Here is a 48,722-nt window from a genome sequence, read left to right as displayed (position 1 = left end):
TCGTAGATGCCCTCCATGCTCATGTGGCGGTCGGGGTAGGCCGCGGCGCCGACGATCTCGGACAGGAACTGCTCGGAGGCGGCGTCGCCGTGCAGCACGCAGTTCTCGCCGCCTTCTTCGTAGTTGAGCACGAACTGCAGCGCCACGCGCGCGCCGCCCGGCCAGCGGGCGTGCGGCGGGCGGGCGCCGTAACCGATGAGATCGCGTGGATAGTTATCGTTTGTCATGTGTCGTTGCTTGCTTCAGGAAACCACCCGGCACCGCCGTCCCGCCGCAGGCGCCGATCGTCATGCAATGAACATGCCAGTCGTGCCGGCGGCGGCGCCGGTCTGCAACCCGGGGGCCGGACCCTTGCGGGGCCGGCCCTGCGTTGCCGGTACTTCGATTACTCGGTGCCGTGCGAGTTGGCCGCGGCGTTGCGCATGGCCTCTTCGCGCGACTGGATGCCGTTGTAGAACAGGTTCAGCGTCACGGCCACGATCGTGCCGAGCACGATGCCGCTGTGCGTGAACGGGTCGGTCCACTTGGGCAGGTACTGGAAGAACGTCGGCGCCAGCGTCGGGATCATGCCGAAGCCGATCGAGATGGCGACGATGAACAGGTTGTGGCGGTTGCGGTTGAAATCGCACGAGCCCAGGATGCGGATGCCGGTGGCGGCCACCATGCCGAACATCACGATGCCGGCGCCGCCCAGCACGAACTGCGGCACCGAGGCCACTACGTGGGCCATCTTGGGGAACAGGCCGAAGGCGATCAGGATAAGGCCGCCAGCCGCCGCCACGTAGCGCGAGCGCACGCCGGTCACCGTCACCAGGCCCACGTTCTGCGAGAACGAGGTGTAGGGGAAGGTGTTGAAGATGCCGCCGATCACCGTGCCCAGGCCGTCGGCGCGCAGGCCGCGGGTCAGGTCCTCGTTGCTCAGCTTCTTGCCGGTGATGTCCGACAGCGCCAGGAACATGCCGGTCGACTCCACCAGCGTGATCAGCATGACGATGCACATCGACAGGATCGCGGTCACTTCGAAGGTCGGCATGCCGAAGTGCAGCGGCGTGATGACGGCGACGAAGCTGGCTTCATCCAGGCCTTCGAACGACACCTTGCCCAGCGCCATCGCCACCAGCGTGCCGGCGATGATGCCCAGCAGCACCGCGCAGTTGGCCACCAGGCCGCGGCCGTACTTGGTCAGCAGCAGGATGATGACCAGCGTCAGGCCCGCGATGCCGAGGTTGGCCAGGTCGCCATAGGCGAGGTTGGGCACCTCCTTGGCGACGCCGTCGATGACAGCGCGCGTGGTGGGCTGGCCGCCAGCCGACCAGTTGATGGCCACGCGCATCAGCGACACGCCGATCAGCGTGATCACCGTGCCGGTCACCACCGGCGGGAACAGCCCGAGCATGCGTCCCATCATCGGCGAGATCAGGATGCCGAAGATCCCTGACGCAATCACCGCGCCGTAGATGCCGAGCAGGCCGACGTTGGGATCGGTGCCGATGGCGATCATCGGCGCCACCGAGGCAAAGGTCACGCCCATCATCACCGGCAGCCGGATGCCGAACTTCCAGAAGCCGATGGCCTGGATCAGCGTGGCCAGGCCGGCGGCGAACAGGTCGGCGTTGATCAGGAACGCCAGCTGGTCCTTGGGCAGCTTGAGCGCGCCACCCACGATCAGTGGCACGGCAACCGTGCCGGCGTACATCACCAGAACGTGCTGCAACCCGAGCGCGAGCAGGCGCCCGGAAGGCAAACGCTCGTTGGTGAGGTCCGTCGGGACCGTGGTGCTTGCGGAATTCATTGGTGCGTCTCCTCTCCTTTGGTTTGATGGGAACGCCACGTCCGTGCCGGCAGTTTGGTCGGTGTTGTTATGGGCCCGCCGTCGCCGCGCTCTCGTTTGCACTGCCTGGGCGCGGTACTGACGACGGGCCTGCTGCCTTCTTCTTGCGGGGGCGTGACGGGAACACCGTGCTAGGTGGAGCGGCCTAGTACGCTGCGAAGATCGAAGCTGCCCGGTTCGTCCGGCTGCACGCGGTCGGCGCAGGCGCCAAGGTGGTGCGCCATGCGCGACTGGGCCAGTGCGGCATTGCCCTGTTCCAGGGCGTCGAGGATTTCTTCGTGCTCGTCGAACGAGCAGGCGTTGTTGCCCGGCGCTTCCACGCTGGCGATCATCAGCGTGGTGCGCGACACCAGGCGGCGCATCATGTTGACCAGCAGCGCATTGCCCGACAGTTCCGCCAGCGCGGTGTGGAATTCGGCGGACAGGCGGATCCACTTGGGACGGTCGTGCGTCAGGAAGGCCTGGCGCTCATCGGCGACCATCTGGCGCAGCGGCGCGATCACGGCCTTGACGTCGGGCATGCCGGCCAGCTTTTCCAGCACCGCGCGCTCCAGCATCTGGCGCAGCTCGAACATGTCGTGCGCCTCGTCGGTCGACGGGCTGGCGATAAAGGCGCCGCGGTTGGGCTCGAGGTCGACCATGCCGTCCGCCGCCAGGTGCGACAGCACCTTGCGCACGGTGTGGCGCGCGGTGGCATAGATCTCGCAAAGCGAATGCTCGGTGAGCTTGGTGCGCGGCGGCAGCCGGTGCTCCATGATCGCGTCGTAGATCTCGTGGTACATGCGCTCCTCGACCGAGCCCTTGCGCGCGGGCTTGGCGGGCTTGCCCGGGATCTCGGTCGGTTCGCCGAGCTCGCCGATCTTGGATTCGGCCTTTGATTCGGCGTTGGCGGCAATCAGCTTCAGGCTCTTGGACATCGTGGCACCAGCAGGTCAGGCGGGGCACCGTGAATCCTGCTTATCAGGGTACGGTGATCCAAAAATTGTTGACAATTATTTGGTTACGGCCTCAATATTGTCAACAAAACCAACTCAGGTTTTCGACAACTCAGGGAAATCCCTGAATTGCCAACGGGGAAGTGCAGGCGCATTGTCGCCACGCACCAACCCAGCGCCGGGATGCGTTACCAGACGTACCGAGCGGGCACCATTCCCACACATGGTGCTAGTGAAGGCAGCGGCGCCCCTCACAACCCAATCGCAAAAGGACAAATACGATGGGACGCTTGACCACCCATGTTCTCGACACCGCTGCGGGCACGCCCGGGCAGGGCATGTCGATTACTCTCCATAAAATTGTCGACAATCGTCGCGAAACCCTCAAGACCGTGGTCACCAACCACGACGGCCGCTGCGACCAGCCGCTGCTGGAGGGCGCCGACCTCGCCGCTGGCGTGTACGAGCTGGAATTCGCCGCCGGCGACTATTTCCGCGCCCAGGGCGTGAAGCTGCCCGAGCCGGCCTTCCTGGACGTGGTGCCGCTGCGCTTCGGCATTGCCGACGTCAACGCGCACTATCACGTGCCCCTCCTGGTTTCGCCCTGGTCGTACTCGACCTACCGCGGCAGCTGAAGCGGTGGCATAGGGAAACAGGAGACAAGACATGGAAGGCTATATCCTCGACTGGGCCAACATGCTGCTGCGGTGGGTGCACGTCATCACCGCCATCGCATGGATCGGCTCTTCGTTCTATTTCGTGTGGCTGGACAACAGCCTGACCAAGCCCACCGCGCCGGACCTGAAGGAGAAGGGTGTCGACGGCGAACTGTGGGCCGTGCACGGCGGCGGCTTCTACAACCCGCAGAAGTACCTGACCGCGCCCAAGTCGCTGCCGGAGAACCTGCACTGGTTCTACTGGGAGTCGTATTCGACCTGGATGAGCGGCTTTGCGCTGCTGGTGGTGCTGTACCTGTTCAACGCCAGCACGTTCCTGATCGACAAGAACGTGTTCGACATGTCGCCGGGCGCGGCGGTCGGCTTCGCGGTGTCGTACCTGCTGATCGGCTGGATCGTCTATGACAGCATCTGCCGCCTGTTCAACAAGAATGACCGCCTGGTCGGCATCCTGGTGGCGATCTACATCGCCGCGGCGGCCTACGTTGCGTGCCACATTTTCTCCGGCCGCGCTGCGTTCCTGCTGACGGGCGCGATGGTCGCGACGATCATGAGCGCGAACGTGCTGGCATGGATCATCCCGGGCCAGCGCAAGGTGGTCGCGGCACTGAAGGCCGGCCAGCCGGTGGACCCGATCCACGGCAAGCGCGGCAAGCAGCGCAGCGTGCACAACACCTACTTCACGCTGCCGGTGCTGTTCGCGATGCTGTCGAACCACTACAGCATGACCTACGCCCACAAGTACAACTGGGTGGTGCTGATCCTGATCATGCTGTCGGGCGTGCTGATCCGCCAGTTCTTCATCCTGAAGCACAAGGGCAAGATCAATGTGCTGTGGCCTGCAGCCGGCGTCGCCGCGCTGGGGGTTGTCGCCGTGATGATCGCGCCGCAGCCGCGCCCGGCCGTGGCCAAGGTCGATGGCGAGGCAGCCGCGACCGTCAGCTTCGCCAAGGTGCAGGAAGTGATGAACGCGCGCTGCGTGCAGTGCCACGCCGAGCAGCCGAAGATGATGCCGACCGCGGCCAAGGGCATCAAGCTCGAGACGCCCGAGGACATCAAGGCCCACGCCCAGCTGATCTACCAGCAGGCGGTGCAGCAGAAGGCGATGCCGCTGGGCAACGTGACGCAGATCACCGACGACGAGCGCGCGCTGCTGGGGCAGTGGTTCGAAGGCGGTGCCAAGACTACGAATTAACGCGTTCTGAGCTGCAATGCATTGAGGCCGGCTCTTGCAGAGCCGGCCCGGGAAATCCGAGCATCGGTGATCGACGGTCCGGAGGGTTGAGTAGTTGGCAACCGGCAGTACCGGACCGGCGAGGGTTTGGACGGGGCCTACGGGTCCCGTTTTTTTTATTGGTGTTTCTTGTTTTTGTTTGGGTGGTCGCAGTTGGTGACATGCTGTCGGCTGTTGAACCGCGTGGTTCCGCCCTCCTGGGCGGGTCACTTTTTGGCCGAGCGCCAAAAAGTAACCAAAAAGCGCGTTTACTGCCCTGCGGGCGGCATGTCTTATCGTAGTGTGCGTTGGGGTTTTCGTACGGGGCTTTGCTTCCTCACATAGCTGGACTGCCTGCCGCGGTGGTGCACTACGGTGGCAGGGGCGTTGGAGTGGTGTTTGAACGAGCCCAGAGCGCTCGGTGGCTGCCTGCTGCGGGTCTTGTCGTAGGAACGCCTACGGCTGCTGCGCCGGCAGTATCGCAGTCCGTGGGCTATGGCACGGAACGCGTCGCTGCGCTCGCTTGGCTTTCGGGGCGCGCACGATTCGCTTCCGCGCAGGGGGCCTCCGGAGGGGCGCGTACGCGCCGCAACAGCGCGTGTGAGCGCAGCGACGCACTCCGTGCCAGAGCAGTAGACCTGAGATAGGGAGCGCGCGCAGCGCAGCCGTAGGCGTCCCACCAATAACGCGGTTAGCAGGCTGCCACCGACCTAAGGTCGGGTTCGTCCATCCGACCTTGAACGCCAGGCACCTCCAGGTAGCGCCAGCAGGGTCGAACCACCAACCGCCTGACCGCAAGTCACCATCGCTGGAACCACCAACGTCGCCTTAGCCAGCCGCTTAGGCGACGCGCTTTTTGGTTACTTTTTGGCGCTCGGCCAAAAAGTGACCCGCCCAGGAGGGCGGAACCAGGCGGTTCAACAGCCGACAGCATGTCACCAGCGGCGCCCACCACCTTCAATGTCGCGACAGCATGTCACCAACAGCGCCCAGCCCCTTCAATGCCCCGACAGCATGTCACCAACCAACCGCGCCCACCAACCAAATCACCCCCCAACCTTCACCAACACCAGCACCCCCAGCACCAGGAAAATCCCCGCCGCAATCTTATGCACCAGCCCGATCGGCATCTTGTTGGCAAACCTGTCGCCCAGCAAGACAGCCGGCGCATTGGCGATCATCATGCCGAAGGTCGTGCCCATGACCACCGCCAGCACGGCGTCGCTGAAGCGCGCTGCCAGCGCCACCGTGGCGATCTGGGTCTTGTCGCCCATCTCGGCAAAGAAGAAGGCGACGAGGGTGGTGCCCAGGATGCCGATGAACCCCTTGACCGGACGCGCCTGCTCGGCGTCGTCGAGCTTGTCGGGGATCAGCATCCACGCGGCCATCGCGATAAAGCCCAGGCCGAGGATCCAGCGCAGCAGGCTTTCGCCGACGACGTGCGTGATCCAGCCGCCGAGCGCGCCGGCAAAGCCATGATTGAACAGCGTGGCGATCAGGATGCCGAGGATGATGGGCACCGGCTTGCGATAGCGCGCGGCCAGTACCAGCGACAACAATTGCGTCTTGTCGCCCATTTCTGCGAGGGCGACGATGCCTGTGGAGACGAGGAAGGCTTCCATATTGATCTTGTGGGGTAACCGGGCCGCAATGCATCGCGAGATGCCAATGACGCAACCCTTTCCCGGCCCGGCCAGAAAGGGATGGTCATCGGTCTCGCCAGGCATGGACGCTGCCTGGGCCGGTCTGGCCAGGCGGGTCCGGAGCTGCGCACGCCATAACCGCAAGCGGTCAAGTCTGTTGACGTACGCCCCTGTCTGCCGAAGTCCGCATTGCGCGGCGCGGTGAGAGCAGGGCGGCTACTCCCCAATGGAAGCGGCGATTATAACCGCGGCGGCGGGGGCTCGTCCACCCGCCGCCGCGCGGCGGGCGGTGCTCAGGCCGGCACCGGGGCGTTGTCGCTGGTCTGGCGGCCGCGGAAATCGGTCCAGCACAGCGCCTTGAAGTCATAGAGCTTGCAGCGGCGCGCGGTGTCGAAATACCAGCGCCACGAGAAGTTCTCGATGATGATGCGGCCCGGCAGCGCGTGTTCCAGCAGCGCCTGCGCGCGCTTGAGGCGGTACAGCGGCACGCTCATGTCGACGTGGTGCGCGGTGTGTTCCATGATGTGGTGCAGCGCTGCGCCGATGCCGTGGCGGAAGCGCAGGTGCACGGTGGTCGAGACGAACGGCTGGGCCCGGGCCCACATCGTCTTGGTGTCGTACCAGGCGACGCTGGTGTGGGTATGGTGCACGTACAGCACGAAGCCGACGGTGATGTTCCACACCAGGAAGGGCAGCACGAAGCCGGCGCCGATCAGCATCCAGACGGACTGCTGCGTGGCCAGCGCCAGCGCTGCCAGCGCGCCGATCCAGGCCAGACCGAACGCCGCCACCAGCACGCAGTCGCCGGTGAAGATCGGGCGGCGCGTGGCCATCTGGCGCTTGCTGGGGAAGAACAGCTTGCCCCACCAGATCTCGACCAGGTAATACAGCCCCGGGCCGAAGCCGGTGCGGTAGATGCGCTCCATCACGCGGCGCCAGCGCGGCAGCGCGTTGAATTCTTCGAGCGAATAGGGCGCCCAGACGAAGTCGAAGCCCTTCAGGTTGGTGTAGCCGTGATGGACCACGTTATGGCCGACTTCCCACAGGCTGTACGGCGTCAGCGAAGGCAGGAAGGTCAGCCGGCCCAGCCACTTGTTCAGGCCGCGGCGCGGGGTCAGGCTCTGGTGGCAGGCATCGTGGCCGATGATAAACAGGCGCGCGATCACCAGCCCCGCCAGCATCCCCAGCGCCAGCTTGGCGGCCCAGTGGGGCGCCAGCACCACGCCGGCCAGCACGGCGCCGAACAGCAGGTAATCGAAGGCGAACAGCATCAGCGCGCGCGGCGTGCTGCGCTGGCCCAGCGGGATCAGCCAGCCGCGGATGATCTTGCGCGACGGCAGCGGCGCGTCCGGCGCGATCGGTTCAGGAAGCGGCGCCTGGTGCGGGGCATGGGCGCGCGCGCCGGCGTGCGCCCGGGCGTGCCCGGGGGCGGGGTCAACGGATTGATATGCGGTCATGCAGAACCTTCTGATTGCGGTCGATGGATATCTGTGCGCGGCAAGGCAGAGTGGCCGCGGCGGAACCGCAAGGTTAGAAGGCTTTGTCGAAGGCAGTCTTGACGGTCGTCAAGCCGGTGGGACGGCGGAAGCGGTAAGGGCGCGCCCGCCGCGAGAGCGGCGGGCCACGGATGCGGAAGTGTGGCGGATCAGGCTGCCGGGACGCTGGCCGGCTCGCCCATCACATAGACGCTGTCGATCACGCGGTCGTCGCCCAGCATGGCAAAGGCGAACAGCTCTTCCTCGAGCGTTTCCGAGCGGTTGCTGCGGCGCGCGATCAGCGGCGTGGCCTTGGGGTCGAGCACGATGAAGTCGGCCTCGCAGCCCTCGCTGAAGCTGCCGACGCGGCCGGTCCAGCCCAGCGCCTCCGCCGCGGCGCGGGTGGCCAGGTAGAACATGCGCAGCGCGGTCAGGTAGTAGCCGCCCATGCGCGCCACCTTGTGCGCGGCGTTCATGGTGCGGAACATCGAGAACGAGGTGCCGCCGCCCACGTCGGTGGCCAGCGTCACGTTCAGGCGGTTGGCATCGGACTGGTGGAAGTCATAGAAGCCGCTGCCGAGGAACAGGTTCGAAGTCGGGCAGTGCGCCACCGCGGCGCCGCTGTCGGCCAGCCGGCGGCGGTCGTCCTGGTCCAGGTAGATGGCGTGGCCGTACATCGCGCCGGGACGCAGCAGGCCATAGCGGTCGTAGACGTCGAGGTAGCTGCGCGCGTCCGGGAACAGCTCGGCCACCCATTTGACCTCGTCGCGGTTCTCCGCCACGTGGGTCTGGATAAAGGCGTCCGGATAGGCGCGCGCCAGTTCGCCGCAGGCGGCCAGCTGCGCCTCGGTCGAGGTCGGCGCGAAGCGCGGCGTGATCGCGTACGACAGCCGTCCCTTGTTATGCCAGCGCGACAGCAGGTCGGCGGAATCCCGCGCGCCGCTTTCGGCGGTGTCGCGCAGGAATTCGGGGCAGTTGCGGTCCATCATCACCTTGCCCGTGACCATGCGCAGGTTGCGCGCCTCGCTCTCGGCGAAGAGGGCGTCGGCCGAGGCCTTGTGCACCGTGCTCCAGACCACCGCGCTGGTGGTGCCGTTGCGCAGCAGTTCCTCGGTGAAGAAGCCGGCCACGCCACGCGCGTAGTCGGGATCGGCGAAGCGGCGCTCTTCAGGGAAGGTGTAGGTGTCGAGCCAGTGCAGCAGGCCCGGCGACGGCGACGCGATCATGTCGGTCTGCGGGTAATGCACGTGGGTGTCGATAAAACCGGGCACGATCAGCTTGCCGCGGTGGTCGATGACCTCGGCGCCGGCCGGGATGCGCTCGGCCAGCTGGGCATAGTCGCCGGCGGCGGCGATGCGCCCGTCGGTGACGATCAGCACCCCGTCGTCCCAATACTGATACGCGTCCTCATGGAATTGCGGGTCGCGCAGGAAATGCAGCACGCGGCCGCGGATGGCGCGGGTACGGGAGTCAGTGGTGGGGTGGGTCGTCATGGTTTGTCTCTCGTGGCCGGCCCGCGCGGCACCGCATGGTGCAAGCAGCAGGCCGGGTTATTGGCGTGCGCCGTGCTCAGGCCGCGGGGGCCGTCGCGGGCGGGGACTTGGGCGGGGCGGACCAGAAGTGGTCGACTTCCGCCAGGAACTCGGCCTTCTGCATGGCAGGCAGGAAGGACGCTTCAAAACTGTTGCGGGCCAGCTTGTGCGCGTCGGCAGCGTCCAGCGGCAGCGCGTCGAAGGTGGCTTCCCAGTTCGCATTCATATAGCCGCCGAAGTAGGCCGGGTCGTCCGAATGCAGCGTGATCGCCACGCCCGCATCCAGCATGCGCTTGAGCGGGTGGTCGCGCAGGTCGGGGTAGACCTTGAGCTTGAGGTTCGACAGCGGGCACACCGTCAGCGCCACGCGCTCGCGCGCCAGGCGCTCGACCAGCGCGGCATCGTCGATGGCGCGCACGCCGTGGTCGATGCGTTCCGCTTTCAGGATGTCGAGCGCATCGGTCACGTACTGCGCCGGGCCTTCCTCGCCCGCGTGCGCCACCAGGTGCAGGCCGAGCTCGCGCGCCCGGGCGAACACGCGCGCGAATTTCTCGGGCGGGTTGCCTTTCTCCGACGAATCGAGCCCGACACCGACGAAGCGGTCGCGATAGGGCAGCGCCGCCTCCAGCGTGGCGAACGCGTCTTCCTCCGACAGGTGGCGCAGGAAGCACAGGATCAGGCTGCTCGAGAAGTCGTACTCGGTGCGGGCCTGGGCCAGGGCATCGGCAATGCCGTCGATCACCACGCCGATCGGCACGCCGCGCGCGGTATGGGTCTGCGGATCGAAGAAGATCTCGGCGTGGCGGACGTTGTCGGCGACGGCGCGCTTGACGTAGTCCATGGTCATGTCGAAGAAATCTAACTCGGTCAGCAGCACGCTGGCGCCGGCGTAGTAGATGTCCAGGAACGACTGCAGGTCGGTGAAGGCGTAGGCGGCGCGCAGCGCGTCGACGCTGGGGTAGGGCAGCGCCACCTGGTTGCGCTGCGCCAGCCGGAAGATCAGTTCCGGCTCAAGCGTGCCTTCGATATGCACATGCAGTTCGGCCTTGGGGGTGCGGCGGATCTGTTCCGCGAGCGCGGCATCGATGGTCATGGGGGCCTCGTTTCTGGGCTTTTCTGTACCGGCCGGCAGCGCCGGCGGCACGGGTTCAGGGATGCACCGCCTCCGTGCGGCCCGCACGCAGCGCGGCAAGGCGCTGTTCGCGGACCTGGAGCAGCTGGGCGACGATGGCAACCGCAATCATAGCCGGAGCCTTGTCGGTGATCCCGGGAACCCCCATGGGGCATGTCATTTCCGCAAACCGGGCCGGGTCGATGCCGTGCTCGGCCATGCGGTGTTCAAAGCGCGCGCGCTTGGTCTTGGAACCGATCAGGCCGAAGTAGGCGAAATCGGTGCGCTTGAGGATTTCCTCGCACAGGGTCTGGTCGAGCGCATGGCTGTGCGTCATCACCAGGAAGTAGCTGCCCGCCGGCGCCTGCGCGACCACGGCCTCGGGCGTGTCGCTGGCCTCGGCCTCGACGTTGTCGGGCAGCCCGCCGGGGAACAGCGTGTCGCGCTCGTCGACCCAGTGCACGCGGCACGGCAGCGTGGCCAGCACCTTGACCAGCGCATGGCCGACATGGCCGGCGCCGAACAGCACCACGTGCATGGTGTCGGGCACCAGCGTGTCGGTCCAGCTGCCGTCGGGCTGCAGGTCCACGCCGGGGAGCACGGCGCGGCTGTCGGCAAAGGTGACCGCGCCGCGCGCGGGAACGTGCCGCTGCAGCGAGCAGTGGGCGGCGAACTTCCGCTCCACGGCATCCAGCCACGCCAGGTCGGCTTCGCCAAGCACCTCGAACGCCAGCTGCACCACGCCGCCACAGCACTGTCCCAGCGCGGGACCCAGGGGGATGCGCTCGATCCGGCGCGGCTCGCCGCGCACCAGCATCTCGCGTGCGATGTCCATGCCGCGCCATTCCAGGTGACCACCGCCGATGGTGCCGACCAGGTCGTCGGCGCTGACCAGCATGCGGATGCCGGCCTCGCGGGGCGCCGAGCCCTTGACCTCGACGATGGTGACCATCGCCACCGGCACGCCCGCGCGCACCATGCGGGCGGCGTCGGCGAAGCGGAAGGGTTTGAGCGGTGCGTCCTGCATGGTGGGGGCCTCGGGAGATGCGGGTGTTGACCGGTGTTGCTGTGGCGCTAATGGCGGTGCTGGTGGTGGCGCGCGCCTGCTTCTTCCGCCGGCCCCTCGCCTGTCAAGGCAGTCGAGGGGGGAAAGTCCGGGGCGTCCGCAGGCGCGCGCTTCCTTGCCACCGTTCAGGCTGCCTGCGCAGCCCCTTGCGCCGCCGCCGCGCGCACGGCCTCGACGGCGTCGAGGATGGCCTCGCTGGTGGCCGGGGCCTTCAGCGGCGGGTTGATGCGGTAGTCGCCCAGCGCGGCCACGGCGTCGCGGATCGCGAAGAACACCGAGAACGGCAGCAGCAGCGGCGGCTCGCCCACTGCCTTGGAGCGGTGGATGCTGTCCTCGACGTTGCGGTTCTGGAACAGGCGCACGTTGAAGGCTTCCGGGCAGTCATTGACCGTCGGGATCTTGTAGGTGGACGGGGCGTGCGTCATCAGCTTGCCGTCCTTGTTCCACCACAATTCCTCGGTGGTCAGCCAGCCCATGCCCTGGATAAAGGCGCCTTCGACCTGGCCGATGTCCAGCGCCGGGTTCAGCGAGCGGCCCGCGTCGTGCAGCGCGTCGGCGCGCAGCAGCTTCCATTCGCCGGTGAGCGTGTCCACCAGCACCTCGGAGCATGCGGCGCCGTAGGCGAAGTAGTAGAACGGGCGGCCCTGCAGCGCCTTCTGGTCCCAGTGCAGCTTGGGCGTGGTGTAGAAGCCGTCGGACCACAGCTGCACGCGCGCCACGTAGGCTTCGCGCGCCAGCTCGCCGAACGACAGGCGCAGCTCGCCGGCGCTGACCAGGTCATCGTTGAAGCGCACTTCCGAAGGTTCCACCCCGGCCTTGCGCGCGGCAAACGCGGCCAGGCGCTCGCGGATCTGGCGCGCGGCGTCCTGCGCGGCCTTGCCGTTCAGGTCCGCGCCGGTCGACGCCGCGGTGGCGGAGGTATTGGCCACCTTGCTGGTGTCGGTCGCGGTCACGCGCACGCGTTCCATGCGGATGCCGAGCTCGTGCGCCACCACCATCGCCACCTTGGTGTTCAGGCCCTGGCCCATTTCGGTGCCGCCGTGGTTCACCAGCACCGAGCCGTCGTTGTAGACGTGCACCAGCGCGCCGGCCTGGTTGAAGTGGGCCACGTTGAACGAGATGCCGAACTTCACCGGGGTGATGGCGATGCCCTTCTTCAGCACCGGGCTGGTGGCGTTGAACGCGCGCGTGGCCTCGCGGCGGGCGCGGTATTCGCTGCTGGCCACCAGTTCGTCGATCAGCTCGTGGATGACATTGTCTTCCACGGTCTGGCCGTAGGGCGTGACGTTGTTCTCGCTCTTGCCGTAGAAGTTGGCGCGGCGCACGTCGAGCGAATCCTTGCCGACCGTGCGGGCGACATTGTCGAGGATGTACTCGACCGCGAACGCGCCCTGCGGGCCGCCGAAGCCGCGGAAGGCGGTGTTGCTCTGCGTGTTGGTCTTGCCGCAGTAGCCGTCGATCTGCACGTTGGGCAGCCAGTAGGCATTATCGAAGTGGCAGATCGCGCGGGTCATCACCGGGCCCGACAGGTCGGCCGAGAAGCCGGCGCGCGACACCATCTCGACCTTCACGCCTTCGATATGGCCTTCGTCGTCGTGGCCGACGTTGTAGTCGAACACGAAGTCATGGCGCTTGCCGGTGATCATCATGTCGTCGTCGCGGTCCGGGCGCAGCTTGACCGGGCACATCAGCTTCCACGCCGCCAGCGCGGCGCAGCAGGCGAACAGCGCCGACTGCGATTCCTTGCCGCCGAAGCCGCCGCCCATGCGGCGGCATTCGACCAGCACCTGGTGCGCATGCCAGCCCAGCATATGCGCGACGGCGTGCTGCATTTCGGTCGGGTGCTGGGTCGAGCACCACACGTGCATGCCGTCGTTCTCGCGCGGCGCGGCGTACGAGATCTGGCCTTCGAGGTAGAACTGCTCCTGGCCGCCCAGGTGGATCGTGCCGCTGTCCTGGTGGGTCGCGCCGGCAATGCGCGCGGCGGGCTCGCCGCGTGTCAGGTGCATCGGCGGCAGCACATAGCTGCCGGCCTCGTGCGCGGCCTGCGGCGACAGCACCGGCGGCAGGTCTTCATAGTCGATCACGCCCAGGCGGGCGGCGCGGCGGGCCGCGTCATGCGAGGTCGCCACCACGATAAAGACCGGCTGGCCGACGAACTGCACCACGCCGCGCGCCAGGATCGGGTCGTCATGGATGATGGGGCCGCAGTCGTTGGTGCCGGGGATGTCGTCCACCGTCAGCACGTCGACCACGCCCGGCGCGGCGCGCACCTTGTCGAGCGAGACCGACTTGATGCGCGCGTGCGCGCGGGTGCTCATGCCGAGCGCGGCGTGCAGCGTGCCGGCCAGCTCGGGGATGTCGTCGGTGTAGGTCGCGGTGCCGGCCACGTGCAGGTGGGCGGATTCGTGCGGACGCGAGATGCCGACCTGCGGTACCTGTTCGGCGGCGGCGTCGAGCAGGAAGGGTTCGGTTTGCTTGTTCATGCCGATTTCGTTCCTTGTTCTCCGGCTCAGGCCGTGGCGGTTTCGTTGATGCCGGCGCCGGGGGCGCGGACATTGACGGCTGCGGCGGGCAGCGCGTCGGCGTTGGTTTCCAGCCAGAACCGGTACAGCAGGTTGGCGGCACCGCGGCTGCGGTACGACGCGGTCGCGCGCATGTCGGTGAGCGGCGTGTAGTCCTGCGCCAGCGCGGCCATGCCGGCGCGCGCGGTGGCTTCGTTCCAGGGCTGGCCGTTCAGCGCCGCCTCGGTCGCGGCGGCGCGCTTGGGCGTCGCCGCCATGCCGCCGAAGGCGATGCGGGCCTGTGTGACGATGCCGTCCTGCACGGTGATGCCGAACGCGGCACACACGGCGGAAATATCCTCGTCAAAGCGTTTGGACAGCTTGTAGGTGCGGAAGTGCTGCGGGCCGGCCACCGGCACGCGCAGCGCAGCAACGAACTCGCCCGGCTGCATCGCGGTCTTCTGGTACGCCAGGTACAAGTCTTCCAGCGGGAGCGTGCGGCGCGTCTCGCCGTGCTGCAGTACCACTTCGGCGCCCAGCGCGATCAGCGCGGGCATCGAGTCGCCGATCGGCGAGCCGTTGGCGATATTGCCGCCCAGCGTGCCGGCATTGCGGATCGGCAGCGAGGCGAAGCGCTTCCACAGTTCTTCCAGCTCCGGGTGTGCGGCGTTGAGTGCGGCGTAGGCCTTTTCCAGCGTCACGGCGGCGCCGATCTCGATCATGCCGTCGCGCTGCTCGACCTGGTTCAGGTCTTCGACCTGGCCTACGTAGAGCAGGCTGCCCAGCTCGCGGAACTGCTTGGTGACCCACAGGCCGACATCGGTGCTGCCGGCCAGGATGCGGATATCGGGCTGCGCCGCCTTGATCGCGCCGAACTCGGCCGCGGTGCGCGGGGCGAAGAAGTCCTGGCCCTGCGCGCGGTAGCGGAAGGTTTCCCCGCGCTTCAGGTTGCGCAGCGTGTCGGCGATCTGGCGCGGATTGAGCTTGTCCGCGGTGGGGGCGGGCAGGGCCATCATGCGTTCGCCGGCGTCGATGATCGGGCGGTAGCCGGTGCAGCGGCACAGGTTGCCGGTCAGCGCGTCGCAGATGGTCTGGCGCGAGGGCGCCTCGCCGCCCGGCGTGTGCTGCTGGTACAGCGCCCACAGCGACATCACGAACCCGGGGGTGCAGAAGCCGCACTGCGAGCCGTGGCACTCGACCATGGCTTCCTGCACCGGGTGCAGGTTGCCGTCGGCCTGGCGCAGGTCCTCGACCGTGATCAGGGCCTTGCCGTCGAGCGTGGGCAGGAACTGGATGCAGGCGTTGACTGCCTTGAATTCGACGTCGCCGCCGTCCTGCAGCTCGCCGACCACGACGGTGCAGGCGCCGCAGTCGCCTTCGGCGCAGCCTTCCTTGGTGCCGGTGCAGCGCGCGTCTTCACGCAGGTACTGCAGCACGGTGCGGGTAATGGGGGCGTCGGATACTTCCTTGACCTGGCCGCGATGGAAAAAGCGGATGGTTTGCGTCTCCATGGTCTTCTCTCTCTTGGTGATGGCGGAAACATAGCACCCGGGCCTTTCCAGCAATATTCGGCCCAGGTGATATGCCCCATCAGCGGGCACCGCGGACGTGCGCCGCCGCACCAGGCGGCGCCCCTCGGGAGAGGGTGATTTGACCGATCGTGGGGTGCCTGTCATACACTATGCGCCGTTCCCATCCCCCACGCCACCCATCCGGCCCCCGCCGGAGGGCCGCCATCGCCATGCACGGACGCGACCATCTCGATACCTATTTGCTGCGGGTGCTCCACACCCTGCTCACCGAGCAGAGCGTGACCCGCACCGCCGTGCGTCTAGGCCAGTCCCAGCCGGCCATCAGCAATACCCTGAAGCGCCTGCGCGAGATCACCGGCGACGCCATTTTGGTGCGGGGCAAAAACGGCATGGTGCCCACCGAGCGCGGCCGCGAGCTGCTGGCGCTGGCCGAGCAGAGCCTGGCGGCGATGGACCGCATCGCGCGCCCGCCGCAGCAGTTCGACCCGGCCACCACCACGCGCACCTTCCACCTGGGCGCGCCCGACTACCTGGACGCCTTCTTCCTGCCAAATATCGTCGAGCGCGTGCGCCGGCTGGCGCCGGGCGCCAAGCTGTTTGTGCACCCGATGACATCGTCGTCGGATTTCCTTGACGATCTCGAGCAGGGACAGCTGGATATCGTGGTCGGCAACTGGCTGTCGCCGCCGGAGCACCTGCATATCTCGCCGCTGTTCGACGACGAGGTGGTGTGCATGCTGGGCGCGCAGCACCCGCTGGCGCGCAAGGGACTGACGCTCAAGCACTACCTGGAAATGCCGCACCTGGCGCCCGCGCCCTACGCGTCGATGCAGCGCAGCATGATCGACCAGGCACTCGCCGAGCAGGGCTACAAGCGCAATATCCAGGTCACGCTGCCGTATTTCGGGCTGGTGCCGTATGTGCTGATGAAGACCGACATGGTCTTCACCACCGGCCGGCAGTTCGCCGCGCACTATGCGCAGTACTTGCCGATCCGCATGGTGCCGTCGCCGGTGGCGTTCCCGCGCATGCGCTTCTACCAGCTGTGGCACGAACGCTGCCATGCCGCGCCGGACGTGATGTGGATCCGGCGCATGATCGCGGAGGTGGCGGCGGATCTGCCGCAGCTGCCGAGGCTGGAGGCCGAGGCGGGTTGAGGCTGATCCCGCTCAAATCGACTGATGCTGCCCCGTTCAGGCCACAGAGGCTGAAAAGGTTCAGGTAGTGCTTGGAAAATTGCAATTGCCGCAGTAGGAATGGGGTCGTAGATTGTGCGACGCGCCCCGGTATCCTCGACGCGGAGATCGTAAAATGCTGGAAGCTCAGCTGGAAGTAAATCAGGCGACCCTGGTCACGATACAGGAAATCCGGCATCTGGCAGGGATGTTGCCTGCTTCAATTGACGTGGATGTATATCGGCAGCATGAGAAGGCTTGGCTCGTTGAGTTCCAAATGGGTGAGCGACACTTCGTCCTTTCAACCGTACGAGGTTCAGTGCGCCGTTGGCGTCAACTCGAGCCGATCTTGGACTTCCTCTGCAGACACCGCGAGAATCTGCGGAATATTCGTGTTCACGTCATGGTGCGACTGCCCGGGGTGAGAGAGGTAGAGGCGGACTTTGTTCTCGAGCGAAGAGGCAATGACGGCTGAGAGTATTTAAAACGTCAAGTACGGTGTATCTGGGTACATATTACAGTTGCTCACATCTTGGAAATTAGCCCTTTGTCCAACAGGCCCTCAATTGCCTTGATGGTCGCCGCTGTGTTAGGTCCGTGTTTTGGATTGAACGATTGAATATCTTTCAGTGTGCTGGGAGCTTTGTGAGAAAGCCGCTTTAGTACTTCATGCTCCAACTCGCTAATGCAATGTTTCCGCCCTAAAGCCGAGATCGTACGTGTTGCGAGTCGTTTGTCGTTGTGCAATGTTATGAAGGTGTATGGCAAACGAATGAAGGAATCTCCAGGTGTCACCCGGTTAAGATGGGGGAATGCGGGGTTAATTCTTCGCGCAGAGTGCCGGGCGTAGTATTCATTCAGAAAGGTTGATACGGTGTCACATCCTATTTCAGTATGAAGGAAGTCGGCGCAGATGGCGGCAACCGTGCTCGGATCATCATCGCTGCGGATATCCTGAAAAGGAATGCTGTAGCGATGTTTTGTCAATAGCCATCTGATAAAGTCGGACATCGTTGGAAAGACGATACTGATGGTGACGTGAAGGCTTGGCGCGTTGAGTGCCGATACGTCGTGCCAGGTTCCCTTGGGCACAAACAATACGTCGCCTTCTTGCATCAATACGCAGTCGCCCTTTTCCGCTGTTCCGGGAGCAGCTAAGTCATCCACCTTAGCCTTGTCTAGAGAGGGGGAAGTACGAAAGAACTGCCAGTGCTTCTGACCGCAGAATTGAATAACGATTACATCATGGTCATCGTTATGTGGCCCAAAGCCTGAGGACGAGCCAAAAGAAAAAAAGGCGTTGGCTGAAGAGCGCGCTTGGAGCCTGGTACTGATCTCGGATGTCAGTACTTCAAGCGGAGGAACCAGTTCCTGGGTCGCTTCCAAAACGCCAGTAACCCCGCATCCCATAAGTTGATGCAGCGCGCTGATGGAAAGAATGTCTGTCGGCCGCCCGAACTGGTCTCGGCCCGGCCGAAAGGCCACCATATTTGCTGTCTTGTAGTCATCCGCTAGAGAAAGGCGCAAACGATCGTTGGTGATTCTGTGAGTGGCAAGCAATTCGTTGAGACGGTGCCAAGAAAAGATGGATTGCAGCTTCACGGGATCAATTCTGCCTTTCCAGAAATTTCTATTCCGGTAGCTTCGCAGGAGGTCCTCTGAGCCGAGAATGGCTTCCACTAAATATGAGTCTTTCATAGCTAGCTCCTAATGTCTGATTTCTACTATCACTTTGTGCTGGCTAAGATTCCGCAAGACGTCATTGATTGCTTTGGTATTGGCGGCGTCAAGGTTTGCATCCCATTCATCGAGAAGCAGGTACTTTGCATCGGGATGCTCGGAAATCTCCAGCAAATGTCCAACCGCCCGTTCGCCCGTTGATTTTTCAATGCCGGTGGCGCGCCAGCGCAGTTTGCCGTTGTGGCTCGGAACCAAAATAGCATCGCCAGATAAGGCTTGCTTGAGCACCTGCAGAAGCGTAGATTTTCCAGCGCCGTTGGCGCCTTGTATCGTAAAGCGCCCATGGCTGCAGCTTCGCACAATTTCCACCACCGATTTGTATTCATGTATCGGGGCACCATTGAGATAAATCTCTCCCCGCGGCTTGTCAGGAAAATGAGACGGATCGTCAAATTTTAGTTCCGGGCTCATCATCACCCGTATACGTGCATTCATCGCTGAAAAATCCAGAATCTGATTGACTAGGCCGCTTAGGGAGTTGAGGATATGAAAGATCCGCGTCAGATTAACAACAATTGCAGCGATCAGAATTGGCTCCGCTGATTTGCTCTGAACAGCAACGAGGATGAGATAGGTGGTTGGTGCCAAAGAGATAAGCGCGAGTGCCAGATTTCCGGCTTGCTTCAAGAACTGCAGTTTGTTCGACTGTCGATAATATTTCGACGCGAGTTGTTCCCGATAATTATTCCATAGTTCAAAGTTGTACCTATTTCCTAGCACAGAGTTATCCCAGACCTGTGAGAGTGCATCTCCATAGGAGATGAGGGCGGTTTCAGTCTTTGTTGATAGTGAATGAACGCCCGGCCGCAGCAGCAGGATCAACGTCATCGAAGCGAGGACACTCACCATATATCCCTCCAAGAGATTCGCCGGCAGCAGCAAAGCCAAAACGACGATGCTAAGCACGCTGTTCAAGCACAGGGTGGCAAACTGATGCACGAACGTCAGATAGTCCTTCAATGCCGCGAATGAATTCCTCGAATAGGCAGCCTCGGTGGCTTCCCGGAGAGCATTGTCGTTGTGCTTGCCTGTATGTCCGAAAATGGCCTCCGGAAGGCGTGCTGAGAATCTACGGTGAGCTTGGTTGATCCAGGCCTGCAGGGCGACGAGGGATGCGCAACCGGGCAAATAGGGAAGCACCATGGCCAAAAGGTATTCGAATAGGTAGGACCGATAGTCGGTCCCCGCCTGGAATGCTTCGATCAACCGTGTCAGGAAATACGATGAGGCAGCAATGACTCCCTGGTGGATCAGGATAAGAATAAGCGTCCAACCTGCCGCCGAAAGCAGGAAGAGGTCCTTCCACTGGCGTGATTTAAGCTCAGCCAGGCGTCTGACTCCCTGTTCCCTCATGGGCGTCTATCTCCGTGAAAACTATCTAATGCAGCGCTGCGGCGCGAGGGCAATGCAAGAGCGTGGTATAGCTTCGCTTTACGCTTTCGAAAATTTCAAAAGCGCGGTCAAGAAAGATCCCACTGCTCAACGATTTGCTATGAAGCACCGCATCCATTGAAGCTAAGGACTCACCCACATAACTCATTAGCTTCAGCGTCGGTGGGTGAATTGCTGGTCGAATGGGGTGGCCAAGGATCTGCTCGCGCAGCAGTAGTATTTCAGTTGCAACCACTGCACTATGCAGAACTTTATCGAGTGGGCGTGGGACATGAAGAATCGCCGATCGAGCCCACGTTCGCTTGTCGAGCATGGCCTTGTAGTCATAGTGTGCATGACGCAGTTCGTCCAAGAACATCTCGTGATGTGTGAGTTCATGCACGAGCATCTCAATGACATCATGCAGGCTATATTGGATTTTTGGATTTGCCCATATCACGCCCAATGCGTTGGATGTCGAGCCTGCTCTCGCGATTTCCGATGGCAGAATGAATATGTCAGTGATGACTGTGTCGAAGAGAATTCGATGTTCATTGGAGTAGAGTGCTAGCTCCTTTAGCGCACGCTTGAGCAGGGATCTCTTCTCCGTTGCTTGCACATCCTTGCGCGCCCTGATAACTCCGGATTGCATTTTGTCATCAAGCAATGAATCATTTGTGAACACCGAGCGGAATTGATTTGCTTCTATTGCGCTTGTGATAATTCGAGTCACACCAGGCGCCCCGCTTGGGCGTCGCTTTTGTAGATGCTCGATGAAACTGTGATAGGCGCGTTGGATGTCCCCAATGGAGGTAAGAGAGCGGGCGGCAGACGGATCTTGGGCGCCAATCAGGGTCACCAAGTTGCTGATTTGAGACTGGATTCCAAATTGCAGAAGCATGATCCACTCCTTCTTGGAAGTGACGACGCCCCAATGGGGCGCCGCTTCGGCTGATGTCAGCTTTGGTCTTCGTATGCAATCATATTGAGGGGCTGGTTCATGTTCCAAGCTCGGCCTTGGATCTGACGCTCAATTTCTCGCGCGGCCTTGTCAATGTCCTGATCCGTGGTTTCCGCGGCGGATGATTGAACGATGGGATCGATGTCTGTATTTTGCATGACGACTCCTTGAGGTTAAACCATTTTAAAATGGCGATCAAATTCTGGACATTTGATGGGAAATTTCCTGGGGTGATTTCCTAAGAAAAATACCGGCGTAGAGTGAGTAGATAAAATATCTGCGCCACTTTTTGCCCAGAAGTCCCGCAAAGAAGCTGATTTTTGTGCGATAAAAATCAGGCCTTTGCCTGACAGATGGTAGGAAATGAGCTGGGATGATTCAATGCCAGCGCCGGCGTTTTATTAGGTATTCGATATTTGATGCTCATATCCGGGATTTGAACGGTGAATTCAAACATTGTCCCGCCTTGGCAGTGGCCTGAGTCCTATGAGTCTTTCTGGCGAGGGATGAGGCCTTGTCTGAGGACCGCAGAAGCTGCGGGTGGCAGCAACGCTTAGAGACAGGCAACGAGTCGGCTGCAGACCGAAAGTCGTTCCGCGAAGGCCGTATCGCGGCTAGATGCCGGTGTTAGAGGTTGACCTAGATAGTTGCTCCCACTTGCCGAGCGTCCAGTGGCCGGACACGCCCATGAACCTGAAGGCCGAACGCCTGAGCGAATACTGGCGACGCGAAGACGCCATCCGTGACTACGGCGCGGTGCAAGCGAAGCCCGGCGCGTTAGCGGTCAAGGGTGATGGATATAAAAGGCACGCGAGATGCTGCGCTAGCGAACCTGGCGGCGCTCAATGTGCGCCGCCAGGAACCGGTGGACGACGCGCTGCTGCTATCGGGTATGAGTGATACCAGCCATGCAGGTGTCGCGCGAGACTTGCGCCGGGAGCTCGGCGAATAGCCCGGCGGGAACTAATGTCTGTGCGCGGCGAGGAAGGCCCCCTCGATAGTGGCGGACCCCCCCGCCACGGGTTGATGTGATCGAATACACCGTGCATTACTGGGGTGACGCAAGATCGGTGAGGGGAGCCTCTGGCTGAGTGTTATTTCGTACCGTAGTTGGGAAAGAACAGCTGTTCGCCCTCAACCTTATACCCCGCAATCGCCTCCTGTCCTTCCCTTGACGTGATCCATTCGACCAGCTTCATCGCATCCTTGTAGTTGATACCCGGATGCCTGGCCGGGTTGACCGCGATGATCCCGTACGGATTGAACATCTTCGGGTCGCCTTCGATGGCGATCATGAGCCCGGTTTTTGCCCGGTAAGCGCCGTAGGTGGCGCGGTCCGACAGCGTATAGGCGGGCATCTGCGCCGCCATGGTCAGCACCTCGCCCATGCCCAGGCCGGCGTTGACGTACCACGGCTGGCCCTTGGGTTCGATGCCGAGCTGCTTCCAGTAATCCTTCTCCATCACGTCGGTGCCGGAGTTGTCGCCGCGCGAGATGAACTTGCTGCCGCTGGCGGCGAGCTTGCGCAGGCCGGCCAGCACATCCTTGCCGCCTTTGACCCCAGCCGGGTCGCTGGCCGGGCCGACCAAGATGAAGTCGTTGTACATCACGTCGCGCCGGTTGATGCCGTAGCCGGCGGCGACGAACGCGTCTTCCATCTTGCGCGCATGCACCAGCAGCACGTCGACATCGCCCATCTCCCCCATCTTCATGGCCTTGCCCGAGCCCACCGCGATCACCTTCACGGTGACGCCCGACGTTTTCTCGAAACGCGGCAGCAGGTGCTTGAGCAGGCCCGAGTTCTCGGTGCTGGTGGTGGTGGCCAGCTTGATCTCGCCGCCATGCGCCGCCGGCAGCAGGGCGATGCAGAGTAGCGGGGCGGCGAGGCGGCGCAAGGCCTGGGCGCGGCGGGACATACGGTATCTCCTTGTTATTATGTTTTTGTCGACATAATTGCATTTGCCAATGGATCTCAGTGAGAATGCGGCAAAACAACATAAGAATGGGGTATTCATTGTGGTGCAGCCGAGATCGACAAGTAAATATGTAGCGGAGAACCTATGACTTTCCGCTTCGACCTGTTTCCCGTGGTCGCCCCCGACGACAATCCGCGCGCCAATGCCAAGGTGTTCCAGCTGCTCAAGGCGGTGCGCGAAACCGGGTCGCTGCATCGCGCCGCGCGCGAGATCGGGCTGTCGTACCGCCACGCCTGGGGCGTGATGCGGTCTTGGGAAGAGATGCTTGGCCGCAGCATGCTGGATATGGAACGCGGGCGCGGCGCGTCGCTGACGCGCTTCGGCGAGCGCCTGCTGCGCGCCGAGCTGCGCCTGCGCGAGTCGATCGAGCCGGCGGTGCGGCGCGCCATGGCGGAGTTCATTGCCGACCTGGACGACGCCCAGCAGCCGCAGTCGTGCGTGCATTTCACCGGCAGCCATGATCCGGCGGTGGAAGTGCTGGCCGCCGCGCTGGGCACGGCCGGCAGTCCGCTGCAGCTCGACACGGTGTTCTGCGGCAGCGTGGAAGGGCTGATCTGCCTGCAGGAACGCCAGTCGGAGCTGGCCGGGTTCTATGTCTCGCCGGTGCAGACCGCGGGTTCGGTGGCGCATGTGACCCTGCGCAAGTGGCTGCGGCCTGGCGCCGTGCGGCTGCTGCGGCTGGCGTGGCGCGAGCAGGGGCTGATCCTGGCGCCGGAGCTGGCGCGCGAGGTGCACGACCTGCGCGGCCTGGCGCGCAGCCAGGCGCGCTTCGTCAACCGGCAGCGCAGCTCGGGCACGCGCATGCTGTTCGACCAGCTGCTGGCCGCCGAGGGGTTGTATCCGGACCAGATCGCCGGCTACGACGAAACCGAATTCAGCAACGAAAAAGTGGCGGAAGCCGTGCATGGCGGCCGGGCCCAGGCCGGGTTCGGGCTGCGCATGAACGCCGAGGCCCACGGGCTGGCGTTCGTGCCGCTCACGCGCGAGGCCTACTACCTGGCGCTGCGCAAGAACGACCAGACCGCCGGGTGGATGGCCGCGCTGCTGGCACAACTGGCCGATCCCGCCTTTGCCCGGCGCATCGAAGCGCTGCCCGGCTACACCATGGCCGAGCCGGCTGGCATCCTGACGCCGCAAGAGGCGTTGCCCTGGTTCGGGGCGGACGGCAAGGAAGACGGCTGAGGGCCTGGCCTGCCCCGACCGCAGACGTTCGGGCGCACCGCGCGCGGGTCCGTATTACACTCCCTGCCAGGGCGCGCCGATGTCTGCACCGGCCCGCGCCGGACCCTTGCAAGGAGCGCCATGCTGGAAACCGCCGCGCTGGCCGCGGGCATGTCCTGGGCCAGCGGCTTTCGCCTCTATCTGGCCGTGCTGGCCGCCGGAGTGCTGGCGCGGCTGGGCTGGCTGGAACTGCCGCCCGGGCTGCAGCCACTGGAATCCTGGTGGGTGATCGGCGTGGCCGCGGTGCTGGCAGTGGCCGAGTTCGTCGCCGACAAGGTGCCGGCGTTCGACACCGTCTGGGACGGCATCCACACCTTCATCCGCATTCCGGCCGGGGCGATCCTGGCGGCCGCCGCGTTCGGCCAGCTGGATCCCCAGTGGGTGGTAGCCGCGGGCCTGGTCGGCGGCACGCTGGCCGGCACCGCGCATGCGGTCAAGGCCGGCACGCGCGCGCTGATCAACGTGTCGCCGGAACCGTTTTCCAACTGGACGGCCTCATTCACTGAGGATCTGACCGCCACCGGCAGCCTGCTGCTGGCGTTTTTCGTGCCGGTGCTGTTCCTGGTGCTGCTGGCGGTGTTCCTGGTGGGCTCGGTGTGGCTGCTGCCGAAGCTGTGGCGCGGGGTGCGCCGCGTCCATGCCAGCCTGCGCGGCGGGACCCGGCACGACGCACCACGCTAGCGTCGCGGCCGTTCCCGCCGGCTCTTTGCATTGCCTGACTGACCCGAGGCGCACCGGCGCCAGCAACCAAGAACCAACCAACCGATGCCCTCCGAGTCCGCCATCAACGTCCCTGCGACTGCCGCCCAACCCGCTGGACTGCACACTGCCACCGGCGGCAGATTTTCCGCCTGGCGCCAGGCGCTGCGCATGGCCCGGCGCGACTGGCTGGCAGGCGAGCTCTACCTGCTGCTGTTTGCGCTGGTGCTGGCCGTGGCCGCGCTGACCAGCGTGGGCTTCATGGCCGACCGCATGCGGCTGGGCCTTGAGCGCGACGCGCGCCAGATGATTGCCTCGGATGTGCTGCTGGTGGCCGACCAGCCATTCGACGCCGCGTTCGCGCAGCGTGCCCGGGCAGCCGGCCTGGCGGTGGCGCAGACCGTTACCTTCCCGAGCATGGCCACTGCCGAGGGCAAGGCCCAGGCCGGCGCCGAGCCGCCCAGCCAGCTGGCCGCGCTCAAGGCGGTGACCGACGGCTATCCGCTGCGCGGCCGGCTCAAGGTGACCGGCGCGCCGGGCGGGCCGGACGCGCCCGCGGACGGCATTCCCGCGCCGGGCACGGTATGGGTCGACGAGGCGCTGCTGGGCGCGCTGGGCGTGGCGGTGGGCGACAGCCTGCGGCTGGGCAGCCGCAGCTTCCGCATCGACCGCATCATCACGCAGGAACTCGATCGCGGCACCGGCTTCATGAACTTTGCGCCGCGCGTGCTGATGCCGCTGTCGGACCTGGACAGCACCGGGCTGATCGGCTGGGGCAGCCGCGTCACCTACCGGCTGCTGGTGGCAGGTCCGGATGCCGCCGGCGCGGCCTTCCAGAAATGGGCGCAGGACGAGATCGAACGCCGCCAGTTGCGCAATACGCGGGTCGAGTCGCTGGAATCCGGCCAGCCGCAGATGCGCGCCACGCTGGACCGCGCCGAGCGCTTCCTGTCGCTGGTGGCGGTGCTGTCGTCGATGATCGCGGCAGTGGCGATCGCGATGTCGGCGCGCCGCTACATGCAGCGCCACACCGATGCCTGCGCGGTCTACAAGTGCCTGGGGCTGTCGCGCGGGCAGATCCTGCGGGCCTTCGGGCTGGAATTCCTGCTGGTCGGCGCGGGCGGCGCGCTGGCCGGCGTGCTGCTCGGCTACCTGGCGCACTATGGCCTGCTGCTGTCGCTGGGCGGGCTGCTCAAGGTGTCGCTGCCGCAGCCGTCGCTGCTGCCGGCGTTGGTGGGGGTGCTGGCCGGGCTGGTGCTGCTGGCCGGGTTTGCGCTGCCGCCGCTGCTGGCGCTGACGCGGGTCGCGCCGCTGCGGGTGCTGCGGCGCGATATCGGGCTGCCGCCGGTGTCGGCCTGGGTGGCCTATGCGCTGGGGCTTGGCGCTTTTGTCGCGCTGCTGCTGGTGGCCGCGCGCGACCTGCGGCTGGGCCTGACCACCGCCGGCGGCTTTGTCGCCGCGGGGGTGGTGTTCGGCGTGCTGGCGCTGGGCCTGCTGACGCTGCTGTCGCGGCTGCTGCGCGGACGCCTGCGCGGGCGCGCGGCGATGGGGTGGCGCTTTGCGCTGGCGGTGCTGGAGCGCCGTCGCGCGGTCACGGTGCTGCAGACCGTGGCGCTGGCGGTGGGGCTGATGGCGCTGCTGCTGCTCGGCATGACCCGCAACGACCTGGTCGATTCCTGGCGCAGCGCCACGCCGGCGGACGCGCCCAACCGCTTCATCATCAATATCCAGCCGGACCAGCGCGAGCCGCTGCGCCAGATGCTGGCCGGCGCCGGCATCACCGACCTGCTTTACCCGATGGTGCGCGGGCGCCTGACCCATATCGGCGCGCGCACCATCCGCGGCGACAGCTTCGAGGACGGGCGCGCGCGCAACCTGGTCGAGCGCGAGTTCAACCTGTCCTACACCGATGCGCTGCCGGAGGGCAACCGCGTGATCGCCGGGCGCTGGTCGAACGGCTCGGACGGCGACGAGGCGGGCGCGTCGGTGGAAGAGGGCATCGCCAAGACCCTGGGCATCCGTCTCGGCGACACGCTGCGCTTCGACGTGGCCGGCCAGCCGGTGCAGGCGCGCGTGACCTCGCTGCGCAAGCTCGACTGGGGCTCGATGCGGGTCAACTTCTTCGTGATCCTGCCGCCGCGGGCGATGCAGGGCATGCCCGAGACCTACATCACCTCGTTCCACCTGCCGCCCGCCAGCGCCGCGCTGGGCAACCGGCTGATCGCGGCCTTTCCCAACATCACCGTGGTCAATACCGACATGATCCTGCGCCAGATCCAGGACATCCTGGACCAGGTGATTGCGGCGGTGGAGTTCCTGTTCGTGTTCACGCTGGCCGCCGGGGTGACGGTGCTGTACGCGGCCTTGTCCGGCGCGCGCGACGAGCGCAAGCGCGACGCGGGCCTGCTCAAGGCGCTGGGTGCGTCTGCCGCACTGGTGCGGCAGACCCAGTATGCCGAGTTCCTGGTGGTGGGCGGCCTCGCCGGCCTGCTGGCCAGCCTCGGCGCGATCGCGGTGGGCTGGGGGCTGTCGCAGTTCGTATTCGATTTCCCGTACCGCTTCAATGCGTGGATCGTGCCGGTCGGCGTGGTTTCTGGCATGCTGTGCGCTTTTGCCGGCGGCTGGCTGGGCCTGCGCGAAGTGCTGCGCCAGCCAGCGCTGGCGACCTTGCGCGATGCCTGAGCCAGCGTGCCGGCGCCGCGCAGACCGAGTGTGTGATGAGTACTGAATCCGATGACAAGCCCGGCAATGCCGAGGTCACTGCCTTTGAACTGGTGGGCGGCGAGGCGCGCGTGCGCGAACTGGTCGACCGTTTCTACGACCTGATGGACCTGGAGCCGCAATTCGCCGCGCTGCGCGCGCTGCATCCGCCGTCGCTCGAGGGCTCGCGCGACAAGCTGTTCTGGTTTTTGTGCGGCTGGCTGGGCGGCCCCAACCACTTTATCGAGCGCTTCGGCCATCCGCGCCTGCGCGCGCGGCATCTGCCGTTCGAGATCGGCGTCAGCGAGCGCGACCAGTGGATGCGCTGCATGGCGCTGGCGATGCAGGACATCGGCCTGCCCGAAGACCTGCAGCTGCGCCTGATGCAGGCCTTCTTCCAGACCGCCGACTGGATGCGCAATGTGGCGCGCTGAGGCGCCAGCGCTGCCGTTTCTAACCCGAAAGGTTTTTCCTGCCGATGACAGCCCAACTGCCTGAAGACGCCCTGCGTGTGCTGGATTTCTGGTTCGACCAGCCCGGTTCGGCCGCCTGGAATACGGTGCGCCCGCAATGGTTCACCAAGTCGGATGCATTCGATGCGCAGATTCGCGCGAACTTCCTGTCTGACTGGGAGGTCGCCTGCGACGGGGCGCCTGACGACTGGTCGGTCACGCCCGAGGGCGCGTGCGCGCGCGTGGTGCTGCTGGACCAGTTCCCGCGCAATATGTTCCGCAACGATCCGCGCAGCTTCGGCACCGATGCGCAGGCGCTGGCACTGGCCCGGCGCATCGTCGCCAGCGGCATGGACCGCGCGCTGCCGACCGACTACCACCGCATGTTCTGCTACATGCCGTTCGAGCATTCCGAGGCGCTGGAAGACCAGGACGAGGCGGTGCGCCTGATGACGCAGCTGCGCGAAGCCAGCGGCGGGGCGGTGGATGCCGTCGAGTGGGCCGAGAAGCACCGCGTGATCATCGCGCGCTTTGGCCGCTTCCCGCACCGCAATGCGGTACTGGGCCGGCAGAGTACGGCCGAGGAACTGGCGTTCCTGCAGCAGCCGGGCTCTTCCTTCTGAACCCGGGCCGGAAGCTGGCGCGCGCTCAGGTCTGGTCGCGCGCCTCCTGCCACTTGTCGACTCGCACGCGCGGCGCGGCCGCCAGTTGCGCCAGCAGGCCGGCGGGCGTGTCGCCCACGTGCAGCAGCTCGGCGTGCACCTGCTTCAGGAAGCCTTCGCGCACCGCGTGCGACAGGAAGCCCAGCATGCCGTCGTAGAACCCGGCCAGGTTCAGCAGGCCTACCGGCTTGGCGTGGTAGCCCAGCTGCAGCCAGGTGAAGGTCTCGAACAGCTCTTCGAAGGTACCCACGCCACCGGGCATGGCGACAAAGGCGTCGGCGCGGTCGGCCATCATCTGCTTGCGTTCGTGCATGTTGCGCACCACGTGCAGCTCGGTCAGGCCGCGGTGGCCGACTTCCTTCTGCATCAGCGCTTCGGGGATGATGCCGATGGCACGGCCGCCATGTTCGAGCACGGCGTCGGCGACGATGCCCATCAGGCCCACCTTGCCGCCGCCGTACACCAGCGTCAGGCCGCTTTCGGCCAGGGTGCGGCCGAGCAGGCGCGCGCCTTGGGCATATTCGGGACGGTTGCCGGGACTGGACCCGCAATACACGCAGACGGCTTTCACTTCGTTTCCTTTGCCGCAGCGGCGGCGGCCTTGGCTGCCGCGTAGTCGCGCGCCAGCTGGTCGAATGCCTCCCGTGCCCGGCCGCGCAGATAGGGTGCCAGGATCGAGAAGATGTGGTAGCTCGAGCCGTGCAGGTAACCGCGGATCTGCTCGGGATCGTTGTACTGGCGCGGATGCTGCACGAACTGGAACGACAGCCAGTAGGTGGCGACCACCACCATGTTGGTGCAGATGGCCTCGACCTGCTCGGGCGTGGCTTCCATCTCGCCGTCCTCGATGAACTGGCGGCAGATCTCGTGCGCAAAGCGCTGCTTCTGCTCGACGATGCGCTTAAAGTTGGTCTCCAGCATCCGGTTGCGCGCCAGCAGGTCGTTGATGTCGCGGTACAGGAAGCGGTAGTTCCACAGGAACTCGGACATGTACTGCAGGTAGCCCCAGCTTTCGTCGAGCGTGGCCTTGTGGTCGTCCGGCATCTTCAGGCGGCGCTCCATCTCCTGCTCGAAGCGCACGAAGATCGAGTTGATGATGTCGTCCTTGTTGCGGAAGTGGTAGTAGAGATTGCCGGGGCTGATCTCCATCGCTTCCGCGATCGTGGTGGTGGTGACGTTGGGCTCGCCGACTTCGTTGAACAGGCGCAGCGAGACGTCGAGGATGCGGTCCCTGGTGCGGCGGGGTCCGGTTTGCGGTTTCGGTTCCATGGGCGTCCGGGCGATCGGTGCGATCGGTAAGTCGGGGGCAGGGTTGCGATTATAAGCAATCGGCCTGCCTTGCCCATGCTGCGCCCCCCGCCGCGCCGCGCCCGGACACGTCTGTTCCGGGCCGGCTCAGCCCGCCAGCGCCTGCACCCACCGCACCACATGCGGCCCGGCGATGGTGATCCAGGTGCCGCCGCACAGCACCAGCGCCAGCATCACCGCGGCGCTGCCGAAGTCCTTGGCGCGCTTGGACAGGCTGTGCCGCTCCAGCGAGATGCGGTCGACCGCGGCCTCGACGCTGGAGTTGAGCAGCTCCACGATCAGCACCACCAGCAGCGTGCCCAGCAGCAAGATGCGCTCGACCGCCGTCACCGGCACCAGGAAGGCGCACGGCGTCAGGATCACCACCAGGGTCAGCTCCTGGCGGAACGCGCTCTCCTCCAGCACTGCATAGCGCAGCCCCGACAGCGAATTGATGGCCGCATGCCAGGCGCGCGCCAGGCCCCGGTTGCCCTTGTGCGGATTCTGGTCGACGGAGTAGTCAGCGCTCTGCATTGCCGGCGGCGGCCTCTGCATTGGCGGGTCGGACGGCAGTTCCGGATGCGGTTTCGGCATGGGTTTGCGGGGCGGAAGGCGTGGGTGTGGCGGGTGAGGCCGCTGCGCCGCCTCGCCCTGGCCTGGCAGCGGCGAACGGCCGCAGGTGGGCCAGGAACTGCTCGGACGCGGCGCGCCACGAGAAGCGCTCGGCGTGGGCCCGGGCCGTGGCGCGGTCAATGCGCAGCGCCTCCAGGCAGGCCTCGCGCAGGTCTTCGTGCATGACGCCGGCGGGGCTGTCGCCCAGCACGTCGATCGGGCCCGTGACCGGGTACGCGGCCACCGGCAGGCCGCTGGCCAGCGCTTCCAGCAGCACCAGCCCGAAGGTGTCGGTGCGGCTCGGGAACACGAACACGTCAGCGGAAGCATACACCCGCGCCAGCTCGGGCTGGCTCAGCACACCCAGGTAGTTGGCGCCGGGGTAGCGGGCGCGCAGCGCCGGCAGCGCCGGGCCGTCGCCGACCACCCATTTGGAGCCGGGCAGGTCCAGCGCCAGGAACGCCTCGACGTTCTTCTCCACCGCCACGCGGCCAACGTACAGGAAGATCGGGTGGGCGGTGTTGAGCACATTGGCGCGCTGGGGCGTGAACACGTCCAGGTCCACGCCGCGCGTCCACAGCACGGCATTGGTGATGCCGTAGCGCCGCAGGTCGTCCAGCACCACCGGCGTCGGCGCCATCACCGCCTGGGCGGGGCCATGGAACCAGCCCAGGAAGCGGTAGGTCCACGCCAGCGGAATGCCGAAGCGCGCCTGCACATATTCCGGGAAGCGGGTGTGGTAGGCGGTGGTGAAGGGCAGCTTGCGGCGCAGCGCATGGCTGCGCGCGGCCAGCCCGAGCGGGCCCTCGGTGGCGATGTGCAGGGCGTCGGGGGCGAAGGCCTCGATGCGCCGCCAAACGCGCGCGCCCGGCAGCAGCGACAGCCGGATCTCGGGATAGGTCGGGCATGGCACCGTGCGGAATTCCAGCGGCGTGATCATGTCGACCGTGTGGCCCATCGCCTCCAGTTCGCGGCGCGTGGACTTGAGCGTGCGCACCACGCCATTGACCTGCGGTTCCCAGGCATCGGTGACGATCAGGATCTTCATGCAGCCTCCTTGGGCGCGGTGGAAGGGCAATGCGGATGGCGGGGGGGCGGATGGAGCCATGCGAAATAAGCGCGACCGTCCCGGCTCAGCCGGCCACGGCAGCGCGGCGGCGGCGGCGCATGGCGGGTGCGGGGGCGTCGAGCAGCGTGGTCCAGTAGACGATCTTCAGTTCGCCTTCCAGGGTTTCGACCAGCGCCGACAGGCTTTCGACCCAGTCGCCGTCGTTGCAGTAGAGCTGGCCGTTGACCTCGCGGATTTCGGCCTTGTGGATATGGCCGCAGACCACGCCGTCGCAGCCGCGGCGGCGCGCCTCGTCCACCATCGCACTCTCGAACGCGCCGATGTAGTTGACCGCGTTCTTGACCTGGTGCTTCAGGTACTGCGACAGCGACCAGTACGGAAAACCCAGGCGCGCGCGCAGCCGGTTGAAGTGCCGGTTGAGCGCCAGGATCATGGTGTAGAGCGAATCGCCCAGGTAGGCCAGCCAGCGCGCGTGCTGCACCACGCCGTCGAAGAGGTCCCCGTGCACCACCCACAGGCGGCGCCCGGTGGCGGTGACGTGGATCGCCTCTTCGCGCACGGTGATGTCGCCGAAGGCCATGCCGTCGAACTGGCGCGCGGCTTCGTCGTGGTTGCCGGGGACATAGATCACCTCGGTGCCCTTGCGCGCCTTGCGCAGCAGCTTCTGCACCACGTCGTTGTGGCTTTGCGGCCAGTACCAGCCGCGGCGCAGCTGCCAGCCGTCAATGATGTCGCCGACCAGGTAGAGCTGGTCGGACTCGTTGTGCTTGAGGAAATCCAGCAGGTAGTCGGCCTGGCAGCCGGGTGTCCCCAGGTGGATGTCCGACAGCCAGATGGCGCGGTAGCGCTGGATCGGGTGCGGTTCGGGGGGATAGGTTTCCTGCGCTTCGCGCGGCGGCGCCAGCGCAGCGCCATCGAGCGCCGGCGCCATGAAGGCGGTCACCGGCGCGGCGGCGCCGCTGTCAGCGCTGCGGCGCAGCCATGGCGCCAGTTGCGAGGCCTTCGACAGATACCCGCGGGCAGATCGGATTGCTTGCACCATGCCAGTCCCGGTTGCGGCGATGGCTGCATTCAGCCAGCCCGCGGTGACGCCACGGTGACGAAAACATGACTGACATATGAATCGTTGCGGCCGCGGGACAGCCGCCGCCGCGGCCGGCTCAGCGGCCGCGCGCGGACAGTTCGGCCAGGGCGTCGAGTACGGCGCGCACCGCGGCGGGATGGCGCAGCAGCGACACATGGCCGATGCCGGACAGCGGGATATGGCCGGCGCCGTCGAGCCACCCGGTGCACGGCGGGCCCGCGATCGAATCGTGCCAGCTGAAGATCGAGATCATGCGCGCGCGCAGGCGCGGCGTTTCGGCGGCCGCGAGCGCGCGCAGCCACGGGCTGCCGCAGCGCATCTGGCGCGCATTGTGGCCGCCGCCAAACCGCGCCAGCGCGCTGCCGTGGTGCGGGCTGCCCAGCGTCACGATGCCGGCGCACAGGTCTTCATCGCCGGCCAGCCGCAGCGCGGCGCGCGCAACCAGGCCGCCCATGCTGTGGCAGAGCAGCAGGGGCGCGCGCCCGCTTTCGGCGCGGATGCGCCGCATCGCCGCCAGCAGCGCGTGCGCGTAGTCGTCGATGTCGCCGAACACGGGTTCGAGGTCGATCCCGTGGCAGCGGTAGCCGGCGGCGGCCAGCGCCGGCTGCATGTCGAGCCAGATGGCCTGGCCGCAGGCATAGCCATGGACCAGCAGCACCGGCGGGGCATCGCGGCCGGGCCGGGCATGGTTGGCCGGCGCAAACGGTGCCCGCGCGCGGAAGGGTTGCAGCCAGTCGAACATGCGCAGTACCGCCAGGCATTCGGTTGCGTAGCAGCGCAACGCCTGCGCCAGCCGCAGCGGCCTGCGGGTGGCTGCAAGTTCGGCAGGCGGCGCGGGCGGGTGATCGCAGCGTGCGACCCACAGGCCGCGTCCGCTCAGCGCGAAGGCGATGGCAATGCCGCAGGCGAAGCCGCCCAGGATCAGCCCGGCCCCGGCGGCGAGCGCGCCGGGCCACGGCCAGGCCGCCGTGCGTACCAGCGCCGCGGCAATGCCCAGCGCTGCGGCCGCCTGCACGGTCACCGCGACGCGGCGGATGCCGGCGGCGCCAAGGCTCATGGCTTGGTGCGCAGGTCGGTCAGGCGCGTGCCGGCCAGGCGGTCATGCAGGAACTGGCGGCGCGGGTCCAGCCAGGCCAGCAGGATCCAGATCAGCAGGCCGGCGCACAGCACGCCGACGAACGGGCCCTTGACCAGCCCGAGCAGATGGCCGACCGCGGCCGAGGGCGGCAACCACAGCCACGTCAGCACGTAGCGCAGCGCCGCCTGCGGCCAGCGCGGCGGCACGCCCGCGGCGTTTTCGACGCGCATGCGCCAGGTCTGCATCGCCAGGGTCTGGCCGTTGCGCTGCCAGAACCACGTGAAATAGAGCCCCATCACCAGGAAGCTCCACAGCTGGATCGCCAGCGGCCCGTCCACGCCCAGCTTCTGCAGCAGCGGACGCACCAGCAGGTAGGCGGCGGTCGAGGCGCTCAACACGCCGAACAGCAGCACGCCTTCATAAAGCATGCAGGCGATGCGGCGGCGCAGCGGCGGGGCGGCCGGCGCGGACGCGGCAGGGGGTACGGGGTCGAGGGTGGCAGCGGGCATCGATGGCATTCTGGACAGGGCGCCGGCGCGCGGCATGCGGATGCCGGTGCGGGCCTGGCGAAGCTGGCCCAGGTGCGCCGGCCGGCCTCAAACGGCCATTATGCCAAATGGCCTGCGAATTACTGGCGCACGGTGGCGTCGGACGCCGCGGCCGTTGCTTCGGTGGCAGCCTGGGCCGCCGCGGCAGCCGGCACTGCGGCCGCGGGCAGCGCTGCGCTTGCGGGCGCCGCGGGGGTGGCAACGGCAGGGGCGGACGCCGCGGCAGCTGCCGCGGCGGCGGGGGCTGCGGGCAGCGCCGCGCCCGCGCTGGCCGGCGTGCCGGCCGGGTGGGCAGCGTGGCCCGCGCCCGCCTTGTGTTCATGGCGCAGCTGGCGGCTGGTGTCGCTGGGCAGGCGCTTGCCGCTGGGCAGCGCGCTGACGGCGCCGGGGCGGCGCGGCACTTGGTCGGTGGCGGCCAGCTTCTTCTTCTGCTCTTCGGGCAACTGCTGGTACTTGTCCCAGGCCTCGGCCTTCTTTTCGGTCGGCAGCGAGCGGGTGATCTGGTAGTTTTCGCGCGCCAGACGGCGTTGCTGCGGAGTCATCCTGACCCACTCCGCCATGCGTGCCTGCAGCCGGGCCTGTTCGGCCGGCGAATACTTCGGATAGCGCGCGGCGATGCGCAGCCACTTGTGGCGGTTCAGCTCCGGCAGGGTGTCCCACAGCGGCTGCAGCGGCGCCAGGATGCGCTGGTTGACCGGGCTGAGGTCGGCCCAGGCGGGCTTGGCGCTGACCGGCTGGGCGGCCTGGGAGGCAGGGGCTCCGTCCGCCGCGGAAGCCCCCTGCGCCTGCGCCGGGGCGGGCAACAGCGCCCAGCAGGTGGCCGCGCCGGCCAGCAGGGCGGCCAGCCGGCGGCGCGGGGCGTCGGGGTGGGGAAGCGGGGGCGCCATGCTATTGCCCGTGCTTCAGGAACACGTGGAAGCCCTCGTCGGCGTAGGCCGTGGGCGGCAGGTCGTCGAGCAGCATGGCGGCGTCGATATCGGCCAGTTCCTCGATGCGCTTCTGTTCCTGCCAGTGGTAGATGCCCACCAGGCCGGCGCCCAGCGCGACCAGCGTCCAGACCAGCCCCAGCCGGCGCAGCCAGGCGCCGGCGCGGTGCAGCGGCGAGGCGTCGTCGTCGAACAGCGGCGCCTGCGCGCCCGGCATGGCCAGCTGCGGCACCAGCACGGGCGCCTCGGCCTTCTTGCGGGCGACCGCCATCCGGCGCGCGGCGGCGAGCCGTTCGGAAATGTCGGCCGGCAAGGCGTCGGCGCCGGCGTCAAGTGCCGCGCGAACCTCATGCGCAAACCGGCGCTCGCGGATTTCTTTGTCGTTTCTGCTCATAGTCGGACCCCCCGTGCGCGCAGGGCCTGCGCAAGCGTGTGCGTGGCACGGGAACAGTGCGTCTTGACGCTGCCTTCGGAGCAGCCCATCACGGCCGCGGTTTCGGCGACGTCCATATCTTCCCAGTAACGCATCAGGAATGCCTGGCGTTGACGCGTGGGCAGGCGCTGGATCTCCTGCTCGATGATGTGCATGACCTGGGCGCGCTCGACCTTGTCGGCGCTGCTTTCGGCCGACTCCGAGCCGACCTGTGCCTCGAGCGTCTCCAGCAGGTCGCTGTCGTCGCCGTCGCCACGGTCGTCGCGCAGGCTGGAAAACAGCGAGACCCAGGTATTGCGCACCTTCTGGCGCCGGAACCAGTCGTGGATGGTGTTCTGCAGGATGCGCTGGAACAGCGGCGCGAGTTCCGCGGCGCTCTTGTCGCCATATTTTTCGGCCAGCTTGATCATGGCGTCCTGGACGATGTCCAGCGCGGCCTCGTCGTCGCGCACGGCGAACACGGCCTGCTTGAAGGCGCGCCGCTCGACGCTGGCAAGAAATGCGGACAGTTCCTGGTCGGTGGCCATTCAGGCGGTTGGGGCTTGTTGCGCCGGGACCCGGGCCCGGTTCTGGTGAATGTGCTGCGAAGGGCGCGCGGCGCCCCAATGTGCTGGGATGCTAGCAAAATTTGGCCGCGCTGTACCGTTTTGTCTGGCGGGAAATACATGGCGCTGCGCAAAAGTTTTTGCCAATCCGGGGAACTTGCCGATGCCGGCGGCGTAAACAACCGTAGACCGCGCTGGTGCATTGCAGTATCATCGACGGTTCACACGACATCAGTGGTTGTCTCATCCGGCCGCTTATGAGGCGGTCTTCCATGCAGACGCGCACCGCTTGAACCCGAGCCACAAGTTCGGCAGAGAGCATCCAAACAATTTTTTGCCGAAAATTGCAAAGGACTGAAATGAACATGCCCAGCGCGGAATTCTCCCACGCCGACAGCAATTCATCTGCCGCGCCCGAAATGATCGGGGCGGAAATTCTCGTTCACGCACTTGCCGAAGAAGGCGTCGAGTACGTCTGGGGCTACCCCGGCGGCGCAGTGCTGTACATCTACGACGAGCTCCACAAGCAAACCAAGTTCGAGCACATCCTGGTGCGCCACGAGCAGGCCGCGGTCCATGCCGCGGATGGCTACGCACGCGCAACGGGCAAGGTGGGCGTCGCCCTGGTGACCTCCGGTCCCGGCGTGACCAATGCCGTCACCGGCATCGCCACCGCGTACCTCGACTCGATCCCGATGGTGGTGATCACCGGCAACGTGCCGACCCACGCCATCGGCCAGGACGCCTTCCAGGAGTGCGACACCGTCGGCATCACCCGCCCGATCGTCAAGCACAACTTCCTGGTGAAGGACGTGCGCGACCTCGCCGCGACCATCAAGAAGGCGTTCTTCATTGCCTCGACCGGCCGTCCCGGCCCGGTGGTGGTGGACATCCCCAAGGATGTCTCGCGCAATGCCTGCAAGTACGAGTACCCCAAGTCGATCGACATGCGCTCGTACAACCCGGTCAACAAGGGCCACTCGGGCCAGATCCGCAAGGCCGTGGCGCTGCTGCAGAACGCCGAGCGCCCGTACATCTACAGCGGCGGCGGCGTGGTGCTGGCCAATGCCAGCGACGAGCTGCGCCAGCTGGCGGCGCTGACCGGCCACCCGGTGACCAACACGCTGATGGGCCTGGGTGCGTTCCCCGGCACCCACAAGCAGTTCGTCGGCATGCTCGGCATGCACGGCACGTATGAAGCCAACATGGCCATGCAGAACTGCGACGTGCTGATCGCCATCGGCGCCCGTTTCGACGACCGCGTGATCGGCAACCCGTCGCATTTCACCTCGCAGGCGCGCAAGATCATCCATATCGACATCGATCCGTCGTCGATTTCCAAGCGCGTCAAGGTCGATATCCCCATCGTCGGCAACGTCAAGGACGTGCTGCAGGAACTGATCGCCCAGATCAAGGCCAGCGACATCAAGCCCAAGCGCGAGGCGCTGGCCAGGTGGTGGGAGCAGATCGAGCAATGGCGCTCGGTCGACTGCCTGAAGTACGACCGCAGCTCCGAGATCATCAAGCCGCAGTACGTGGTGGAAAAGATCTGGGAACTGACCCACGGCGACGCCTTCATCTGCTCCGACGTCGGCCAGCACCAGATGTGGGCCGCGCAGTTCTACAAGTTCAACGAGCCGCGCCGCTGGATCAATTCCGGCGGCCTGGGCACAATGGGCGTGGGCCTGCCGTATGCGATGGGCATCAAGAAGGCGTTCCCGGAAAAGGAAGTCGTCACCATCACCGGCGAAGGCTCGATCCAGATGTGCATCCAGGAGCTGTCGACCTGCCTGCAGTACGACACCCCGGTGAAGATCTGCTCGCTCAACAACGGCTATCTCGGCATGGTGCGCCAGTGGCAGGAGATCGAGTACGACAACCGCTACTCGCATTCCTACATGGACGCGCTGCCCGATTTCGTCAAGCTGGCCGAAGCCTACGGGCATATCGGCATGCGCGTCGAAAAGACGTCGGACGTCGAGCCGGCGCTGCGCGAGGCGTTCCGCCTGAAGGACCGTACCGTGTTCCTGGACTTCCAGACCGATCCCACCGAAAACGTCTGGCCGATGGTCCAGGCGGGCAAGGGCATTTCCGAAATGCTGCTCGGCGCGGAGGACCTGTAAATGCGACACATCATTTCGGTCCTGCTGGAAAACGAAGCCGGTGCGCTGTCGCGCGTGGTGGGCCTGTTCTCGGCCCGCGGCTACAACATCGAGACGCTGACCGTGGCGCCGACCGAGGACTCCTCGCTGTCGCGCATGACCATCGTCACCACCGGTTCGGACGACGTGATCGAGCAGATCACCAAGCACCTGAACCGCCTGGTGGAAGTGGTCAAGGTGGTCGACCTGACCGAAGGCGCGCACATCGAGCGCGAGCTGATGCTCGTCAAGGTGCGCGCGGTCGGCAAGGAGCGCGAGGAAATGAAGCGCACCGCCGACATCTTCCGCGGCCGCATCATCGATGTCACCGAGAAGACCTACACCATCGAGCTGACCGGCAACGGCGTCAAGCTCGATGCGTTCCTGGACGCGATCGACCGTACCGCCATCCTGGAGACCGTCCGTACCGGCGGCTCGGGCATCGGCCGCGGCGAACGCATCCTGAAAGTCTGATCCAGCGCCGCTCGCACAGGTTCAAGCAGTATCCCCGGGCGGCGCGATCCGTGCGCACACGATGCACACGAGGATGCCGCCCCCCTCATATAAAAGACAGAGATTGAAGGATTTATCATGAAAGTGTTTTACGACAAGGACGCCGACCTCTCGCTGATCAAGGGCAAGAACGTCACCATCATCGGTTACGGCTCGCAGGGCCACGCCCACGCGCTGAACCTGAAGGATTCGGGCGTCAACGTGACGGTCGGCCTGCGCAAGAGCGGCGCGTCGTGGAACAAGGCCGCCAACGCCGGCCTGCAAGTCAAGGAAGTGGCCGAGGCGGTCAAGGGCGCCGACGTAGTCATGATCCTGCTGCCGGACGAGCAGATCGCCGACGTGTACAAGAACGAAGTGCACGCCAACATCAAGGAAGGCGCCGCGCTGGCCTTCGCCCACGGCTTCAACGTGCACTACGGTGCCGTGATCCCGCGCGCCGACCTGGACGTGATCATGATCGCGCCGAAGGCCCCGGGCCACACCGTGCGCGCCACCTACACGCAAGGTGGCGGCGTGCCGCACCTGATCGCCGTGCACCAGAACAAGTCCGGCGCCGCCCGTGACATCGCCCTGTCGTACGCCACCGCCAACGGCGGCGGCCGTGCCGGCATCATCGAGACCAACTTCCGCGAAGAAACCGAAACCGACCTGTTCGGCGAGCAGGCCGTGCTGTGCGGCGGTACCGTCGAGCTGATCAAGGCTGGCTTCGAGACCCTGGTGGAAGCCGGCTATGCGCCGGAAATGGCCTACTTCGAGTGCCTGCACGAACTGAAGCTGATCGTCGACCTGATCTACGAAGGCGGCATCGCCAACATGAACTATTCGATCTCCAATAACGCCGAATATGGTGAGTACGTCACCGGCCCGCGCGTGGTGACCGAAGAGACCAAGAAGGCGATGAAGCAGTGCCTGAAGGACATCCAGACCGGCGAATACGCCAAGAGCTTCCTGCTGGAGAACAAGGCCGGCGCCCCGACCCTGATCTCGCGCCGCCGCCTGAACGCCGAGCACGAAATCGAAGTGGTGGGCGAGAAGCTGCGCGCAATGATGCCGTGGATCGCCAAGAACAAGATGGTCGACCAGTCGAAGAACTGATTCACAGCGCTGCCTGATGGCTCGCGCCGCACGGCGGCGGGCCGAAGCCGTTCAGCGTTCCGTGCCTTGCCCTTCTATCATCGGAAGGGGATTGCCGGGACCTGAACGGCTTTTTGTTATCCTTGTCGAACTTTTCGGGCACGGCGTGCCGGATGCTGCTCGCGCGGCGGCCGGCAGGGCGCGCGGCACCTGCGTGCCGCGGCCAGGCCGCCTTGCCTTGGCCTGACTCCATCGAAACACGTACTGCATGAACTATCCTCATCCGCTGATCGCCCGTGAAGGCTGGCCGTTCCTGGCCGGCGCCTTTGTCATCTCGCTGCTGGTGCACGCCAGCGCGGGCTTCTGGTGGGCGCTGCCGCTGTGGATCATCACGGTATTCGTGCTGCAGTTCTTCCGCGACCCGCCGCGTCCGATCCCGTCGCAGCCCAATGCCGTGCTGGCCCCGGCCGACGGCCGCATCGTCGTGGTCGAGAAGACCATGGACCCGTACGCCAAGCGCGAGGCGCTGAAGATCAGCGTCTTCATGAACGTCTTCAACGTGCACTCGAACCGGGTCTCGGTCGACGGCGCGGTGGAGAAGGTCGAATATTTTCCCGGCAAGTTCGTCAATGCCGACTTGGACAAGGCCTCGACCGAAAACGAGCGCAACGCGGTGCTGATCCGGCGCGCGGCCGACGGCCAGCTGGTCACGCTGGTGCAGGTGGCGGGCCTGGTGGCGCGCCGCATCCTGTGCTACACCAAGGCCGGCGACAACCTCTCGCGCGGCCAGCGCTACGGCTTTATCCGCTTCGGCTCGCGCGTCGACGTGTACCTGCCGCTCGACGCACGCCCGCGCGTGACCATCGGCGAGAAGGTGTCGGCCTCGTCGACCATCCTCGCCGAACTCGACGTGCAGTGAGCGGCGGCCTGACCGGAGGACAGTGATGGTTGCCTTCCATCGACGTAACAAGCGCAGCAGCAGCGGCAACGTGACCCACCTGCGGCCGTTCCGCCACAACCAGCTGCGCGGCGCCGACGACGACTTCGACGACGAAGCCGCCGACGACCACGACATCGCCTACCAGCGTCCGCGCCGGCGCGGCATCTACCTGCTGCCCAACGCCTTCACCACCGCGGCGCTGTTCGCCGGCTTCTTCGCCATCGTGCAGGCGATGAACATGCGCTTCGACGCCGCCGCCATCGCCATCTTCGCGGCCATGGTGCTCGATGGCATGGACGGGCGCGTGGCGCGCATCACCAATACGCAAAGCGCGTTCGGCGAGCAGTATGACTCGCTCTCGGACATGACCTCGTTCGGCGTCGCGCCGGCGCTGGTGATGTACGAATGGATCCTGCATGACCTGGGCAAGTGGGGCTGGATTGCCGCCTTCGTCTACTGCACCTGCGCGGCGCTGCGGCTGGCGCGCTTCAACGCCAACATCGGCGTCATCGACAAGCGCTTCTTCCAGGGCCTCCCGAGTCCGGCCGCGGCGGCGCTGGTGGCCGGCTTTGTCTGGCTGGTGATCGACAACAAGCTGCCGGTCAAGGAGCTGTGGATGCCGTGGGTGGCGTTCGGCATCACGCTGTACGCGGGGCTGTCGATGGTGTCCAATGCGCCGTTCTACAGCGGCAAGGCGCTCGACGTGCGCTACCGCGTGCCGTTCGGCATGATGGTGCTGGTCCTGGTGCTGTTCGTGGTGGTCTCGACCGATCCGCCGGTGGCGCTGTTCGGGCTGTTCGTGGCCTACGCGATTTCGGGCTATGTGCTGTGGGCCTGGCGGGCCATGCATGGCAAGCCGGCGATCGAGAAGAAGCCGCGGGAATAAATCGCAGAAGGGCGCTCAGGCGCCCTTCATGCATTGCGGGATTCACAATTGTTTTCGTGCCGCGGCCATCCGGGCGTGGCACTCTGCAGTGTTTTCCACCCACCGTCAGGAGGATGTCATGGGCATGTTCGACTTCATCAAGGAAGCGGGAGAAAAGCTGTTCGGCACCGGCGAGGCCAAGGCCGCGCAGGCAGCGGCCGCGGCGGATGCATCGGCGGAGAAGGTCGATGCCGCCAATCGCGCCGCGGGCGACGCGATCGAGGCATATATCAGGAAGATGGGGCTGGACGCTACCGGGCTGATGGTGCAGGTCGACGGCTCGCAGGGTCTCGTCACCGTGTTCGGCGTGGCACCCGACCAGGCCACGCGCGAGAAGATCATCCTGTGCGCAGGCAATGTCGAGGGCGTGGACAAGGTCGAGGACAAGATGTCGGTCAACGTCGAGTCCGCGGAATCGGGCTGGCACACCGTGGTCAAGGGCGACACACTGTGGGCGATCGCGCAGGCCGCCTATGGCAACGGCGCCGATTACAACAAGATCTTCGAGGCCAACAAGCCGATGCTGAGCCACCCGGACAAGATCTATCCGGGCCAGAAGCTGCGCATCCCGCCCAAGGGCTGAGGCCTCTGCGGGCGGCGCGTGCGGCAAAACCCTGTGTTGCGCGTGCGCGCCAAGTCGGCTATAGTCGCAGCCATGATTTCGCGCCAAGTCCTAATCGCCCGCACCACCCTAGGTGGCCTACTAGGCCATCAGGTCGGGACGCGCGCGCGCTAAGGACGGACTTACCCCTTAGCGCGAAATCCGCAAGGAATTTTCCAACGCCCCGGCCTGCTTCATGCACGCCGGGGCGTTTTGCATTCCACAGCCGTGGAGCGCGGAACAGGCGGTAAAGCCCCGGACGCAGCATGCCGGGGACAGCACACGATAAGCAATCAGGAGCTCCACACCATGTCTGACAAACTCATCATTTTCGACACCACCTTGCGTGACGGCGAGCAGTCGCCCGGCGCCTCGATGACCCGCGAGGAAAAGATCCGCATCGCGCGCCAGCTGGAACGCCTGAAGGTCGATGTGATCGAGGCCGGTTTCGCCGCGAGCTCCAACGGCGACTTCGAAGCGATCCGCTCGATCGCGCAGGTGGTCAAGGACTCCACCATCTGCTCGCTGGCCCGCGCCAACGACAAGGACATTGCCCGGGCGGCCGAGGCGCTCAAGCCGGCCAACTCGTTCCGCATCCACACCTTCATCGCCACCTCCGCGCTGCACATGGAGAAGAAGCTGCGCATGACGCCGGACGAGGTCTACCAGCAGGCGCGCCTGGCGGTGCGCTTCGCGCGCCAGTTCACCGACGATATCGAGTTCTCGCCGGAAGACGGCAGCCGCTCGGACATGGACTTCCTGTGCCGCGTGCTCGAAGGCGTGATCGCCGAGGGCGCGACCACCATCAACCTGCCCGATACCGTCGGCTACGCCGTGCCGGAAGGCTATGCCGAGCTGATCCGCTCGGTGCGCGAACGCATTCCCAACTCGGACAAGGCGGTCTGGTCGGTGCACTGCCATAACGACCTCGGCATGGCTGTGGCCAACTCGCTGGCGGCGGTCAAGATGGCCGGCGCGCGCCAGATCGAATGCACCATCAACGGCCTCGGCGAACGTGCCGGCAACACCAGCCTCGAAGAAGTGGTGATGGCGGTGAAGACCCGCCGCGACTACTTCAACCTGGACCTTGGCATCGACACCACGCAGATCGTGCCGGCGTCCAAGCTGGTGTCGCAGATCACCGGCTTCGCGGTGCAGCCGAACAAGGCCGTGGTCGGCGCCAACGCCTTCGCGCATGCCTCGGGCATCCACCAGGATGGCGTGCTCAAGGCGCGCGACACCTACGAGATCATGCGCGCCGAAGACGTGGGCTGGACCGCCAACAAGATCGTGCTGGGCAAGCTGTCGGGCCGCAACGCCTTCAAGCAGCGCCTGCAGGAACTGGGCATCGAGCTCGACAGCGAGAGCGAGGTCAATGCCGCCTTCACGCGCTTCAAGGAGCTGGCCGACCAGAAGGCCGAGATCTTCGACGAGGACATCGTCGCCATCGTCTCGAACGAGGCGCAGCACGACGCCAACGAACACTTCCGCTTCATCTCGCTGTCGCAGCGCTCCGAGACCGGCGAACGTCCGCATGCGCGTGTGGTGTTCAGCATGGACGGTCAGGAGAAGAGCGGCGAGGGCGAGGGCAACGGCCCGGTCGATGCCACCCTGCATGCGATCGAATCGCGCGTGGCCAGCGGCGCCGAGATGGTGCTGTATTCGGTGAACGCCATCACCGGCGGCACCGAGGCGCAGGGCGAAGTCACGGTGCGCCTGTCCAAGGCCGGCCGCATCGTCAACGGCGTGGGTACCGACCCGGATATCGTCGCGGCCTCGGCCAAGGCTTACCTGGCCGCGCTGAACAAGCTGCACGACAAGGCCGTGCAGAAGATCAACCCGCAGATCTGATCCGGATTCCTGCGCAGGCGGCGGAAGGCCTACCCGGCCCGAACGTACGGACCAGGCCCGCCATTCCCGACCCGGGGATGGCGGGCTTTTTCATGGGTGGACGGGCGGCGCGTCAGAACGGGCGGCGCTCGTCCGGGTCGTAGAGCGGGTCGGGCGTGATCTGGGTCCGGCGCAGCACGCCGGCATCGTCGAAATAGAAGTGGAACAGCGACGGCCATACGTCTTCGTGGCGGAAGCGGTAGGACCAGACCTCGTTGCGCATGCGCGGGTAGTAACTGACCGGCAGCCGGGTCATGCCGAAGTGCTCGGCCACGTCGCGCTTGGTCCAGGTGTTGACCTGCGCCTTGTACAGCTCCGGCGTCGACAGCATGTTGCGGAACGCGGTCAGGTTGCCGTTGCGGTCGAAGTCGGCGCCATAGGCATACTGGCCCATCGGCTGCTTCGAGTAGATCCAGCGCGTGGTGCCGTCGCGCAGCGGGAACACATCGGTGGGCGGCCCGAACATGGCCTGCACCGCGGCCTGCGGCTGGCCCACCAGCCGGCTCCCTTCCTGCTCCGGCATCAGCGTGGCGCAGGCGGACAGCATGGCGACGCCCAGCGCCAGCACGAGACGGCGCGCGCCCTTGGCGATGACGGATTTCATGGCTGGACCCCGATCGATGTATGGAATGTGGATACCGCCAGTGTAGTCCGACGGCGGGTGGTGTGTGCATCCGACGCTGCTTTTGTGCGGATCTGCCGATAACCCGGCCGGTTCTCCCCGGAACTGGCGGCGCGGATCCGGTCCGCGCCGGTATTTGCCCGCAACCGGACGCTGCCGTACTATCCAGCGCTTTCCAGGAGAGAGACGAATGACGGTTGCGGCGCGGTGGCGGGGATGGCTGGGCGGGTTGTTGCTGGCGGCAGCGGCGGGCGCATCGGCGCAGGAGCCGATCCGGCTGGGCATGATCGACGGCCTGTCCGGCCCGTTCGCCAATGCCGGCGAAGCGGTGGCGCGCAACCTGCGCCTGGCGATCGAGCGCATCAACGCGCGCGGAGGCGTGAAGACCGCCGACGGTGCGCGCCCGCTCGAGCTGGTCACCTTCGACAGCAAGGGCAATGTCGACGAAAGCCTGATCCAGCTGCGCGCGCTGACCGACAAGCGCATCCCGTTTGTCCTGCAGGGCAACAGCTCGGCGGTGGCGGGGGCGCTGGTAGCGGCGATCAACCGCCATAACGCGCGCCAGCCCGACGCGCGCGTGCTGTTCCTGAACTATTCGGCGGTCGACCCGAGCCTGACCAACGAGAACTGCAGCTTCTGGCATTTCCGCTTCGATGCCAGCGCCGACATGCGCATGCAGGCGCTGACCGAAGTCATCCGCCAGGACCAGGCGGTGCGCCGCGTGTACCTGATCGACCAGGACTACAGCTTCGGCCACCAGGTGGCACGCTCGGCGCGCGAGATGCTGGCGGCGCGCCGGCCCGATATCCAGATCGTCGGCGACGAATTCCACCCGATCGGCAAGATCAAGGACTTCGCGCCCTATATCGCCAAGATCAAGGCAAGCGGCGCGGACGCGGTCATCACCGGCAACTGGGGCAACGACCTGACGCTGATGGTCAAGGCCGCGCGCGAGGGCGGGCTGCGGGCCAAGTTCTATACCTTCTACGGCAATGGCCTGGGCGCGCCGGCGGCGATGGGCGATGCCGGGGTGGGGCGCGTGCTGGCGGTGGCCGAGTGGCATCCCAATGTGGGCGGGGCGGCGTCCGATGCGTTCTACCAGGAATTCCGCGCGCGCTATCCGGAGCCCAAGGACGACTACGTCCACCTGCGCATGCAGATGATGGTCGAGATGCTGGCGCGCGCGATCACGCAGGCCGGCTCCACCGACGCGGTCAAGGTGGCGCGCGCGCTGGAGCACATGCGCTACGTCAACGACTTCCACGAAGCCACGGTGCGGGCCGATGACCACCAGGTGCTGCAACCGCTGTACGTGTCCGTGATGGAGCGCCAGGGCGGCGCCGTGCGCTTCGACAACGAGGGCTCGGGCTATGGCTTCCGCACCGTGCGCAAGCTCAAGGCGGCGCAGACCACGCTGCCGACCACCTGCCGCATGGAGCGTCCGTAAGCGGCGGGGCGCCGGGTACTCCTGCGCCCGCTTTTCGGCTATAATCCGCGGCTGTCGTCGCCTGGCCCTGGCCCGGTGGCGGCAACCCAGCCAGTCATTACATGGCACGACGCATGCGGCGCATCCCGCGCTGTGGCGTTCGCAAGTGAAAGGAAATCATCATGGCAGTCGCCGATATCAACAAGTCCGAAGTCATCAAGCAGTTCGCACGTGGCGCCAACGACACTGGCAGCCCCGAAGTGCAAGTGGCCCTGCTGACCACCCGCATCAACGAACTGACCCCGCACTTCAAGGCCAACATGAAGGACCACCACAGCCGCCGCGGCCTGCTGCGCATGGTGAGCCGCCGTCGCCGCCTGCTGGACTACCTCAAGTCCAACGATGCCGACCGTTACCGCGCCCTGATCGAAAAGCTGGGTCTGCGCAAGTAAGGTTGCGTCCGATGGCAGCGCGATTCCTGGGTTTGCACGGTTTCGCGTGAGGCCTCGATGCCTGCTTCAGCATTGCTGGGCAGGCATTTTGCATTTCTGGCGCAGCGAAACCGTCGCGCCGGCGGTGCAGGCTGTGAGTGAAGTGATTTTCGCCTCACCTTACCCGGCCATGTCCATGGCGCGGGCGCCGTTGCGGCAAGTTGCGCAACGGAGTAAGTTGTTCTTTTTCCTCAACACCCCGGATCGGGCAAGGAAACAGGGCTTTGTGTCATTCCAGCACGGCATCGGCAACGCCGGTGCCGCGCTGGAATGGCATAGCACTTCCCTGCGACCGCGACCGGCAACCCGGCAGTTTGCCTGCGGCTGAGAACGCAGGCGTCGCCGGCCGCGCGCGTGTCATTGCGTAGATCGCGCGGCCAGCACGCAAGTCAAGGAATGCACATGTCCATGTTCAACAAGGTCGTCAAGGAATTCCAGTGGGGCCAGCACACGGTCCGCATGGAAACCGGAGAAATCGCCCGCCAGGCCGGCGGTGCCGTGCTGGTCGATGTGGAAGACACCGTGGTGCTGGCGACCGTGGTCGCCGCCAAGAGCCCGAAGCCGGGCCAGGACTTCTTCCCGCTGACCGTCGACTACATCGAGAAGACCTACGCCGCCGGCAAGATCCCCGGCGGTTTCTTCAAGCGTGAAGGCCGTCCGTCGGAAAACGAGACCCTGACCTCGCGCCTGATCGACCGTCCGCTGCGTCCGCTGTTCCCGGAAGGCTTCTACAACGAAGTGCAGGTGGTGGTGCACGTGGTGTCGCTGAACCCGGAAGTGCCGGCCGACATCCCCGCGCTGATCGGCGCGTCGGCCGCGCTGGCCGTGTCGGGCATCCCGTTCAGCGGCCCGGTGGGCGCCGCGCGCGTGGGCTACAAGGATGGCCAGTACCTGCTGAACCCGACCCGCTCGCAGATCGCCACCTCGGACCTGGACCTGGTGGTCGCCGGTACCGAGCGCGCCGTGCTGATGGTCGAGTCGGAAGCCAACCAGCTGTCGGAAGACGTGATGCTGGGCGCCGTGGTCTACGGCCACGAGCAGATGCAGACCGCCATCAACGCCATCCATGAACTGGTGCGCGAAGGCGGCAAGCCGGAGTGGGACTGGGCCCCGGCGGCCAAGAACGAGCCGCTGATCGCCAAGGTCACCGAAGTCGCGCTGCCGCTGCTGCAGGAAGCCTACCAGCTGCGCCAGAAGTCGGCGCGCAGCCAGAAGCTGAAGGAAGTGTCGGCCAACGTCGCCGCCGCGCTGGCCGAAGCCGGCGTCGAAGCCGAGAAGGTGGAAGTCGGCAACATCATGTTCGACCTGGAAGCCAAGATCGTGCGCGGCCAGATCCTGAACGGCGAGCCGCGCATCGACGGCCGCGACACCCGCACCGTGCGTCCGATCGAGATCCGTTCGTCGGTGCTTCCGCGCGCGCACGGCTCGGCGCTGTTCACCCGCGGCGAGACCCAGGCGCTGGTGGTGGCCACGCTGGGCACCAAGAGCGACGAGCAGATCATCGACGCGCTGGCCGGCGAGTATCGCGACCGCTTCATGCTCCACTACAACATGCCCCCGTTCGCCACCGGCGAGACCGGCCGCGTGGGCAGCCCGAAGCGCCGCGAAATCGGCCATGGCCGCCTGGCCAAGCGCGCACTGATCCCGGTGCTGCCGAAGGACGATGAATTCGCCTACACCATCCGCCTGGTCTCGGAGATCACCGAATCCAACGGTTCGTCGTCGATGGCTTCGGTCTGCGGCGGCTGCCTGGCGCTGATGGACGCGGGCGTTCCGGTCAAGGCGCACGTGGCCGGCGTGGCCATGGGCCTGATCCTGGAAGGCAACAAGTTCGCCGTGCTGACCGACATCCTGGGCGATGAAGATCACCTGGGAGACATGGACTTCAAGGTGGCGGGTACCGACAACGGCATCACCGCGCTGCAGATGGACATCAAGGTCCAGGGCATCACCAAGGAGATCATGCAGGTTGCGCTGGCGCAGGCCAAGGAAGGCCGCCTGCATATCCTGGCGAACATGCAGGAAGCGATGGGCCACGCCC

The 48,722-nt window shown here is 65.8% G+C and carries 44 protein-coding genes, 1 pseudogene and 1 riboswitch (1 of these 46 running past the window's edge); of the genes and pseudogenes, 19 read left to right on the top strand and 26 right to left on the bottom strand.

Going from position 1 to position 48,722, the window contains the following annotated elements; all coding sequences use genetic code 11:
• The 3 genes and pseudogenes from GA0116996_RS17460 to GA0116996_RS17450 all read right to left on the bottom strand — a co-directional run.
• Positions 1–227: pseudogene (locus GA0116996_RS17460) on the bottom strand (allantoinase); the annotation flags it as partial.
• A gap of 158 nt (positions 228–385) precedes the next feature.
• Entirely contained in the window at positions 386–1,792 is a 1,407-nt protein-coding gene (locus tag GA0116996_RS17455; protein ID WP_092314132.1) for a nucleobase:cation symporter-2 family protein, read from the bottom strand.
• Between the two features lie 170 nt (positions 1,793–1,962).
• On the bottom strand, positions 1,963–2,748 hold the full coding sequence (locus GA0116996_RS17450; protein WP_092314130.1) for a GntR family transcriptional regulator: 786 nt from the start codon (positions 2,746–2,748) through the stop codon (positions 1,963–1,965).
• Positions 2,749–3,047: 299 nt separating this feature from the next.
• On the opposite strand from GA0116996_RS17450, the gene uraH reads away from it, so the two are divergent.
• Together uraH and GA0116996_RS17440 are read left to right on the top strand one after the other, a co-directional pair.
• A complete protein-coding gene (uraH, locus tag GA0116996_RS17445; protein WP_012352291.1) occupies positions 3,048–3,401 on the top strand; it encodes a hydroxyisourate hydrolase in 354 nt (117 codons plus the stop codon).
• 31 nt (positions 3,402–3,432) lie between these two features.
• Positions 3,433–4,638, top strand: a complete 1,206-nt coding sequence (locus GA0116996_RS17440; protein ID WP_092314128.1) for a urate hydroxylase PuuD — start codon at positions 3,433–3,435, stop codon at positions 4,636–4,638.
• Between the two features lie 1,064 nt (positions 4,639–5,702).
• Here the strand turns inward: GA0116996_RS17440 and GA0116996_RS17435 are convergent.
• The 7 genes from GA0116996_RS17435 to xdhA form a co-directional block, all read right to left on the bottom strand.
• Positions 5,703–6,278, bottom strand: coding sequence for a TMEM165/GDT1 family protein (locus tag GA0116996_RS17435; protein WP_092314126.1), 576 nt, complete (start codon positions 6,276–6,278; stop codon positions 5,703–5,705).
• Between the two features lie 27 nt (positions 6,279–6,305).
• Positions 6,306–6,542: riboswitch (yybP-ykoY riboswitch) on the bottom strand.
• A gap of 50 nt (positions 6,543–6,592) precedes the next feature.
• Positions 6,593–7,756 (bottom strand): fatty acid desaturase, encoded by a 1,164-nt coding sequence (locus tag GA0116996_RS17430; RefSeq protein ID WP_092314124.1) that lies wholly within the window; start codon positions 7,754–7,756, stop codon positions 6,593–6,595.
• Positions 7,757–7,944: 188 nt separating this feature from the next.
• Positions 7,945–9,267 carry a guanine deaminase gene (gene guaD, locus GA0116996_RS17425; RefSeq protein ID WP_092314122.1) on the bottom strand — a complete coding sequence of 441 codons (1,323 nt, stop codon included), beginning with the start codon at positions 9,265–9,267 and terminating at the stop codon, positions 7,945–7,947.
• A gap of 76 nt (positions 9,268–9,343) precedes the next feature.
• Positions 9,344–10,399 (bottom strand): adenosine deaminase, encoded by a 1,056-nt coding sequence (locus GA0116996_RS17420; RefSeq protein WP_092314120.1) that lies wholly within the window; start codon positions 10,397–10,399, stop codon positions 9,344–9,346.
• Positions 10,400–10,454: 55 nt separating this feature from the next.
• Entirely contained in the window at positions 10,455–11,444 is a 990-nt protein-coding gene (xdhC, locus tag GA0116996_RS17415; protein WP_092314118.1) for a xanthine dehydrogenase accessory protein XdhC, read from the bottom strand.
• A 164-nt stretch (positions 11,445–11,608) separates the two neighbouring features.
• Positions 11,609–13,969: a xanthine dehydrogenase molybdopterin binding subunit gene (gene xdhB / locus GA0116996_RS17410; protein ID WP_092314116.1), complete on the bottom strand. Its 2,361-nt coding sequence runs from the start codon at positions 13,967–13,969 to the stop codon at positions 11,609–11,611.
• Between the two features lie 26 nt (positions 13,970–13,995).
• On the bottom strand, positions 13,996–15,498 hold the full coding sequence (gene xdhA, locus GA0116996_RS17405) for a xanthine dehydrogenase small subunit (RefSeq protein ID WP_092314114.1): 1,503 nt from the start codon (positions 15,496–15,498) through the stop codon (positions 13,996–13,998).
• A gap of 230 nt (positions 15,499–15,728) precedes the next feature.
• Between xdhA and GA0116996_RS17400 the strand changes: the two genes are divergently transcribed.
• Together GA0116996_RS17400 and GA0116996_RS17395 are read left to right on the top strand one after the other, a co-directional pair.
• Positions 15,729–16,676, top strand: a complete 948-nt coding sequence (locus GA0116996_RS17400; RefSeq protein ID WP_092314112.1) for a LysR substrate-binding domain-containing protein — start codon at positions 15,729–15,731, stop codon at positions 16,674–16,676.
• A 154-nt stretch (positions 16,677–16,830) separates the two neighbouring features.
• Positions 16,831–17,169, top strand: a complete 339-nt coding sequence (locus GA0116996_RS17395; protein WP_092314110.1) for a hypothetical protein — start codon at positions 16,831–16,833, stop codon at positions 17,167–17,169.
• Between the two features lie 50 nt (positions 17,170–17,219).
• Here GA0116996_RS17395 and GA0116996_RS17390 read toward each other — a convergent pair whose 3' ends face one another.
• The 5 genes from GA0116996_RS17390 to GA0116996_RS17385 all read right to left on the bottom strand — a co-directional run bounded on the left by GA0116996_RS17390 (position 17,220) and on the right by GA0116996_RS17385 (position 22,682).
• Positions 17,220–18,392 (bottom strand): JmjC domain-containing protein, encoded by a 1,173-nt coding sequence (locus GA0116996_RS17390; protein ID WP_092314108.1) that lies wholly within the window; start codon positions 18,390–18,392, stop codon positions 17,220–17,222.
• Positions 18,393–18,401: 9 nt separating this feature from the next.
• The gene (locus GA0116996_RS28085; protein ID WP_133250541.1) at positions 18,402–19,787 is read right to left on the bottom strand and encodes an ATP-binding cassette domain-containing protein; all 1,386 of its coding nucleotides are present in this window, start codon (positions 19,785–19,787) and stop codon (positions 18,402–18,404) included.
• A gap of 25 nt (positions 19,788–19,812) precedes the next feature.
• Positions 19,813–20,706 (bottom strand): aKG-HExxH-type peptide beta-hydroxylase, encoded by an 894-nt coding sequence (locus GA0116996_RS28080; RefSeq protein WP_133250542.1) that lies wholly within the window; start codon positions 20,704–20,706, stop codon positions 19,813–19,815.
• A 56-nt stretch (positions 20,707–20,762) separates the two neighbouring features.
• Positions 20,763–20,924, bottom strand: coding sequence for a hypothetical protein (locus tag GA0116996_RS28290; RefSeq protein ID WP_165835157.1), 162 nt, complete (start codon positions 20,922–20,924; stop codon positions 20,763–20,765).
• A gap of 936 nt (positions 20,925–21,860) precedes the next feature.
• On the bottom strand, positions 21,861–22,682 hold the full coding sequence (locus tag GA0116996_RS17385; RefSeq protein WP_092314106.1) for an ABC transporter substrate-binding protein: 822 nt from the start codon (positions 22,680–22,682) through the stop codon (positions 21,861–21,863).
• 144 nt (positions 22,683–22,826) lie between these two features.
• On the opposite strand from GA0116996_RS17385, the gene GA0116996_RS17380 reads away from it, so the two are divergent.
• The 5 genes from GA0116996_RS17380 (at position 22,827) to GA0116996_RS17360 (ending at position 28,437) form a co-directional block, all read left to right on the top strand.
• A complete protein-coding gene (locus GA0116996_RS17380; protein WP_092314104.1) occupies positions 22,827–23,924 on the top strand; it encodes a substrate-binding domain-containing protein in 1,098 nt (365 codons plus the stop codon).
• A gap of 120 nt (positions 23,925–24,044) precedes the next feature.
• Entirely contained in the window at positions 24,045–24,644 is a 600-nt protein-coding gene (locus GA0116996_RS17375) for a DUF4126 domain-containing protein (protein WP_092314102.1), read from the top strand.
• An 84-nt stretch (positions 24,645–24,728) separates the two neighbouring features.
• A complete protein-coding gene (locus GA0116996_RS17370; protein ID WP_092314100.1) occupies positions 24,729–27,344 on the top strand; it encodes an ABC transporter permease in 2,616 nt (871 codons plus the stop codon).
• Between the two features lie 35 nt (positions 27,345–27,379).
• Positions 27,380–27,796 carry a group II truncated hemoglobin gene (locus tag GA0116996_RS17365; RefSeq protein ID WP_092314098.1) on the top strand — a complete coding sequence of 139 codons (417 nt, stop codon included), beginning with the start codon at positions 27,380–27,382 and terminating at the stop codon, positions 27,794–27,796.
• A gap of 44 nt (positions 27,797–27,840) precedes the next feature.
• Positions 27,841–28,437: a DUF924 family protein gene (locus GA0116996_RS17360; RefSeq protein WP_092314096.1), complete on the top strand. Its 597-nt coding sequence runs from the start codon at positions 27,841–27,843 to the stop codon at positions 28,435–28,437.
• Positions 28,438–28,462: 25 nt separating this feature from the next.
• Here the strand turns inward: GA0116996_RS17360 and GA0116996_RS17355 are convergent, their stop codons facing one another.
• From GA0116996_RS17355 to GA0116996_RS17310, 10 genes are all read right to left on the bottom strand, one after another.
• Positions 28,463–29,047, bottom strand: a complete 585-nt coding sequence (locus GA0116996_RS17355) for an LOG family protein (protein WP_092314094.1) — start codon at positions 29,045–29,047, stop codon at positions 28,463–28,465.
• Entirely contained in the window at positions 29,044–29,745 is a 702-nt protein-coding gene (locus tag GA0116996_RS17350) for a TetR/AcrR family transcriptional regulator (protein WP_092314092.1), read from the bottom strand. Before GA0116996_RS17350 ends, GA0116996_RS17355 begins: the two co-directional genes overlap by 4 nt.
• A gap of 126 nt (positions 29,746–29,871) precedes the next feature.
• On the bottom strand, positions 29,872–30,357 hold the full coding sequence (locus GA0116996_RS17345; protein ID WP_092314090.1) for a diacylglycerol kinase: 486 nt from the start codon (positions 30,355–30,357) through the stop codon (positions 29,872–29,874).
• A complete protein-coding gene (locus GA0116996_RS17340) occupies positions 30,284–31,423 on the bottom strand; it encodes a glycosyltransferase family 4 protein (protein WP_092314088.1) in 1,140 nt (379 codons plus the stop codon). Before GA0116996_RS17340 ends, GA0116996_RS17345 begins: the two co-directional genes overlap by 74 nt.
• Positions 31,424–31,508: 85 nt before the next feature.
• Positions 31,509–32,486: a UDP-2,3-diacylglucosamine diphosphatase gene (locus tag GA0116996_RS17335; protein ID WP_092314086.1), complete on the bottom strand. Its 978-nt coding sequence runs from the start codon at positions 32,484–32,486 to the stop codon at positions 31,509–31,511.
• Positions 32,487–32,604: 118 nt separating this feature from the next.
• Positions 32,605–33,585 (bottom strand): esterase/lipase family protein, encoded by a 981-nt coding sequence (locus GA0116996_RS17330; RefSeq protein WP_092314084.1) that lies wholly within the window; start codon positions 33,583–33,585, stop codon positions 32,605–32,607.
• A complete protein-coding gene (locus GA0116996_RS17325) occupies positions 33,582–34,115 on the bottom strand; it encodes an RDD family protein (RefSeq protein WP_092314158.1) in 534 nt (177 codons plus the stop codon). The genes GA0116996_RS17330 and GA0116996_RS17325 overlap by 4 nt, the downstream gene beginning before the upstream one ends.
• A 119-nt stretch (positions 34,116–34,234) precedes the next feature.
• A complete protein-coding gene (locus GA0116996_RS17320; protein WP_092314082.1) occupies positions 34,235–35,041 on the bottom strand; it encodes a DUF3106 domain-containing protein in 807 nt (268 codons plus the stop codon).
• A 1-nt stretch (position 35,042) separates the two neighbouring features.
• Entirely contained in the window at positions 35,043–35,474 is a 432-nt protein-coding gene (locus GA0116996_RS17315) for a DUF3619 family protein (protein WP_092314080.1), read from the bottom strand.
• The gene (locus tag GA0116996_RS17310; RefSeq protein ID WP_092314078.1) at positions 35,471–36,040 is read right to left on the bottom strand and encodes an RNA polymerase sigma factor; all 570 of its coding nucleotides are present in this window, start codon (positions 36,038–36,040) and stop codon (positions 35,471–35,473) included. Before GA0116996_RS17310 ends, GA0116996_RS17315 begins: the two co-directional genes overlap by 4 nt.
• Positions 36,041–36,417: 377 nt before the next feature.
• Here GA0116996_RS17310 and GA0116996_RS17305 point away from each other — a divergent pair, with 377 nt between their 5' ends.
• The 7 genes from GA0116996_RS17305 to GA0116996_RS17275 all read left to right on the top strand — a co-directional run bounded on the left by GA0116996_RS17305 (position 36,418) and on the right by GA0116996_RS17275 (position 44,103).
• Positions 36,418–38,181, top strand: a complete 1,764-nt coding sequence (locus GA0116996_RS17305; RefSeq protein WP_092314076.1) for an acetolactate synthase 3 catalytic subunit — start codon at positions 36,418–36,420, stop codon at positions 38,179–38,181.
• Positions 38,182–38,673 (top strand): acetolactate synthase small subunit, encoded by a 492-nt coding sequence (gene ilvN / locus GA0116996_RS17300; RefSeq protein ID WP_012352317.1) that lies wholly within the window; start codon positions 38,182–38,184, stop codon positions 38,671–38,673. It begins immediately after the preceding gene.
• A gap of 117 nt (positions 38,674–38,790) precedes the next feature.
• Entirely contained in the window at positions 38,791–39,807 is a 1,017-nt protein-coding gene (gene ilvC, locus GA0116996_RS17295) for a ketol-acid reductoisomerase (protein ID WP_092314074.1), read from the top strand.
• Between the two features lie 247 nt (positions 39,808–40,054).
• A complete protein-coding gene (locus GA0116996_RS17290; protein WP_092314072.1) occupies positions 40,055–40,705 on the top strand; it encodes a phosphatidylserine decarboxylase in 651 nt (216 codons plus the stop codon).
• 25 nt (positions 40,706–40,730) lie between these two features.
• The gene (gene pssA / locus GA0116996_RS17285) at positions 40,731–41,612 is read left to right on the top strand and encodes a CDP-diacylglycerol--serine O-phosphatidyltransferase (protein WP_092314070.1); all 882 of its coding nucleotides are present in this window, start codon (positions 40,731–40,733) and stop codon (positions 41,610–41,612) included.
• 118 nt (positions 41,613–41,730) lie between these two features.
• Positions 41,731–42,234: a peptidoglycan-binding protein LysM gene (lysM, locus tag GA0116996_RS17280; RefSeq protein ID WP_092314068.1), complete on the top strand. Its 504-nt coding sequence runs from the start codon at positions 41,731–41,733 to the stop codon at positions 42,232–42,234.
• Positions 42,235–42,561: 327 nt separating this feature from the next.
• Entirely contained in the window at positions 42,562–44,103 is a 1,542-nt protein-coding gene (locus GA0116996_RS17275) for a 2-isopropylmalate synthase (protein ID WP_092314066.1), read from the top strand.
• 112 nt (positions 44,104–44,215) lie between these two features.
• Here the strand turns inward: GA0116996_RS17275 and GA0116996_RS17270 are convergent, their stop codons facing one another.
• Complete coding sequence (locus GA0116996_RS17270; protein ID WP_092314064.1) at positions 44,216–44,746, bottom strand: hypothetical protein; 531 nt, start codon at positions 44,744–44,746, stop codon at positions 44,216–44,218.
• Positions 44,747–44,954: 208 nt separating this feature from the next.
• On the opposite strand from GA0116996_RS17270, the gene GA0116996_RS17265 reads away from it, so the two are divergent.
• From GA0116996_RS17265 to pnp, 3 genes are all read left to right on the top strand, one after another.
• The gene (locus tag GA0116996_RS17265; protein WP_092314062.1) at positions 44,955–46,211 is read left to right on the top strand and encodes a branched-chain amino acid ABC transporter substrate-binding protein; all 1,257 of its coding nucleotides are present in this window, start codon (positions 44,955–44,957) and stop codon (positions 46,209–46,211) included.
• A gap of 161 nt (positions 46,212–46,372) precedes the next feature.
• Positions 46,373–46,642, top strand: coding sequence for a 30S ribosomal protein S15 (gene rpsO, locus GA0116996_RS17260; protein WP_010809136.1), 270 nt, complete (start codon positions 46,373–46,375; stop codon positions 46,640–46,642).
• 441 nt (positions 46,643–47,083) lie between these two features.
• Positions 47,084–48,722: the 5' portion of a polyribonucleotide nucleotidyltransferase gene (pnp, locus tag GA0116996_RS17255; RefSeq protein ID WP_092314060.1), read on the top strand. Its footprint extends 533 nt past the window's final position; 1,639 of the gene's 2,172 nt are visible here — the first part of the coding sequence; it begins with the start codon at positions 47,084–47,086; its stop codon lies off the right edge, out of view.

It is taken from the genome of Cupriavidus alkaliphilus (genome assembly GCF_900094595.1).
Taxonomy (GTDB): domain Bacteria; phylum Pseudomonadota; class Gammaproteobacteria; order Burkholderiales; family Burkholderiaceae; genus Cupriavidus; species Cupriavidus alkaliphilus.
This window is presented reverse-complemented; position numbering and strand designations above follow the sequence as displayed.

Coding starts and splice junctions, on each gene's coding strand:
- GA0116996_RS17450 (WP_092314130.1), bottom strand. CDS start 2,748: ATGTCCAAGAGCCTGAAGCTGATTGCCGCCAACGCCGAATCAAAGGCC.
- xdhC (WP_092314118.1), bottom strand. CDS start 11,444: ATGCAGGACGCACCGCTCAAACCCTTCCGCTTCGCCGACGCCGCCCGC.
- GA0116996_RS17380 (WP_092314104.1), top strand. CDS start 22,827: ATGACTTTCCGCTTCGACCTGTTTCCCGTGGTCGCCCCCGACGACAAT.
- GA0116996_RS17330 (WP_092314084.1), bottom strand. CDS start 33,585: ATGAGCCTTGGCGCCGCCGGCATCCGCCGCGTCGCGGTGACCGTGCAG.
- GA0116996_RS17420 (WP_092314120.1), bottom strand. CDS start 10,399: ATGACCATCGATGCCGCGCTCGCGGAACAGATCCGCCGCACCCCCAAG.
- GA0116996_RS28085 (WP_133250541.1), bottom strand. CDS start 19,787: ATGAGGGAACAGGGAGTCAGACGCCTGGCTGAGCTTAAATCACGCCAG.
- GA0116996_RS17395 (WP_092314110.1), top strand. CDS start 16,831: ATGCTGGAAGCTCAGCTGGAAGTAAATCAGGCGACCCTGGTCACGATA.
- GA0116996_RS17275 (WP_092314066.1), top strand. CDS start 42,562: ATGTCTGACAAACTCATCATTTTCGACACCACCTTGCGTGACGGCGAG.
- GA0116996_RS17360 (WP_092314096.1), top strand. CDS start 27,841: ATGACAGCCCAACTGCCTGAAGACGCCCTGCGTGTGCTGGATTTCTGG.
- xdhB (WP_092314116.1), bottom strand. CDS start 13,969: ATGAACAAGCAAACCGAACCCTTCCTGCTCGACGCCGCCGCCGAACAG.
- GA0116996_RS17430 (WP_092314124.1), bottom strand. CDS start 7,756: ATGACCGCATATCAATCCGTTGACCCCGCCCCCGGGCACGCCCGGGCG.
- GA0116996_RS17325 (WP_092314158.1), bottom strand. CDS start 34,115: ATGCCCGCTGCCACCCTCGACCCCGTACCCCCTGCCGCGTCCGCGCCG.
- xdhA (WP_092314114.1), bottom strand. CDS start 15,498: ATGGAGACGCAAACCATCCGCTTTTTCCATCGCGGCCAGGTCAAGGAA.
- GA0116996_RS17335 (WP_092314086.1), bottom strand. CDS start 32,486: ATGGTGCAAGCAATCCGATCTGCCCGCGGGTATCTGTCGAAGGCCTCG.
- GA0116996_RS17350 (WP_092314092.1), bottom strand. CDS start 29,745: ATGGAACCGAAACCGCAAACCGGACCCCGCCGCACCAGGGACCGCATC.
- GA0116996_RS17265 (WP_092314062.1), top strand. CDS start 44,955: ATGACGGTTGCGGCGCGGTGGCGGGGATGGCTGGGCGGGTTGTTGCTG.
- GA0116996_RS17390 (WP_092314108.1), bottom strand. CDS start 18,392: ATGAAAGACTCATATTTAGTGGAAGCCATTCTCGGCTCAGAGGACCTC.
- GA0116996_RS17290 (WP_092314072.1), top strand. CDS start 40,055: ATGAACTATCCTCATCCGCTGATCGCCCGTGAAGGCTGGCCGTTCCTG.
- lysM (WP_092314068.1), top strand. CDS start 41,731: ATGGGCATGTTCGACTTCATCAAGGAAGCGGGAGAAAAGCTGTTCGGC.
- ilvN (WP_012352317.1), top strand. CDS start 38,182: ATGCGACACATCATTTCGGTCCTGCTGGAAAACGAAGCCGGTGCGCTG.
- guaD (WP_092314122.1), bottom strand. CDS start 9,267: ATGACGACCCACCCCACCACTGACTCCCGTACCCGCGCCATCCGCGGC.
- GA0116996_RS28080 (WP_133250542.1), bottom strand. CDS start 20,706: ATGCTTCTGCAATTTGGAATCCAGTCTCAAATCAGCAACTTGGTGACC.
- GA0116996_RS17305 (WP_092314076.1), top strand. CDS start 36,418: ATGAACATGCCCAGCGCGGAATTCTCCCACGCCGACAGCAATTCATCT.
- GA0116996_RS17340 (WP_092314088.1), bottom strand. CDS start 31,423: ATGAAGATCCTGATCGTCACCGATGCCTGGGAACCGCAGGTCAATGGC.
- GA0116996_RS17320 (WP_092314082.1), bottom strand. CDS start 35,041: ATGGCGCCCCCGCTTCCCCACCCCGACGCCCCGCGCCGCCGGCTGGCC.
- GA0116996_RS17455 (WP_092314132.1), bottom strand. CDS start 1,792: ATGAATTCCGCAAGCACCACGGTCCCGACGGACCTCACCAACGAGCGT.
- GA0116996_RS17375 (WP_092314102.1), top strand. CDS start 24,045: ATGCTGGAAACCGCCGCGCTGGCCGCGGGCATGTCCTGGGCCAGCGGC.
- GA0116996_RS17440 (WP_092314128.1), top strand. CDS start 3,433: ATGGAAGGCTATATCCTCGACTGGGCCAACATGCTGCTGCGGTGGGTG.
- rpsO (WP_010809136.1), top strand. CDS start 46,373: ATGGCAGTCGCCGATATCAACAAGTCCGAAGTCATCAAGCAGTTCGCA.
- ilvC (WP_092314074.1), top strand. CDS start 38,791: ATGAAAGTGTTTTACGACAAGGACGCCGACCTCTCGCTGATCAAGGGC.
- GA0116996_RS17345 (WP_092314090.1), bottom strand. CDS start 30,357: ATGCCGAAACCGCATCCGGAACTGCCGTCCGACCCGCCAATGCAGAGG.
- GA0116996_RS17400 (WP_092314112.1), top strand. CDS start 15,729: ATGCACGGACGCGACCATCTCGATACCTATTTGCTGCGGGTGCTCCAC.
- GA0116996_RS17435 (WP_092314126.1), bottom strand. CDS start 6,278: ATGGAAGCCTTCCTCGTCTCCACAGGCATCGTCGCCCTCGCAGAAATG.
- GA0116996_RS17365 (WP_092314098.1), top strand. CDS start 27,380: ATGAGTACTGAATCCGATGACAAGCCCGGCAATGCCGAGGTCACTGCC.
- GA0116996_RS17310 (WP_092314078.1), bottom strand. CDS start 36,040: ATGGCCACCGACCAGGAACTGTCCGCATTTCTTGCCAGCGTCGAGCGG.
- pssA (WP_092314070.1), top strand. CDS start 40,731: ATGGTTGCCTTCCATCGACGTAACAAGCGCAGCAGCAGCGGCAACGTG.
- GA0116996_RS17370 (WP_092314100.1), top strand. CDS start 24,729: ATGCCCTCCGAGTCCGCCATCAACGTCCCTGCGACTGCCGCCCAACCC.
- GA0116996_RS28290 (WP_165835157.1), bottom strand. CDS start 20,924: ATGCAAAATACAGACATCGATCCCATCGTTCAATCATCCGCCGCGGAA.
- GA0116996_RS17315 (WP_092314080.1), bottom strand. CDS start 35,474: ATGAGCAGAAACGACAAAGAAATCCGCGAGCGCCGGTTTGCGCATGAG.
- GA0116996_RS17385 (WP_092314106.1), bottom strand. CDS start 22,682: ATGTCCCGCCGCGCCCAGGCCTTGCGCCGCCTCGCCGCCCCGCTACTC.
- GA0116996_RS17270 (WP_092314064.1), bottom strand. CDS start 44,746: ATGAAATCCGTCATCGCCAAGGGCGCGCGCCGTCTCGTGCTGGCGCTG.
- uraH (WP_012352291.1), top strand. CDS start 3,048: ATGGGACGCTTGACCACCCATGTTCTCGACACCGCTGCGGGCACGCCC.